Annotated in this window: 51 protein-coding genes and 1 pseudogene (1 of these 52 only partly in view); 37 read left to right on the forward strand and 15 right to left on the reverse strand. The window is 74.9% G+C overall.

Annotated features, from left to right (window positions below; translation table 11 throughout):
- A protein-coding gene (locus ND486_RS23565; protein WP_062396736.1) for a TetR/AcrR family transcriptional regulator crosses the window boundary here: on the forward strand, positions 1-400 show its 3' portion. It extends 197 nt beyond the left edge of the window; the window shows 400 of its 597 coding nt (coding positions 198-597); the start codon falls outside the window, past its left edge; its stop codon occupies positions 398-400.
- Positions 397-798, forward strand: coding sequence for a GNAT family N-acetyltransferase (locus ND486_RS23570; RefSeq protein ID WP_251786641.1), 402 nt, complete (start codon positions 397-399; stop codon positions 796-798). Before ND486_RS23565 ends, ND486_RS23570 begins: the two co-directional genes overlap by 4 nt.
- Positions 799-850: 52 nt before the next feature.
- Here ND486_RS23570 and ND486_RS23575 read toward each other — a convergent pair whose 3' ends face one another.
- Positions 851-1,768: an endonuclease domain-containing protein gene (locus ND486_RS23575; protein ID WP_251786642.1), complete on the reverse strand. Its 918-nt coding sequence runs from the start codon at positions 1,766-1,768 to the stop codon at positions 851-853.
- Positions 1,769-1,968: 200 nt separating this feature from the next.
- On the opposite strand from ND486_RS23575, the gene paaA reads away from it, so the two are divergent.
- The 17 genes from paaA (at position 1,969) to ND486_RS23660 (ending at position 16,407) form a co-directional block, all read left to right on the forward strand.
- Entirely contained in the window at positions 1,969-2,928 is a 960-nt protein-coding gene (paaA, locus tag ND486_RS23580) for a 1,2-phenylacetyl-CoA epoxidase subunit PaaA (RefSeq protein WP_208820999.1), read from the forward strand.
- Entirely contained in the window at positions 2,925-3,311 is a 387-nt protein-coding gene (paaB, locus tag ND486_RS23585) for a 1,2-phenylacetyl-CoA epoxidase subunit PaaB (RefSeq protein WP_251786643.1), read from the forward strand. The genes paaA and paaB overlap by 4 nt, the downstream gene beginning before the upstream one ends.
- Positions 3,308-4,186 (forward strand): 1,2-phenylacetyl-CoA epoxidase subunit PaaC, encoded by an 879-nt coding sequence (paaC, locus tag ND486_RS23590; RefSeq protein ID WP_251786644.1) that lies wholly within the window; start codon positions 3,308-3,310, stop codon positions 4,184-4,186. The genes paaB and paaC overlap by 4 nt, the downstream gene beginning before the upstream one ends.
- On the forward strand, positions 4,183-4,671 hold the full coding sequence (gene paaD / locus ND486_RS23595) for a 1,2-phenylacetyl-CoA epoxidase subunit PaaD (protein WP_224401779.1): 489 nt from the start codon (positions 4,183-4,185) through the stop codon (positions 4,669-4,671). Before paaC ends, paaD begins: the two co-directional genes overlap by 4 nt.
- Before the next feature lie 82 nt (positions 4,672-4,753).
- The gene (gene paaE, locus ND486_RS23600; RefSeq protein WP_251786645.1) at positions 4,754-5,923 is read left to right on the forward strand and encodes a 1,2-phenylacetyl-CoA epoxidase subunit PaaE; all 1,170 of its coding nucleotides are present in this window, start codon (positions 4,754-4,756) and stop codon (positions 5,921-5,923) included.
- 11 nt (positions 5,924-5,934) lie between these two features.
- On the forward strand, positions 5,935-6,711 hold the full coding sequence (locus ND486_RS23605) for an IclR family transcriptional regulator (RefSeq protein WP_251786646.1): 777 nt from the start codon (positions 5,935-5,937) through the stop codon (positions 6,709-6,711).
- Between the two features lie 98 nt (positions 6,712-6,809).
- Positions 6,810-8,153: an MFS transporter gene (locus ND486_RS23610; protein WP_251786647.1), complete on the forward strand. Its 1,344-nt coding sequence runs from the start codon at positions 6,810-6,812 to the stop codon at positions 8,151-8,153.
- On the forward strand, positions 8,150-9,214 hold the full coding sequence (locus ND486_RS23615) for an aromatic ring-hydroxylating dioxygenase subunit alpha (protein ID WP_178373008.1): 1,065 nt from the start codon (positions 8,150-8,152) through the stop codon (positions 9,212-9,214). The genes ND486_RS23610 and ND486_RS23615 overlap by 4 nt, the downstream gene beginning before the upstream one ends.
- Complete coding sequence (locus ND486_RS23620; protein WP_073577386.1) at positions 9,211-9,402, forward strand: hypothetical protein; 192 nt, start codon at positions 9,211-9,213, stop codon at positions 9,400-9,402. The genes ND486_RS23615 and ND486_RS23620 overlap by 4 nt, the downstream gene beginning before the upstream one ends.
- Positions 9,399-10,340 (forward strand): PDR/VanB family oxidoreductase, encoded by a 942-nt coding sequence (locus tag ND486_RS23625; RefSeq protein WP_251786648.1) that lies wholly within the window; start codon positions 9,399-9,401, stop codon positions 10,338-10,340. The genes ND486_RS23620 and ND486_RS23625 overlap by 4 nt, the downstream gene beginning before the upstream one ends.
- Positions 10,341-10,372: 32 nt before the next feature.
- Complete coding sequence (locus ND486_RS23630; RefSeq protein ID WP_224393096.1) at positions 10,373-10,750, forward strand: PH domain-containing protein; 378 nt, start codon at positions 10,373-10,375, stop codon at positions 10,748-10,750.
- A gap of 22 nt (positions 10,751-10,772) precedes the next feature.
- The gene (locus ND486_RS23635; RefSeq protein WP_251786649.1) at positions 10,773-11,375 is read left to right on the forward strand and encodes a phosphoribosylanthranilate isomerase; all 603 of its coding nucleotides are present in this window, start codon (positions 10,773-10,775) and stop codon (positions 11,373-11,375) included.
- A 185-nt stretch (positions 11,376-11,560) separates the two neighbouring features.
- Positions 11,561-12,316, forward strand: a complete 756-nt coding sequence (locus ND486_RS23640; RefSeq protein ID WP_251786650.1) for an SDR family oxidoreductase — start codon at positions 11,561-11,563, stop codon at positions 12,314-12,316.
- The gene (locus ND486_RS23645) at positions 12,316-13,458 is read left to right on the forward strand and encodes a CaiB/BaiF CoA-transferase family protein (protein ID WP_251786651.1); all 1,143 of its coding nucleotides are present in this window, start codon (positions 12,316-12,318) and stop codon (positions 13,456-13,458) included. Before ND486_RS23640 ends, ND486_RS23645 begins: the two co-directional genes overlap by 1 nt.
- Positions 13,455-14,096 (forward strand): GntR family transcriptional regulator, encoded by a 642-nt coding sequence (locus ND486_RS23650; protein ID WP_251786652.1) that lies wholly within the window; start codon positions 13,455-13,457, stop codon positions 14,094-14,096. Before ND486_RS23645 ends, ND486_RS23650 begins: the two co-directional genes overlap by 4 nt.
- Positions 14,097-14,106: 10 nt before the next feature.
- Positions 14,107-15,297, forward strand: coding sequence for an alpha-amylase family glycosyl hydrolase (locus ND486_RS23655; protein WP_251786653.1), 1,191 nt, complete (start codon positions 14,107-14,109; stop codon positions 15,295-15,297).
- A 222-nt stretch (positions 15,298-15,519) separates the two neighbouring features.
- Positions 15,520-16,407: a hypothetical protein gene (locus ND486_RS23660; protein ID WP_251786654.1), complete on the forward strand. Its 888-nt coding sequence runs from the start codon at positions 15,520-15,522 to the stop codon at positions 16,405-16,407.
- 79 nt (positions 16,408-16,486) lie between these two features.
- Here ND486_RS23660 and ND486_RS23665 read toward each other — a convergent pair whose 3' ends face one another.
- Positions 16,487-17,044 (reverse strand): DUF305 domain-containing protein, encoded by a 558-nt coding sequence (locus tag ND486_RS23665; protein ID WP_251786655.1) that lies wholly within the window; start codon positions 17,042-17,044, stop codon positions 16,487-16,489.
- 63 nt (positions 17,045-17,107) lie between these two features.
- A complete protein-coding gene (locus ND486_RS23670) occupies positions 17,108-17,554 on the reverse strand; it encodes a DUF6153 family protein (RefSeq protein ID WP_251786656.1) in 447 nt (148 codons plus the stop codon).
- Positions 17,555-17,630: 76 nt separating this feature from the next.
- On the opposite strand from ND486_RS23670, the gene ND486_RS23675 reads away from it, so the two are divergent.
- The 3 genes from ND486_RS23675 to ND486_RS23685 all read left to right on the forward strand — a co-directional run bounded on the left by ND486_RS23675 (position 17,631) and on the right by ND486_RS23685 (position 20,542).
- Positions 17,631-17,912, forward strand: a complete 282-nt coding sequence (locus tag ND486_RS23675; RefSeq protein ID WP_226350647.1) for a metal-sensitive transcriptional regulator — start codon at positions 17,631-17,633, stop codon at positions 17,910-17,912.
- Positions 17,913-17,950: 38 nt separating this feature from the next.
- Positions 17,951-18,154 carry a heavy-metal-associated domain-containing protein gene (locus ND486_RS23680; protein WP_208821024.1) on the forward strand — a complete coding sequence of 68 codons (204 nt, stop codon included), beginning with the start codon at positions 17,951-17,953 and terminating at the stop codon, positions 18,152-18,154.
- A gap of 195 nt (positions 18,155-18,349) precedes the next feature.
- Positions 18,350-20,542: a cation-translocating P-type ATPase gene (locus tag ND486_RS23685; protein ID WP_251786690.1), complete on the forward strand. Its 2,193-nt coding sequence runs from the start codon at positions 18,350-18,352 to the stop codon at positions 20,540-20,542.
- 216 nt (positions 20,543-20,758) lie between these two features.
- On the opposite strand, the gene ND486_RS23690 is transcribed toward ND486_RS23685, so the two are convergent.
- On the reverse strand, positions 20,759-21,898 hold the full coding sequence (locus ND486_RS23690; RefSeq protein ID WP_251786657.1) for an FUSC family protein: 1,140 nt from the start codon (positions 21,896-21,898) through the stop codon (positions 20,759-20,761).
- A 193-nt stretch (positions 21,899-22,091) separates the two neighbouring features.
- Between ND486_RS23690 and ND486_RS23695 the strand changes: the two genes are divergently transcribed.
- Positions 22,092-22,778, forward strand: a complete 687-nt coding sequence (locus tag ND486_RS23695) for a gamma-glutamyl-gamma-aminobutyrate hydrolase family protein (protein ID WP_251786658.1) — start codon at positions 22,092-22,094, stop codon at positions 22,776-22,778.
- On the opposite strand, the gene ND486_RS23700 is transcribed toward ND486_RS23695, so the two are convergent.
- The 4 genes from ND486_RS23700 to ND486_RS23715 form a co-directional block, all read right to left on the reverse strand.
- The gene (locus tag ND486_RS23700) at positions 22,750-24,864 is read right to left on the reverse strand and encodes a xanthine dehydrogenase family protein molybdopterin-binding subunit (protein WP_251786659.1); all 2,115 of its coding nucleotides are present in this window, start codon (positions 24,862-24,864) and stop codon (positions 22,750-22,752) included. The genes ND486_RS23695 and ND486_RS23700 overlap by 29 nt on opposite strands.
- Positions 24,861-25,877, reverse strand: a complete 1,017-nt coding sequence (locus ND486_RS23705) for a xanthine dehydrogenase family protein subunit M (protein WP_251786660.1) — start codon at positions 25,875-25,877, stop codon at positions 24,861-24,863. Before ND486_RS23705 ends, ND486_RS23700 begins: the two co-directional genes overlap by 4 nt.
- Complete coding sequence (locus ND486_RS23710) at positions 25,874-26,422, reverse strand: 2Fe-2S iron-sulfur cluster-binding protein (RefSeq protein WP_251786661.1); 549 nt, start codon at positions 26,420-26,422, stop codon at positions 25,874-25,876. Before ND486_RS23710 ends, ND486_RS23705 begins: the two co-directional genes overlap by 4 nt.
- Positions 26,423-26,500: 78 nt before the next feature.
- Positions 26,501-27,067 carry a TetR/AcrR family transcriptional regulator gene (locus ND486_RS23715; protein WP_251786662.1) on the reverse strand — a complete coding sequence of 189 codons (567 nt, stop codon included), beginning with the start codon at positions 27,065-27,067 and terminating at the stop codon, positions 26,501-26,503.
- 129 nt (positions 27,068-27,196) lie between these two features.
- Between ND486_RS23715 and ND486_RS23720 the strand changes: the two genes are divergently transcribed.
- The gene (locus ND486_RS23720; RefSeq protein WP_251786691.1) at positions 27,197-28,021 is read left to right on the forward strand and encodes an LLM class flavin-dependent oxidoreductase; all 825 of its coding nucleotides are present in this window, start codon (positions 27,197-27,199) and stop codon (positions 28,019-28,021) included.
- 30 nt (positions 28,022-28,051) lie between these two features.
- Positions 28,052-29,305: an FAD-dependent monooxygenase gene (locus ND486_RS23725; RefSeq protein WP_251786663.1), complete on the forward strand. Its 1,254-nt coding sequence runs from the start codon at positions 28,052-28,054 to the stop codon at positions 29,303-29,305.
- On the opposite strand, the gene ND486_RS23730 is transcribed toward ND486_RS23725, so the two are convergent.
- On the reverse strand, positions 29,257-29,712 hold the full coding sequence (locus tag ND486_RS23730; RefSeq protein WP_251786664.1) for a MarR family winged helix-turn-helix transcriptional regulator: 456 nt from the start codon (positions 29,710-29,712) through the stop codon (positions 29,257-29,259). The genes ND486_RS23725 and ND486_RS23730 overlap by 49 nt on opposite strands.
- 284 nt (positions 29,713-29,996) lie before the next feature.
- Here ND486_RS23730 and ND486_RS23735 point away from each other — a divergent pair, with 284 nt between their 5' ends.
- The 3 genes from ND486_RS23735 to ND486_RS23745 are packed head-to-tail and all read left to right on the forward strand — an operon-like array spanning position 29,997 to position 33,560.
- Positions 29,997-30,665: an ABC transporter ATP-binding protein gene (locus ND486_RS23735; RefSeq protein ID WP_251786665.1), complete on the forward strand. Its 669-nt coding sequence runs from the start codon at positions 29,997-29,999 to the stop codon at positions 30,663-30,665.
- Complete coding sequence (locus tag ND486_RS23740) at positions 30,662-31,882, forward strand: ABC transporter permease (RefSeq protein ID WP_208821044.1); 1,221 nt, start codon at positions 30,662-30,664, stop codon at positions 31,880-31,882. Before ND486_RS23735 ends, ND486_RS23740 begins: the two co-directional genes overlap by 4 nt.
- A gap of 31 nt (positions 31,883-31,913) precedes the next feature.
- Positions 31,914-33,560, forward strand: coding sequence for an HlyD family efflux transporter periplasmic adaptor subunit (locus tag ND486_RS23745; protein WP_251786666.1), 1,647 nt, complete (start codon positions 31,914-31,916; stop codon positions 33,558-33,560).
- Between the two features lie 97 nt (positions 33,561-33,657).
- Here the strand turns inward: ND486_RS23745 and ND486_RS23750 are convergent, their stop codons facing one another.
- Positions 33,658-35,238 carry an MFS transporter gene (locus tag ND486_RS23750; protein ID WP_251786667.1) on the reverse strand — a complete coding sequence of 527 codons (1,581 nt, stop codon included), beginning with the start codon at positions 35,236-35,238 and terminating at the stop codon, positions 33,658-33,660.
- Positions 35,239-35,316: 78 nt separating this feature from the next.
- On the opposite strand from ND486_RS23750, the gene ND486_RS23755 reads away from it, so the two are divergent.
- From ND486_RS23755 to eutC, 5 genes are all read left to right on the forward strand, one after another.
- The gene (locus ND486_RS23755; RefSeq protein WP_251786668.1) at positions 35,317-35,880 is read left to right on the forward strand and encodes a TetR/AcrR family transcriptional regulator; all 564 of its coding nucleotides are present in this window, start codon (positions 35,317-35,319) and stop codon (positions 35,878-35,880) included.
- 142 nt (positions 35,881-36,022) lie between these two features.
- Positions 36,023-36,229, forward strand: a complete 207-nt coding sequence (locus ND486_RS23760; RefSeq protein ID WP_251786669.1) for a hypothetical protein — start codon at positions 36,023-36,025, stop codon at positions 36,227-36,229.
- 175 nt (positions 36,230-36,404) lie between these two features.
- The gene (eat, locus tag ND486_RS23765) at positions 36,405-37,799 is read left to right on the forward strand and encodes an ethanolamine permease (protein ID WP_251786670.1); all 1,395 of its coding nucleotides are present in this window, start codon (positions 36,405-36,407) and stop codon (positions 37,797-37,799) included.
- Positions 37,796-39,172 carry an ethanolamine ammonia-lyase subunit EutB gene (locus ND486_RS23770; RefSeq protein ID WP_251786671.1) on the forward strand — a complete coding sequence of 459 codons (1,377 nt, stop codon included), beginning with the start codon at positions 37,796-37,798 and terminating at the stop codon, positions 39,170-39,172. The genes eat and ND486_RS23770 overlap by 4 nt, the downstream gene beginning before the upstream one ends.
- Positions 39,169-39,906: an ethanolamine ammonia-lyase subunit EutC gene (gene eutC, locus ND486_RS23775; protein ID WP_251786672.1), complete on the forward strand. Its 738-nt coding sequence runs from the start codon at positions 39,169-39,171 to the stop codon at positions 39,904-39,906. Before ND486_RS23770 ends, eutC begins: the two co-directional genes overlap by 4 nt.
- A gap of 178 nt (positions 39,907-40,084) precedes the next feature.
- Here eutC and ND486_RS23780 read toward each other — a convergent pair whose 3' ends face one another.
- Genes ND486_RS23780 through aceA form a run of 3 tightly spaced genes read right to left on the reverse strand, consistent with a single transcriptional unit; the run spans position 40,085 to position 43,356 of the window.
- The gene (locus ND486_RS23780; protein WP_251786673.1) at positions 40,085-41,218 is read right to left on the reverse strand and encodes a bifunctional 2-methylcitrate synthase/citrate synthase; all 1,134 of its coding nucleotides are present in this window, start codon (positions 41,216-41,218) and stop codon (positions 40,085-40,087) included.
- Positions 41,215-42,039, reverse strand: coding sequence for an isocitrate lyase/phosphoenolpyruvate mutase family protein (locus tag ND486_RS23785; protein ID WP_251786674.1), 825 nt, complete (start codon positions 42,037-42,039; stop codon positions 41,215-41,217). Before ND486_RS23785 ends, ND486_RS23780 begins: the two co-directional genes overlap by 4 nt.
- A 12-nt stretch (positions 42,040-42,051) precedes the next feature.
- Positions 42,052-43,356, reverse strand: a complete 1,305-nt coding sequence (gene aceA / locus ND486_RS23790) for an isocitrate lyase (RefSeq protein WP_251786675.1) — start codon at positions 43,354-43,356, stop codon at positions 42,052-42,054.
- Between the two features lie 210 nt (positions 43,357-43,566).
- Here aceA and ND486_RS23795 point away from each other — a divergent pair, with 210 nt between their 5' ends.
- Positions 43,567-44,994 carry a short-chain fatty acyl-CoA regulator family protein gene (locus ND486_RS23795; RefSeq protein WP_224401749.1) on the forward strand — a complete coding sequence of 476 codons (1,428 nt, stop codon included), beginning with the start codon at positions 43,567-43,569 and terminating at the stop codon, positions 44,992-44,994.
- Here the strand turns inward: ND486_RS23795 and ND486_RS23800 are convergent.
- Positions 44,970-45,869: an LLM class flavin-dependent oxidoreductase gene (locus ND486_RS23800; RefSeq protein ID WP_251786676.1), complete on the reverse strand. Its 900-nt coding sequence runs from the start codon at positions 45,867-45,869 to the stop codon at positions 44,970-44,972. The two genes, ND486_RS23795 and ND486_RS23800, sit on opposite strands and share 25 nt — an antisense overlap.
- A gap of 45 nt (positions 45,870-45,914) precedes the next feature.
- Here ND486_RS23800 and ND486_RS23805 point away from each other — a divergent pair, with 45 nt between their 5' ends.
- Genes ND486_RS23805 through ND486_RS23815 form a run of 3 tightly spaced genes read left to right on the forward strand, consistent with a single transcriptional unit; the run spans position 45,915 to position 48,783 of the window.
- A complete protein-coding gene (locus ND486_RS23805; protein ID WP_251786677.1) occupies positions 45,915-46,895 on the forward strand; it encodes an ABC transporter substrate-binding protein in 981 nt (326 codons plus the stop codon).
- The gene (locus ND486_RS23810) at positions 46,892-48,022 is read left to right on the forward strand and encodes an iron ABC transporter permease (protein WP_251786678.1); all 1,131 of its coding nucleotides are present in this window, start codon (positions 46,892-46,894) and stop codon (positions 48,020-48,022) included. Before ND486_RS23805 ends, ND486_RS23810 begins: the two co-directional genes overlap by 4 nt.
- Positions 48,019-48,783, forward strand: a complete 765-nt coding sequence (locus tag ND486_RS23815; RefSeq protein ID WP_251786679.1) for an ABC transporter ATP-binding protein — start codon at positions 48,019-48,021, stop codon at positions 48,781-48,783. The genes ND486_RS23810 and ND486_RS23815 overlap by 4 nt, the downstream gene beginning before the upstream one ends.
- Before the next feature lie 319 nt (positions 48,784-49,102).
- Here ND486_RS23815 and ND486_RS23820 read toward each other — a convergent pair.
- Positions 49,103-49,358 (reverse strand): annotated as a pseudogene (locus tag ND486_RS23820) (ABC transporter ATP-binding protein); the annotation flags it as partial.

The raw sequence follows: 49,358 nt of genomic DNA on the forward strand, positions 1-49,358 counted from the left end.
ACGCGCCGTCGAGGGGCTGTTCGGCGTGCTCGACCTGCCCGAGGCCCGCACCGGCTCCCCCGCCGACCGGCTTCGGGTGATCGTCGCCGCGCAGGTCGGGGTGCTGATGGCCGAGCTGCCGTACGTCACCCTGCTGCTCCGGGTGCGCGGCAACACCGAGACCGAGCGCTGGGCGCTGGAACGCCGCCGTGCGTTCGACGCGGCCGTGCGCGCCCTGGTCCGCGACGCCGTCGACGCCGGCGAGGTCCGCTCCGACGTCGACCCCGCCCTGGCCGCACGACTGCTGTCCGGCACGATCAACTCGATCGTCGAGTGGTACCGCCCCGGCCGCCCCGGGACCGCCACCCTGCCCGAGGACGTCGTCCGCGCCGCGTTCTCCGGCATCGTCCCGGCGCCGTGACCGACGTCCGGGTCCGCGTCCGCCCCGAGGTCGACGACGTCGCGCTCTCCGCGCTGCACGCCGCCGGGTTCGACGAGACCCCACGCCTGCGACGCTGGTCCGCCCAGCTCGCCGCACACAGTCTGAGCTGGCTCGACGCCCGCGACGGCGACGCGCTCGCCGGGTTCGTCAACCTCGCCTGGGACGGCGACCGTCACGCGTTCCTGCTCGACCTCGTCGTCGCCGGCGGATACCGCCGCCGCGGGATCGGCCGGGCGCTGGTCGCCGGGGCCGTGGAGCAGGCCACCGCGGCCGGCTGCACCTGGCTGCACGTGGACTTCGCCCCCCACCTGACCCCCTTCTACCGCTCCTGCGCCCTCCCTCCCACCGACGCCGGCCTCCTGCGCCTGCACGGCTGAGCAGTCGATCAGCACGTTCTCGCCCGCGACGGGACGGAAACGTGCTGATCGATCACGCGTGACCGCCTCGGGACGTCAGGCGGCGACGGACCTCGACGGCCAGGAGGTCGGGGTGGGCCAGGACCACGCGGGCCTCGGGACGGAGGATCTCCCAGCCCTGCACGGTCAGGAACGCCTGCCGTCGCAGGTCCGCCCGGGCTCGGCTGCGGTCCAGGTGGTGCTCCCCGTCGTACTCGATACCGAAGCGCTGGTCGGGATAGGCGAGATCGATCCGGAACGGGCCCACCGGGTGCTGCAGCACCGGCCGCCGGATCCCGTGGTCGTGCAGGGCGAGCCGGACCCGGGTCTCCATCGGGGACTCGGCCAGCGGGTCCGCCAGGGCGACCAGGTCCGCGAGCCGCCGGCTCCCCCGGGCGGCCGGACGGGCGGCGGCGAACGCCAGGACCTCCCCCGGTGGGTAGCCGCCGACCCTGGCCAGCGCGTCCAGCGCGATCACGGCGTCGGTCCGCCCGACCCGGCAGGCCAGGTCGAACGCGGTCCGCACCGGCGACGTCGTGACGACCGTCCGGCCCGGTAGGTAGCGGGGCCTCCGCTCACCGGGGACGGGGATCCGGACACCGGTCACGACGTCCGCGGCCGGGATGTCGCGGTGTCTCAGGACCAGTCCGGGCCGGCTGCGCCGGTGCCCGAGCGCCACCACGACCTCCACCGGGACCCCGCGCGGTGCGCAGTCCGCGCCGAGCATCTCGGCCGCGGCCCACCCGCGCAGTGCCGCCCGGCCGGTCCCGGCCCCGATCGCCCCCACGGCGACCGCCGCGCCCTCGCACCGCAGCAGGAAGGAGTCCGGGATGTGAGCGGCGACGAACACCCCGCGCACGACCGGGCGGAACCGGGGCCCCCGCAGCTGCTTGGAGGTGACCACCCCGGCGCGCACCGCCGCAGCGCCGAGGAACGGTCGCGTGAGATCCATGCCCCTTGGACCGCCTCGCCCGCCGACCGGTTCCCCGACGTCCCCGGTCCGGCACCCGCCGCCGCGCGTCGATCAGCACGTTCTCGCCCCGTGCAGGGCGGAAAGGTGCTGATCGACGTTCCCCGCGGGCCGGGGTTGCGGGATCCCCCGGTCATCCGCCACACTCGTAGCCGAACGAACATTCGGTACGGAGGTGTCCAGTGACGAGCACCGCGCCATCCCCGGCGGAGCTGGAGGAGCGGTTCGACGCGACGATCGCGGCGGACCAGCGGATCGAGCCGCGGGACTGGATGCCCGAGGCCTACCGCAGGACGTTGATCCGCCAGATCGCCCAGCACGCGCACTCGGAGATCATCGGGATGCAGCCCGAGGGCAACTGGCTGCTGCGGGCGCCGTCGCTGCGGCGCCGGGCGATCCTGCTGGCGAAGGTGCAGGACGAGGCCGGTCACGGCATGTACCTGTACGCGGCGGCCGAGACCCTCGGCGTCGACCGCGAGGAGCTCACCGAGAAGCTGATCGACTCCAAGCAGAAGTACAGCTCGATCTTCAACTACCCGACGCTGTCCTGGGCGGACATCGGCGTCATCGGGTGGCTGGTCGACGGCGCGGCGATCGCGAACCAGGTCCCGCTGTGCCGCTGCTCCTACGGGCCCTACGCCCGGGCGATGATCCGCATCTGCAAGGAGGAGTCGTTCCACCAGCGTCAGGGCTACGAGTCGCTGCTCGCCCTGACCGCGGGGACCGAGGCGCAGAAGCGCATGGTGCAGGAGTCGGTGGACCGCTGGTGGTGGCCGTCGCTGATGATGTTCGGCCCGGCCGACGGCGACTCCCCCAACACCCACCGGTCGATGGCGTGGGGCATCAAGCGCCACACCAACGACGAGCTGCGCCAGCGCTTCGTCGACATGACCGTCCCGCAGGCGGCGGTACTGGGCGTCACCCTTCCCGACCCTGACCTGCGCTGGAACCCCGAGCGGCAGGCGCACGACTTCGGCGAGCCGGACTGGTCGGAGTTCACCGCCGTGGTCTCCGGGGCGGGGCCGGCGAACCGGCAGCGGCTGGACCACCGGCGTCGCGCGCACGAGAACGGGGCGTGGGTGCGCGAGGCGGCGCAGGCCTACGCCGAGAAGCAGGCCGGGAAGCAGGGGGCACGGGCATGAACACCGAGAGCAGCGCAGGCGGAACGAGCATGACCGCCGAGGGCGGCCACGGCGCCGTCCCGACGACGGGTGTCGAGACCGGGCGGGGTGCGAAGCCGAGCCGGCGCGCCTGGCCGCTCTACGAGGTGTTCGTCCGCGGCAAGCGCGGGCTCAACCACGTCCACGTCGGGTCGCTGCACGCCGCGGACGACGAGATGGCCCTGCACAACGCCCGCGACGTCTACACCCGCCGCAACGAGGGCGTGAGCATCTGGGTGGTCCGCGCCGACGCGATCACCGCGTCCAGCCCGGACGAGAAGGACCCGTTCTTCGCCCCGAGCGGGGACAAGGTCTACCGGCACCCGACGTTCTACGCGATCCCGGAGGAGGTGCCGCACCTGTGAGCGGCTCCGTCTACGACGGCCTCACCGAGGAGGGCGACGACCCGCGCTGGGCGTTCGGGTCGGGGTTCGAGGACAGCGAGGCGGACATCGTCGCGCCGGTTCCCGCGGGCACCGATCCGGCGGACCTCGCGGAGTACTGCCTGATGCTCGGCGACGACGCGCTGGTCCTGTCCCACCGGCTGACCGAATGGGTCTCCAACGCCCCGGAGCTGGAGGAGGAGGTCGCGCTCGCCAACACCGCGCTCGACCTGCTCGGCCAGGCCCGGGTGCTGCTGTCGCGCGCCGGGCACCTGACCGGCCGCGACGAGGACGCGCTGGCCTACTGGCGCGAGGTGTCGGAGTTCCGCTGCGTCGGGCTCGTCGAGCCGTCCGACGACCTGGACTTCGCCCGCGCCATCGCCCGGCTGCTGGTGTTCTCCACCTGGCGGCTCGCGCTGCTGCACCGGCTCACGGACTCCGCCGACCCGGTGGTCGCCGCCGTCGCCGCGAAGGGGGTCAAGGAGGTCACCTACCACCGTGACCACGCCGCGCGGTGGACGCTGCGCCTCGGCGACGGCACGCCGGAGTCGCACCGGCGCATGCAGGACGCGCTGGAGTGGGTGTGGCCGCACCTCGGCGAGCTGTTCCGCACCACCGACACCGAGCGACGCCTGGTCGCAGCCGGTGTCGCCGTCGACCCGGCGGACACCCGCGAGGAGGTCGACGCCGTGCTCGCGCAGGTGATCGGGCGCGCCACGCTGACCGTGCCGCAGCTCCCGCCCACCGGCACGGTCGGGGGCCGCGGCGGCCGCCAGGGCGTGCACACCGAGAAGCTGGAGCCCGCGCTCGTCGTGCTGCAGAGCCTCGCGCGCCGGCACCCCGGGGCGTCGTGGTGAGCGGGGCGGGCACGGTCGTCGCGCAGGTCGTCGACCCCGAGATGCCGATGCTCACCCTCGACGACCTCGGCGTGATCCGCTCGGTGTCCGAACAGGACGACCGCGTGACGGTCACGATCACCCCGACCTACTCCGGGTGCCCGGCGATCGAGGAGATGCGCGCGGACATCCGCGGCGCGCTCACCGCGGCCGGGTACGCGCGCGTCGAGGTGCGGACGGTGTTCTCCCCCGCCTGGAGCACGGACTGGATCAGCGAGGCCGGGCGGCGCAAGCTCGCCGAGGCCGGCGTCGCGCCCCCCGGGAGCGCCCCGCGGACGGACGGACCGATCCCGCTGACGTTGGACGCGCCGTCGACGGTCGTGCCCTGCCCGCAGTGCGGGTCCCGGGCGACCGAGGAGCTGTCGCGCTTCGGCCCGACCGCGTGCACCGCGCTGCGGCGGTGCACCACCTGCCGGGAGCCGTTCGAGCACATGAAGGAGATCTGAGGGTGTGTGAGCATCGCAGCGAGCCCCGGCGAGCGAGGAGCGGAGCGCGCCCGGTGATCGACCGGACCGGCGAGGAGATCCGATGAGCGAGCGGCGCGCGGCGGCGTGGCAGGCCCGGGCCAACCAGGCGTACGGCCGGACGACGCTCGCCCTGGACGACGAGATCGAGGCCCTGCTGGCCGAGGACGACGCGCTGCCCGCCGGCTTCCACCGGCTCGTGGTGACCGAGGTCGACCGGTTGTGCGACGACGCCGTGGCCGTCACCTTCGACGTCCCCGAGGACCTGCGCGGGCACTACGACTTCCGGCCCGGCCAGTACCTGACACTGCGGAAGGTCACCGCCGACGGCGAGGAGCGCCGGTCGTACTCGATCTGCTCCGCCGCCGGGACCGCACCGCGGGTGGGGGTGCGCCGGGTCGACGGCGGCCTGTTCTCCGCCTGGCTGGTCGACGAGGTGACCCCGGGCGACGTCGTCGAGGTCGGCCCGCCGGCCGGGTCGTTCACCCCGGAGCTGACCGCGGGCACGCACCACGGCCTCGTCGCCGCCGGGTCCGGGATCACCCCGGTGCTGTCGATCGCGGCGTCGCTGCTGGCCGCGCACGACGACACCCGCGTCACCCTCGTCTACGGCAACCGGCGGACCGACACGGTGATGTTCACCGAGGAGATCGCCGACCTGAAGAACCGCTACGGCCCGCGGCTGCACCTGCTGCACGTGCTCTCGCGCGAGCCCACCGAGGCCGAGATCGTCAACGGCAGGCTGGACGCCGACCGGCTGCGGCTGCTGTTCACCGCACTGGTCGACACCGGCGACGTCGACGACTGGTGGCTGTGCGGCCCGCTCGGCATGACCGAGGCCGCGGTCGCGGTGCTCGGCGAGCTGGGCGTCGAGCGGCGCCGGGTGCACCGCGAGCTGTTCTACGTCGACGAGCCGCCGCCGGAGCTCGACCGCCACGAGCCCGGGCCGGACGGCGACGGCTCCCAGGTCACGGTCGTCCTCGACGGACGGTCGACGACGCTGGCCGTCCCGGCGGGCGAGTACGTGCTCGACGCCGCCCAGAAGGTCCGCGGCGACCTGCCGTTCGCCTGCAAGGGCGGGGTGTGCGGGACGTGCCGCGCGAAGGTGACCGACGGCGAGGTGACCATGCGGCGCAACTACGCACTGGAGGACGACGAGGTCGCCGCCGGGTTCGTCCTCACCTGCCAGTCCCGCCCGGTGACCGACACCGCCACGGTCGACTACGACGCCTGATACTGGCGGGCATGACCACGTCGCGTCGCGGCCACCCGGTGGGACCGACCGGGTCGGTCGTGGTGCGCGCGCTCGGCCTGCTCGACGCGTTCGGCCCCGACCGGCCCGCGCTGTCGCTCAGCGACCTCGCCCGGCACGCCGACGTCCCGTTGTCGACCGCGCACCGGCTCGTCGCCGACCTGGCGGCGTGGGGCGCGCTGGAACGTGACGACGAGGGCCGCTACCGGATCGGGCTGCGCGTCTGGGAGCTCGGCGCGCTCGCCCCGCGCGGGCAGGCACTGCGCGAGACGGCGCTGCCGTTCCTGGAGGACCTGTCCCGGGTCACCCGGGAGAACGTGCAGCTCGCGGTGCGCGAGGGCGCCGAGGTGGTGTTCGTCGAGCGGCTCGCGGGGTCCGGCGCGGTCCCGGTGCAGACCCGGGTCGGGGGGCGTTTCGCGCTCACCGCGACCGGGGTCGGGCTGGTGCTGCTCGCGCACTCGCCGCCGGAGCTGCAGGACGAGGTCCTGGGCGCGCGGATCGAGCGCTACACCCCGTTCACGGTGACCGACGCGCAGCGGATGCGCCGCATGCTCGCCGACGTCCGCCGCGACGGCCACTCGGTCAGCGACCGGCAGGTCACCGACGACGCGCTGTCGGTCGGCGCCCCCGTCTCCGACGCCCGTGGCCAGGTCGTCGCGGCCGTCTCGCTCGTCGTGCGGCACGGCAGCGTGTCCGCCCGCGCGCTCGCCCCGCTGGTGCGCACCACCGCCGCCGGGATCAGCCGCGCGCTCAGCACCTCCACGCGCTGAAACCCTTCCATTATCCGGAAGGAACGTACGGCGCGGCCCCCGTCGCCCCGCATCCTCGCTGCACCACCACGACCGCGCGGAGACGACGGAGTCCCACCATGCGCCCACCCCCCGCGGCGGACACCGTCCGCCGCCTGCTCGACGACGCACCGATGTCCCGGTACCAGTGGGGCGCGGTCGCGGCGTGCGTCCTGCTCAACGTCCTCGACGGCTTCGACGTGCTGGTCATGGCCTTCACGGGCCGCTCGGTCGCCACCGAGTGGGGCCTGTCCGGCAGCCAGCTCGGCCTGCTCCTGTCCGCGGGCCTGGTCGGCATGGCCGCCGGTTCGGTCCTCATCGGACCGTGGGCCGACCGCGTCGGGCGGCGGCCGATCGTGCTGGGCTGCCTGGTCGTGGCGGGCCTCGCCATGCTGGGCTCGGCCGCGGCGCAGTCCCCCGGCCAGCTCGGCGCGCTGCGGCTGATCACCGGGCTCGGCGTCGGCGGCATCCTCGCCACCAGCAACGTCGTCGCCGCGGAGTACGCCTCGGCCCGCTGGCGGGGGCTCGCGGTCAGCCTGAACTCCACCGGTTACGCGATCGGGGCCGTCCTCGGCGGCGTGCTCGCGGCCACGCTGATCGGGCAGTTCGGCTGGCGGTCGGTGTTCCTCGCCGGGGGCCTGGCGACCCTGGCCGCGGTCCCGCTGGTCTGGTGGCGGCTGCCGGAGTCCCTGGACTTCCTGCTCGTGCGCCGCCCGGCCGGGGCGCTGGAGCGGGTCAACGCGCTGCTGGCGCGGATGGGGCACGCGGCGCTGCCCGGCCTCCCCGACGGCGCTCCGGTGCGGACCGGCGTCGCCGCGGGGTACGGGGCGCTGCTGCGCCCGGCGCTGCGCCGCACCACGGTGCTGCTCTGGATCAGCTTCTTCTGCGTGATGGCCGGGTTCTACTTCGTCACCAGCTGGACGCCGACCCTGCTGGTCGAGGCCGGGCTCTCCCCGGACGCGGGCATCGCCGGCGGCACCCTGCTCAACGTCGGCGGCATCTTCGGTGCCGCCGGGCTCGGCCTGCTCGCCGCCCGGTTCGCGCTGCGGCACGTGCTCGCCGGATACCTGCTGGCCACCGCGGTGCTGCTGGCCGTGTTCATCGCCAGCACCTCCTCGCTCGCGGTGGCGTTCGTCGTCGCCGCGCTGGTCGGGCTGTTCGTCAACGGCTGCGTCGCCGGGCTGTACGCGATGGCACCGACCTCCTACGGCGCCGACGTGCGCACCACCGGCGTCGGCACCGCGCTCGCGGTCGGCCGGTCCGGGGCGATCCTCGCGCCGACCCTGGCCGGGGCGCTGCTCGACGGTGGCGCGACCCCGCAGTCGCTCTACCTGCTCTTCGCGGCCGTGTTCGTCGGCGCGGCCGCCCTCGTCCTGCTGCTCCGCCGATCCGACACCCCCACCACCCAGGGAGTCCCCGCATGAGCTCGATCCCCCGCGACCAGTGGTACGTCGCCGCCTACTCCGCCGAGATCGGCCGCGAGCTGTTCGGCCGCACGATCTGCGACGAGCCGATCCTGTTCTGGCGCACCGAGGCCGGCCAGGTCACCGCGCACGCCGACCGCTGCGTGCACCGCCGGTTCCCGCTGTCCCAGGCCCCGAGCCGGCTCGTCGGCGACACCGTCGTCTGCGGCTACCACGGCTTCACCTACGGCGCGGACGGGAAGTGCGTGGCGGTGCCGGGGCAGAACCGGGTGCCGCGCACGGCCCGGCTGGCGGCCTACCCCGTCGTCGAGCAGGACTCGCTGATCTGGGTCTGGATCGGGGACCCGGAGCGCGCCGACCCGCTGCGCATCCCCCGCGCGACCTACCTCGACGACGCCGCGTGGACCACGGTGCGCGGGATGGAGCCGCTGGCCGCACGGTTCTCGCTGCTGGTGGACAACCTGCTCGACCTGTCGCACGAGACCTACCTGCACGGCGGCTACATCGGCACCCCGGAGGTCGCCGCCACCCCGATCTCCACCGAGGTCGACGAGGACGCCGGCGTCGTCTACGTCTCGCGGCACATGGCCGACGCCGAGTGCCCCCCGTTCTACGAGCGCTCCACCGGTCTGTCCGGGCGGATCTCGCGCTGGCAGGACATCGAGTACACCCCGCCGTGCCTGTACAAGCTGCACTCCCGGATCGCGCCGGTCGGCTCGGTCCCGCACGCCGACGGCTCCGACCCGGACGCCTTCCACGTGGAGGTCGTCTACGCGATCACCCCGGAGACCGAGCACTCCACACACGACTTCTGGATGGTCGCGCGCGACTTCGCCCTCGCCGACGTCGAGGTCTCGGCGTTCCTCGCCGAGCAGAACCGCACCGTCGTGCTGCAGGACGTCGAGGCGCTCGACGTGCTGGAGAAGGTGATCGCGACCGAGCCGGCGGGCTACCAGGAGCTGTCGGTCAACATCGACACCGGCGGGCTCGCCGCGCGCCGGATGCTCGCCCGGATGGCCGGCGCGGCACCGGCGGTCCCGTCCCCGGCGCCCGCCCGGTGAGCGCGATCCCCGAGGCCCCGCCCGTCCTGCACGGGCACCGTGTCCAGCGCATCCACTGGGTGCTGGGCACCGACCTGCTGCGCGCGGTGTGCCACTGCGGCGCCGAACGCGTCTTCGACGACCCGGTGCCGCTGTGGGACTGGCTGCTGGGCTGCCCCGTGGACCACGAGACCTGGAGTACGTCGTGACCGACCCCGAGCTGCACCTGGTGGTGGAGAAGAAGGAGCTCCTCGCCGACGACGTCGTGCTGCTGACCCTGCGCGACCCGTCCGGCGCCGAGCTCCCGGAGTGGACGCCCGGTGCGCATCTCGACCTCGTCCTGACCGCGGACCTCGTCCGGCAGTACTCGCTGTGCGGGGACCCGGGCGAGCGCTCGGTCTACCGGGTCGCGGTGCTGCGCGAACCCGCCGGGCGGGGCGGCTCGGCGCACGTGCACGACGTCGTCGCCGAGGGCGACACGGTGCTCGTCCGCGGGCCGCGCAACCGGTTCGCACTCGTCGACGCCCCGGGCTACGTGTTCGTCGCCGGCGGGATCGGCATCACCCCGCTGGTCCCGATGATCGCGGCGGCGCACGCCGCGGGCGCGGACTGGCGGCTCGTCCACGGGGGGCGCAGCCGGGCGTCGATGGCGTTCACCGAGCTCGCCGGGCGTCACCCCGACCGGGTGACCCTGGTGCCGCAGGACGAGGCCGGGCTGCTCGACGTCGCCGGGATCCTGGCCGCGGCCGCCGGGCGGCCCGTGTACTGCTGCGGGCCGGAGGGGCTGCTCGCCGCCGTCGAGGCCGAGGGGGAGCGTCTCGGCGTGCCGGTGCACGTCGAGCGGTTCTCCGCCCGGCCCGGCGCGCTCGACGGCCCGGACGAGGCGTTCGAGGTGGAGCTGTCGGGGTCGGGGACGGTCGTCGCCGTCCCGGCGGGCTGCTCGATCCTCGACGCCCTGGAGGGCGCGGGGATCGCGACGCTGTCCTCGTGCCGGGAGGGGACCTGCGGGACCTGCGAGACCGGGGTGCTGGCCGGCGAGCCGGACCACCGGGACTCGCTGCTCACCGAGGAGGAGCAGGCGTCGAACGAGGTGATGATGCTGTGCGTGTCGCGCTCCCGGTCGCCGCGGCTGGTGCTCGAGCTCTGACGACGCCGCGCCCGGTGGGCGACACTGGGCGCATGGGATTCCTCGACGGTGTCATGGGCAACGCCTCCCGCATCGACCCCGCGGCGGCGGCCCAGGAGTTCGGCAGGCTGCTGGCGCCCGGTGAGCAGGTCCAGGCGGCCTACCAGCTGATCAGGGACTCGTTCCTGTTCACCGACCGCAGGCTGATCCTCGTCGACAAGCAGGGGGTGACCGGGCGCAAGGTCGAGTACCACTCGGTGCCCTACCGCGCGATCACCCACTTCTCGGTGGAGACCGCGGGCACCTTCGACCTCGACGCGGAGCTGAAGATCTGGCTGTCCGGATCGTCGGTGCCCCTGCAGAAGCAGTTCGGCAAGGGCGTCGACGTCTACGAGGTGCAGGCGCTGCTGAGCACCTACGTCATGCGCTGACCCCGGCCCGTAGGGTCGGGGTGTGTTCGTCAAGGTGTGCGGTCTGCGGACCCCCGGTGACGTCGACGCGGCAGTGGCCGCCGGCGCCGACGCGGTCGGGTTCGTCGTGTACCCGCCGAGCCCCCGCCACGTCGACCCGGCCGACCTCGGCGCGCTCGTCGCCCGGGTGCCGGACGGTGTGCGGTCGGTGGTCGTGGTCGCCGACCTGCCCGCCGACCGGGCCGCGGCGGTGACCGCCGACGCCGGCGCCGACGCGCTGCAGCTGCACGGCCGCTACACCCGCGACGACTTCACCGTGGCCGCCCGCGCGCCGATCACCCTCTGGCGGGCGACCTCGCTGGCCCACGACCCGGACCTCACCGTGGGCCTGTACGGCGAGGACGTGCTGCTGCTCGACTCCCCCGTCGCCGGGTCCGGCGAGCGCTGGGACGCCGAGGCGCTCGACCCGAGGCCGGCCGGGAGATGGCTGCTCGCCGGCGGGCTGGACCCCGGCACCGTCGGCGAGGCCGTGCGCCGGGTCCGTCCCTGGGGTGTCGACGTCTCCAGCGGCGTCGAGTCGTCCCGCGGCGTGAAGGACCACGCCCGCGTCCGCGACTTCGTCGCCGCCGCCCGCGCCGCGGGCTGAGGACCGCGCGGCCGATCCGATCAGCACGTCTCCGCCCCACCGGGGGCCGGAACGTGCTGATCGACGTGACGTGACCGCGTGGCCGGGCGGGCATCCTGCGGCGGTGGCACCCGAGAGATGCATGATCTCGCTGGATCATGCATTATTCTGGTGATCAGGCACCGTCTCGACGTCGAGGAGCCGTCATGGCCGCGGGCGCACTGCAGGGCAAGGTCGCGATCGTCACCGGGGGTGCGTCCGGCATCGGCCGGGCCACCGCCGGGCGGTTCGTCGAACAGGGGGCGTCGGTCGTCGTCGCCGACCTGGACGGGGAGGCGGCGGAGCGCGCCGCCGCCGAGCTCGGCGAGCAGGCGGTCGGGCTCCGGGTCGACGTCACCGACGCCGAGGCGAACGCCGCCGCCGTCGAGCGGGCCGAGGCCGTGTTCGGCCGGCTGGACCTGCTGTCCTGCAACGCCGGGCTCACCGGATTCCCCGTCCCCGCGCTCGACGCCGACCCCGAGGAGTTCTCGGCGATCTTCGACGTCAACGTGAAGGGCGTCTGGCTCGGTGTGCGGGCCGCGGTGCCCGCGATGCGGCGCACCGGCGGCGGCGCGATCACGATCACCGGCTCGGTGATGGGCGAGCGGACCCGTCCCGGGTTCGGCGCCTACGCCTCGTCCAAGGCCGCCGCCAACCACCTCGCCCGCACCCTGGCCCTGGAGCTCGCGCCCGACATCCGGGTCAACTGCCTGGCCCCGGTCGCCACCGACACCCCGATGCTGCCGAAGTTCCTCGGTACCGAGGACCCCGAGGCCGCCCGCGAGCGCTTCGTCGCGGGCATCCCGCTGGCCCGGCTCGCGGACGCGGGCGACGTCGCCGACGCCGCGGTGTTCCTCGCCTCCGACGCCGCCGCGTTCCTGACCGGCGTCGTCCTGCCCGTCGACGGCGGGCGGAGCATCTGATGGCGCTCCCCCTGGACGGGCTGCTCGTCGTGTCCTGCGAGCAGGCCGTCGCCGCCCCGCTGGCGACCCGGCACCTCGCCGACCTCGGCGCTCGCGTCATCAAGATCGAACGCGAGGGCCCGGGCGACTTCGCCCGCGACTACGACGAGACCGTCCACGGCATGTCCAGCCACTTCGTGTGGCTGAACCGGTCCAAGGAGTCGGTCACCCTCGACCTCAAGTCCGACGACGGCCGCGCCACGATGCTGCGGCTGCTGGACCGGGCCGACGTGTTCGTGCAGAACTTCGCCCCGGGCGCCGCCGAGCGGCTCGGGCTCGGTGCCGCGGCGCTGCGCGAGCGGTACCCGCGGCTGGTGACCTGCTCGATCTCCGGCTACGGCTCGTCCGGCCCGTACCGCGACGCCAAGGCCTACGACCTGCTCATCCAGTCCGAGGCCGGGCTGGTCTCGATCACCGGCACCCAGGACGCGCCCGCGAAGAGCGGCATCCCGGCCGCCGACATCGGCGCCGGCATGTACGCCTTCTCCGGCATCCTGTCCGCGCTCTACGAGCGGGAACGCACCGGGCGGAGCACCGACCTGGAGGTCAGCCTGTTCGACTCGCTGGTGGAGTGGATGGGCTACCCGCTCTACTACGCCGGCTACGGCGGCACCGCCCCGCAGCGGACCGGCACCAGCCACGCCGCGATCGCCCCGTACGGCACCTTCTCCGCCGGGGACGGCACCGACGTCGTCCTGTCGATCCAGAACGAACGCGAGTGGGCGACGTTCTGCGACGTCGTGCTCCGCCGCCCGGAGGTCGCGACCGACCCGCGGTTCGCGAGCGGCCGGGCCCGGGTGGAGAACCGGCCCGACCTGCACGCCGAGATCGACACCGTGTTCACGGGCCTGACCGGCGACGAGCTCGTCGCGCGGCTGGTCCAGGCGCGGATCGCGCACGCCCGGCAGCGCGAGGTCGGTGAGGTGCTGGAGCACCCGCAGCTCGCCGCGCGCGACCGGTGGACCGAGGTCGGCAGCCCGGTCGGGCCGCTGCGCGCTCTGCAGCCGCCGATCACCGTCGCCGGGCGGACCGCGCGGATGGACCCCGTCCCGGCCGTCGGCGAGCACACCGACGCCGTCCTCGCCTGGCTCGACGAGCGGTGAGCACCAAGCGGGACCGGATCGTCGACGAGCTGCGCCGCGACATCCTCGGCGGCGGCCTCGCCCGCGGGACGCCGCTGCGCCAGGACGAGCTGGCCCGCCGCTTCGGCGCGTCCATCACCCCGGTCCGCGAGGCGCTGAGCCTGCTGTCCGCGGAGGGGCTGGTCGTCGCCGAGCACCACCGCGGGGTGCGGGTCGCCGGCGTCGACGTGGACCGGGTGACCGCCACCTACGTGGTGCGCCGGCTCACCGAGGCCCACGCGGTCCGCCGCGCGACGCCGCGGGTCTCGCGGCACGACCTCGCCCGGGTCCGCGCCGTCCTCGACCGCCCCGCCGACGACCCGGCCGCCGCCCGCGAGCGGAACCGCGAGTTCCACTTCCTGCTCTACGACCGGTGCGGCGTGCCCGCGCTGCCGGAGCGGATCGCCGCGCTGTGGCAGGCGTTCCCGTGGGACCTGACCCTGCACGACGACGACCGCGCCGCCGCCTCGGCCGCCGAGCACCGGGCGATCCTCGACGCGGTGACCGACGGCGACGCCGACCGGGCCGCCGCCGCGACCGAGGCGCACGTGGCGGGCGGGTTCGCCTCGTTGCTCCGCGCGCTCGGCGGGGCGCGGGCCGGGGATCCGTTCGACGACTAGGGTCGCGCGGATGGACTGGGTACGGCACGCGATCTGGTGGCACGTGTACCCGCTGGGGTTCACCGGGGCCCACCCCGACCGCGGCGACGGCGCGGACCACTCGCTGCGGCGGATCGTCGGCTGGCTCGACCACGCCGTCGCGCTGGGGGCGAACGGGCTGCTGCTCGGCCCGGTGTTCGCCTCGGCCACCCACGGCTACGACACCACCGACCACCTGCGGATCGACCCGCGCCTGGGCTCGGACGCCGACTTCGACGCGCTCGTCGCCGAGGCGAAGGGGCGCGGCCTGCGGATCCTCCTCGACGGCGTGTTCAACCACGTCGGCCCCGAGCACCCGCGGCTGCTCGCCGCCCGCGCCGACCCCGGCGGGCCGGACGACGCCTGGTTCCGGCACACCGACGACGGCGAGATCGCCGTCTTCGAGGGCCACCCCGGCCTGCACACCCTCGACCACGACAACCCCGCCGTCCGCGACCACGTCGCCGACGTGCTGTGCCACTGGCTCGACCGCGGCGCCGACGGGTGGCGGCTCGACGCCGCCTACACCGTCCCCGACGACTTCTGGGCCGACGTGCTCCCCCGCGTCCGCGAGCGCCACCCGGATGCCTGGTTCCTCGGCGAGGTCATCCACGGCGAGCACGACGCGGTCACCGCCGCCACCACGATCGACGCGCTCACCCAGTACGAGCTGTGGAAGGCGATCTGGTCGAGCCTGAACGACGGCAACCCGCACGAGCTGGCGTGGGCGCTGCAGCGCCACGACCGGTTCGTCGCCGCCGCGGTGCCGAACACCTTCGTCGGCAACCACGACGTCACCCGGCTCGCGTCGCAGCTGCACGACCGCCGCCACATCGAGCTCGCCGTCGCCGTGCTGTGCACGGTCGGCGGCACGCCGTCGGTGTACGCCGGCGACGAGCTCGGCCTGACCGGGGTCAAGGAGGAGCGGGCCGGCGGCGACGACGCGGTCCGCCCCGAGTTCCCCGCCGACGGGTCCCTCCCCTCCGGCGCCGACCCGCACGTCCTGGCCGTGCACCAGGAGCTGATCGGCCTGCGCAGGCGCCACCCCTGGCTGTACGACGCGCGGACCGAGGTGGCCGAGGCCACCGACGACCGGCTCGTCTACGTCTGCCACGGCGACGGTGGCGCGCTGCGGGTCACCCTCGACTACGCCGCGGGCACCTGGGACGTCCAGGACGCCTGACCCGACCTCGGCAACAGGTGGATCACGGTTGATCCTTCCGGCCGAGCGGCCCGCCACTCGCAGCACCGCGACGGCCGGTGGTCGCGGACCGGCCCCACGCGGACAACCCGATCCGTACGGTCGATCACGGAACGGTCACGGTCCTGATCCCCAGCAGGACCCGCGCGCCCCGCTCCCCAGGCACCCGGGCGCAGCCGTCTCCGACGAGGAAGGACGCCCTGCGTGCCGAGGAACATCCCCGGCTCCGTGGCGGCCCGGCGCTCCCCGAGCCGGACCGACCCGAGCCGACCCCTGCCGTCGACGACCGTCGTCACCCGTGACGTCGACCCGGAGCGGGGCGGGAGGCACCGCCGCGCGGGGCGGGCCCGCACCCTGCAGGCACTCACCTCCGCGCTCGCCGGTGGCGGCCTCGTCGCCGCGCACGCCGCGACGGGCGGTGGGCTCCCCCGGGTCGACGACCTCGCGTTGCAGGCGTTCAGCACCCCGGCCGCGGACGCCTCGCTCGCCGACGCGGTCCCGGCCACGCCGACGGCGCACGCCGGCGCGGCCCGGTCGCTGGCCGAGCCGCCGCCCCCGGTCGACGTCGACGCGATCGTCGGCGCCGCGGACGGTGCGGTCGGCTCCGCGGTGAAGGCCCGCGACGAGGCGCGCGAGCGCGCCCGTGCCGCCGCGCGCGAGGCACGGGAGGCGGCCGCCCGCGCCGCCGACTCCGCGCGGTCCTCGGCCGGGACCTCCGGCGCCCCCTCGGGTGGCGGCCCGACCGGGTCCACCACGTGTGCCCTGGGCACCGCGGGCATGGAGGGCGTCGCCGCGAACGTGGCGACGGCCGGGGAGAAGCTGCGCTGCCTGTTCGGCGTCGACTCCGTGCTGGGCATCGGCAGCCGCGGCAACGCCTCCGACCACCCCAGCGGCAAGGCCCTGGACTTCATGGTCGACAAGGCGACGGGCGACCGGCTCGCCGCCTACGCCCAGCAGAACCGGGACGACCTCGGGATCTCCTACATCATCTGGCAGCAGCGCATCGACACCGGCAGCGGCTGGAAGGCCCAGGAGGACCGGGGCGGGGCGACGGCGAACCACATGGACCACGTGCACATCTCGTTCACCTGACGTCGCGACGACGATCGCCGCGTCCGAGGGGTCCGGTGCCGTTCCCGGCACCGGACCCCTCAGCCGTGACGATCTCCGCTCAGCCCAGCAGCGTCCGCATCTCCGCGATCTCCGCCTGCTGGGCGTCGACGATCTGCTGCGCCAGCTCCCGCGCCCGCGGGTCCACCCCGGCGTCGAGCTCGGCGCGGGCCATGGTCACCGCCCCCTCGTGGTGGGCGATCATCATCTGGAGGAACGACCGGTCGAAGGCGGCGCCGGACGCGCGCCCCAGAGCGGCCATCTGCTCGTCGGACATCATCCCGGCCATCCCGGCCATGTCGCCGTGACCGCCGTGGTGGTCCGCGGCGGGCGCGGCGCCCCAGTCGGCCAGGAACCCCTGGAGCCGGCCGATCTCCGGGCCCTGGGCCGCCTCGATCCGGGCGGCGAGGTCGCGCACCCGGGCTCCGGCGCGGCCGTCGGCGAGCCGCGCCATCGCGACCGCCTGCTCGTGGTGCGGGATCATGCCCTGGGCGAAGGCGACGTCGGCGCTGCTCGACGAGGCCGCGGGCGGGGCGGACGCTCCCCCGCCGGCACAGCCGGTCAGGACGAGGGCGGCGGCCAGTGCCGTGGCGGCGAGCGCCACGTTCGTGCGTGTCATGTGTCGGTACTCCCGTGTCGTGGGTGCTCGGCGGCTCCGGCGCTCTCCCGCGCCGGAGGCCGGTCACGTCCGCGACACGCAGAGCAGCGCGAGCCGCCGCGGGACCGGGGGCGGACGGGCCGCCGGTGCCGTCCGCGGACTCCCCGGACCGGCCGGCCCCCGCGACGACGGCAGCGGCGCGACCCCGGCCAGCAGCACCGCCGCGGCCAGGACGACCCCGGCCGCGAGCACGGCCAGGCACAGGTGCAGCAGGTGCGACGCCCCGTCGTGGGGCACGCCGTGCGGGTCGGGATGCGCGGCCCCCGGTTCCCCGGCGGGCGCGACCCCGTGCGGGCCGGGATGCGACGGCCCCGGGGAGTCGTGGAGCGTGCCCCCGTGCGTGACGACGGGTGCGGCGGCGGGAGCGTGGTGTACACCGGAGGACACGGGCGGCGCCGCGAGCGCGTGCATCCCCAGCAGCCCGAGCAGCACCGGCAGCACGAGCACGAGCAGCCGGGTCCGGTCCGTCACACCCCGCACGCTACCGCCACGGTGGATACCGTTACCCCCTAGGGGTATGGTGACGGTGGACCCCGAGGAGGACGCGATGCCCGGCTACGCCGACACCAAGGACGCGCACGTCAAGCGGATGCGCCGGATCGAGGGCCAGGTCCGCGGCATCACCAGGATGATCGAGTCCGACAAGTACTGCATCGACGTGCTGACCCAGGTCGCCGCGGTCAACAAGGCCCTCGAGGCCGTCGCGCTGGGCCTGCTCGACGAACACCTGAAGCACTGCGTCGCCGACGCCGCCACCGAGGGTGGCCCCGTCGCCGAGGAGAAGATCCGGGAGGCCAGCGCGGCGATCGCCCGGCTGGTCCGGTCCTGAACCCCGATGTTCCCCAACCCCGAACGGGAGAGAGCACGATGAGCACCGCCAGCTACACCGTCACCGGCATGACCTGCCAGCACTGCGTCGCCTCGGTCACCGAGGAGATCAGCGAGATCGCCGGCGTCACCGACGTGGCCGTCGACCTGCCGACCGGCGCCGTCACCGTCACCAGCGACGACGAGATCTCCCCCGACGCCGTCCGTGACGCCGTGCACGAGGCGGGTTACCAGCTCGTCTGAGCACCCCCTGACCACCCACCCGGCGCGGGTCGCCACCGCCACCCGCGCCGGGTCACCCCCGGAGGACCGACCATGAGCGACACGTCCCCGGCCCACGGACCCGTCACCGCCCTGCCCCGCGCAGCCGCGACCGGGACCGTCGCCGAGAACGGCGCGGGCAGCACCGTCACCGAGATCGAGCTCGCCGTCGGCGGCATGACCTGTGCGTCCTGCGCCAACCGCATCGAGCGCAAGCTCAACAAGCTCGACGGCGTCACCGCCACCGTCAACTACGCCACCGAGAAGGCGCGGATCAGCGCCCCGGGCGGCGTCGGGCTCGACACCCTGCTCGGGACCGTCGAGGCCGCCGGCTACACCGCCACCCCGCCGAGCGCCGGAGCCGACGAGGATCCCGAGCGCGACCTGCGCGACCTGCGGAACCGGCTCATCGGCGCCGCCGTGCTGTCGGTGCCGGTCGTCGTCCTCGCGATGACGCCCGCGTGGCAGTTCGTCGGCTGGCAGTGGGTGTCGCTGCTGCTGACGCTGCCGGTCTGGGGCTGGGCGGGCGCGCCGTTCCACCGCGCCGCCTGGACGAACCTGCGCCACGGCGCCGCCACGATGGACACCCTCGTCTCGATGGGGACGACGGCCGCGCTCGCCTGGTCGCTCTACGCGCTGTTCCTCGGCACCGCCGGGATGCCCGGCATGGTGCACCCCTTCGAGCTGACGATCTCGCGCACCGACGGCAGCGGGAACATCTACCTGGAGGTCGTCGCCGCGGTCGTCACGTTCGTGCTGGCCGGGCGCTACGTCGAGCTCCGCTCCCGGCGCCGGGCCGGTGCCGCGCTGCGCGCGCTGCTGCAGATGGGCGCGAAGGACGTGACGGTGCTCCGCGACGGCGCCGAGGTGCGCGTCGCCGTCGACGACCTCGCCGTGGGCGAGGAGTTCGTCGTGCGCCCCGGGGAGAAGGTCGCCACCGACGGCGAGGTCGTCGACGGCCGCTCGGCGGTCGACGTCTCGATGCTGACCGGTGAGTCGGTGCCGGTCGAGGTCCGGGCCGGGGACACCGTCGTCGGCGGGTGCGTGAACTCCGGCGGGCGGCTCGTCGTGCGCGCGACCCGGGTCGGCTCGGACACCGCGCTCGCCCAGATGGCGCGGCTGGTCGAGGAGGCGCAGAACGGCAAGGCCGAGGTGCAGCGCCTGGCCGACCGGATCTCCGCGGTGTTCGTGCCCGTCGTCGCCGTGATCGCCGCCGCGACGCTGCTGGTCTGGATCCTCACCGGCGCCCTCGCCTCGACGGCGTTCACCGCCGCCGTCGCCGTACTGATCATCGCCTGTCCCTGCGCGCTCGGGCTGGCCACACCGACCGCGCTGCTGGTCGGCACCGGGCGCGGCGCCCAGACCGGCATCCTGATCAAGGGCCCCGAGATCCTGGAGTCCACCCGGCGGGTCGACACCGTCGTGCTCGACAAGACCGGCACCGTCACCACCGGGACCATGGCGCTGACCGGCGTGCACACCGCCGACGGCACCGACGAGGCGACCGTGCTGCGCCTCGCCGGGGCCCTCGAGAGCGCCTCGGAGCACCCGGTGGCCGCCGCGATCGCCGGTGCGGCGACCGAGCGGGTCGGTGACCTACCGGCCGTCACGGACTTCACCAACCACGAGGGCCTCGGCGTGCAGGGCGTCGTCGACGGCCACGCCGTGCTCGTCGGCCGTCCGCGGCTGCTGGAGCAGTGGTCGGTCCCGCTGCCCGACGACCTCGCCGCGGTCGCCGCGGACGAGTCCGCGCGGGGCCGTACGACGGTCGCCGTCGCGTGGGACGGGGCCGCCCGTGCCGTGTTCGTCGTCGCCGACACCGTGAAGCCGACGTCGGCCGAGGCGATCGCGGAGTTCCGCAGGCTCGGGCTGCGCCCGGTGCTGCTCACCGGGGACAACCGGGCCGTCGCCGAGACCGTGGCCCGTGAGGTCGGCATCGAGCCCGGCCCGGACAGCGTCATCGCCGACGTGCTCCCCGCGGACAAGCTCGCCGTGGTGGAGCGGCTCCAGGAGCAGGGCCGGGTCGTCGCGATGGTCGGCGACGGGGTGAACGACGCGGCCGCGCTCGCCCGGGCCGACCTGGGCCTGGCCATGGGCACCGGCACCGACGTGGCGATCGAGGCGTCGGACATCACCCTGGTCCGGGGTGACCTGCGGGCCGCGGCCGACGCCGTCCGGCTCTCCCGGCGCACCCTGGGCACGATCCGGGGCAACCTGTTCTGGGCCTTCGCCTACAACACGGCCGCGATCCCGCTGGCCGCGTTCGGACTGCTCAACCCGATGATCGCGGGGGCGGCGATGGCGTTCAGCTCGGTGTGCGTGGTGCTCAACAGCCTGCGGCTGCGCCGGTTCCGCCCGCTGGCGGACTGACCCCTGCCCGGCGTCGTCGGCGCGGAACTCCGACGACGCCCCCCGACAGGTCGTCGGCGCTCGTCGGCGCTCGTCGTACGTGCGCGGTGATCGGAGTGGTGTTGGGGGCGGCCCCGCCGGCTGCAGGATCTCAACCGACAGGACCTGGGCCGGCGTACGCCCCGGGTACGAGCGCCGACATGGACCTGACGTACCCCGTCGGCGGCCGCCCACACGTCACCGTTCCGCCGGATGCAGATCCGGGCTGCGGTCGGCCGGTCCGGCGTGCAGGTGGTCCAGGCAACGCCGCAGGTGCAGCACGATCCCCGACGCGGCGAGGCTGTCCTCCCAGCCCGCGCGCTGGGAGTCGAGCCGGTCGGTGACCCGGTCCAGTGCGTCCCGGGCGGCGGCCAGGTGGCGGCGGTGCCCGTCGAGCCCGGCGGGTGCGGGGCCGCGGGTCAGGTGCGCGAGCTCCGCCGACCGGATCGCGGTGGCCAGGCCGCCCATCGCCTCCGCGACCGGGGTGCGCAGCGCGGGGTCGAGGACGAGCACGGTGCGCTCGGCCCACGCCGTCTGGGCCAGGACCGTGCTGATGTCGCGGACGAGCACCGCGAGCTGTTCCAGGGTCTGCGCGGCCTCGTAGAGCTGCTGGCCGCGCGCCCGGTAGGCACGAGCCCGCAGGTTGGCCCGCCGCCCGGCGTCGGCGGAACGGACCGCCTCCCGGGTCGCGTCGATCAGGGGCTCGAAGTGGTGGCGGTGGCGTGTCCACTCCTCGCGCTCCGGCGGCCACTGCTCGGCCAGGACCTCGGCCATCTCCTGCAGGTGGTCGGCGATGCCGTCACGCAGCCGCGCCACCACGCGGTGCGCGCGGGCGTTCTGCGGCGGGGGCGGCAGGACCAGGGTGACCGCGACCCCCACGAGCACCCCCAGCAGGGTCTGCCCCAGGTAGCCGGCCATGAACCCGGACGGGTCGGTGGCTCCGATGAGGATGGTGAACAACGCCGCGGTCGGGATCAGGTCCCGGGCGGTGGCCAGCACGGGGACGGCACCCGCCGCGATCCCGGCCAGCACAGCCGCGGCCACCGCCCACCACTGCGCGCCGCCCAGGTGCAGGGCGGCGGCGCCGAGACCGACACCGAGCCCGGTGGCGAGCACGGCGTGCAGGCTCTGGCGCAGCGAGTCGAAGACGGTCGGGTAGCAGACGAGCAGGGCACCGAGCGGTGCGTAGTAGGGGTACTGGCCGAGCACACCGGGGACGAGGGTGGCGAGGTACCAGGCCGCGCCGGCTGCGGCGCCGGCCCGCCACGCCAGTCGCATGCGGTGGCGCAGCCCCTCGGTGAACGGGGAGGCCGGGGAGTTCGGGTGGTGCGGGATCAACGACGGCTCCGTCGGTCGTGCAGGTGATACGGGAAGCGGGGCCGGCTGTTCGACCGCGGAGGAGCCCTGGCCACCCGACGGCCGCGGAGAACGCGGTGGAGTCCGGGGTGGCGCCGTGCGCACACGGGCGCGGGCCGCCGGAGGACTACCCACGACCGCGCGGCACAAACCCGGGCGGTGGCAGGATGTGCCGGTGTGCGCCATCGTGATCGGCCACGACCACGTCGCCGGCCTCGGGGCGCTGGGGCCGGCCCTGGAACGACGCGGGATCCGTCCGGAGTGGACGACGGTGGTGCCCGCGGACCGGTACGACACGCCGGACGTCGACGCCGGGTTCCCCGACCCGACGGGGGCCGGCCTGGTGGTCACCCTCGGCGCGCCGTGGCCGAGGGAGCGGATCGCGGGGTGGGCGGTCCGTGAGGTCGCGTTCCTGCGCCGGGCGCACGACGCCGGTGTGCCGGTGCTGGCGATCTGCTTCGGCGCCCAGCTCCTCGCCGAGGCGCTCGGCGGCTCCCGGACGACGCTGCCGGCCGCCCGGATCGGATGGCACACGGTCGACCCGGCCGACGGCCGCCTCCCGGCCGGGCCGTGGTTCTGCTGGAACGCCGAGCAGCTCGTCGCACCGCCCGGGGCGGAACTGCTCGCCGCCGGCGGGGCCGGACACGAGGCGTTCGTGGCCGGTCGCAGCGTGGGCGTGCAGTTCCACCCCGAGATGACCGTGGACCTGCTGGAGCGCTGGTACACCCTCGGAGTGCCCGACGGCCTCGACGCGGGGGCCCTGCGGGCGGCGACGGCGGCCCAGGACCCGCAGCGGCTCGCCGAGCGGGCCGAGCGGGTCCTGGCGCTCGCGCTCAGGCCCCCAGGAAGTGCTCCAGGGTGATCGGCAGCGACCGGACCCGCACACCGGTGGCGTGGTGGGCGGCGTTCGCGACGGCCGCGGCCACCCCGACGATCCCGATCTCCCCGATCCCCTTGGCGCCCACCGGGTTGACGTGCGGGTCGTCCTCGTCGACCCACTCGGCGTCGATGTCGCCGACGTCGGCGTTCGCCGCCACGTGGTAGCCGGCGAGGTCGTGGTTGACGACGTGCCCGCGGGCCGGGTCGACGACGCCCTCCTCGTGCAGCGCCATCGACAGCCCCCACACCATCCCGCCGAGGAACTGCGAGCGCGCGGTCAGCGGGTTGAGGATGCGGCCCGCGGCGAACACCCCCAGCATCCGCGGCACCCGGATCTCGCCGGTGTCGGCGTGCACCGCGACCTCGACGAAGTGCGCCCCGTGCGCACCCATCGCGTACTCGGCCATCGCCGGGTTGTGCCCGGCGACGCCGTCGGCCTCCGCCGCGTCCTCGGGGTCGGTGCCCCACTTGTCGCGGAACCGGTCGGCGGCCTCGACGATCGCCGTCGCCCAGGACGCGGTACCCGCCGACCCACCGGCCATGGTCGCGTGCGGCAGCCCGGTGTCGCCGAGGTTCAGGTCGACCTGCGCGGGCGGCACCCCGAGCGCCTCGGCCGCGATCTGGGTGAGCACCGTGCGGGCGCCCTGCCCGATGTCGGCCGCGGCGATGTCCACCCGGTAGCGGCCCGGCGCACCGGCACCGCCGTCGGCGTACCGGATCGCGGCGGCGGAGCCGGGCATCGCGAAGGTCGGGAAGAACGCGGCGGCGACGCCGGTGCCGTGCCACCAGCCGTCGACGAGCCGGGTGCGCGGACGCGGGTCCCGGTCGGCCCAGCCGAACCGCTCGGCGCCGCGCCGCAGGCAGGCCACGAGGTTGCGGCTGGAGAACGGCCTGCCGGTGTCGGGGTCGACGTCGGGCTCGTTGCGGATCCGCAGCTCGACCGGGTCGATCCCGAGCGCGACGGCGAGCTCGTCCAGCGCGGACTCCGCGCCGAAGCTGCCGGGCGCCTCGCCGGGTGCGCGCATGTACGTCGGCGTGGACAGGTCCAGCGGCACGACCCGGTGCGAGGTCCGCCGGTGCGGCGACGCGTAGAGGTGCCTGCTGATCACTGCGGTCGGCTCGCCGAACTCGGCCATCCGCGCGCCGGACTCGACGACGTCGTGGGCGAGGGAGTGCAGCCGCCCGTCGGTCCCGGCACCGAGCCGGACCCGCTGCACGGTCGCCGGGCGGTAGCCGGTCAGGTCGGTCATCTCGCGGCGGGTCAGCGCCAGCTTGACCGACCGGCCGGGGACCGCCCGGGCGGCGACGACGGCCAGCACCGACCCGCCGTGCAGCGTGCCCTTGGTACCGAACCCACCGCCGACGTGCGGTGAGACGACGGTGACGTCGTCGTCGCCGATACCGAACATCTGCGCGAGCTCGCGCCGGGCCGACCACACCGCCTGCGAGGCCTCGAACAGCGTGAGGTGGTCGCCGTCCCAGCGGGCGACGGTGCTGTGCGGCTCCATCGGGTGGTGGTACTCGATCGGCGTCCGGTAGGTGGCGTCGACCTGCACCGGGGCCGCGGCGAACGCGGCGTCCGGGTCGCCGGTGGTGGCGTCCGGCGGGAACGCGACGACGACCTCGGGGGTGTAGGCCTCCGGCGAGGCCGGGTCGAACGCGGTGGTGGCCGGCTCGGCGTCGTAGGTGACGACGACCAGGTCCGCCGCCTCCCGGGCCGCCTCGGCGGTCTCGGCGAGCACGGCGGCGACGTACTGGCCGCGGTGGTGCACCGCGCCGGACTGCAGCACCGTCTGTTCGGGGGTGGCGCTGCCGTCGATCCGGGGCGCGGTGTCCGGGGTGAGTACCGCGACCACCCCGGGGACCGCGGCCGCGGCGGTGGTGTCGACGGCGCGGACCCGGCCGCGGGCGACCGTCGCGCCGACGCCGCGCAGGTGCAGCGGGTCGACCGCGTCCTGCTCGTAGGCGTAGACGGCGTTGCCGGTGACCTTGGCGGGGCCCTCGATCCGGGTGTGCGAGGTGCCCGCGGCGCCGTCGGTCGTGGTGCCGGGGGTGACGGTGCTGGTCATGCGGCCTCCGTCCGGTGCGCGGCGAGGCCGCGCAGGGTGGCGGTGACCGTGCCGGCCACCAGCGGGATCTTGAAGGCGTTGCCGCCGACGGCGGTGTCGACGGCGCGGGCGTCGGCGGTCTCGGCCGCCGCGGCGGCGCGGAACGCCTCGTCGGTGGCGGGCCCGCCGAGCAGCGCCTGCTCGGCGCGGTGCGCCCGCCACGGCCGGTGCGCGACCCCGCCGAGGGCGATCCGCACGTCGCGGACGGTGCCGTCGTCGGCGACGTCGAGGGCCGCGGCGACCGACACCAGTGCGAACGCGTACGAGGCGCGGTCGCGGACCTTGCGGTAGGTGGAGTGCGCGGCGACCGGCAGCGCGGGCAGCTCGACCGAGGTGATCAGCTCCCCGTGCTCCAGCACGGTGTCGCGGCCCGGGTCGTCGCCGGGCAGCCGGTGCAGCTCGGTGGCGGCGACGGTGCGCTCCCCGTCCGGGCCGAGGACGTGCACGCGGGCGTCGAACGCGGCCAGCGCGACCGCCATGTCCGACGGGTGGGTCGCGATGCAGCCGCCCTCGGGTGCGCCGAGGATCGCGTGGTGGCGGGCCCAGCCGTGCTGCGCGGAGCAGCCCTGCCCGGGGTCGCGCTTGGTGCAGGGCGCGGTGAGGTCGGCGAAGTAGGAGCAGCGGGTGCGCTGCAGCAGGTTCCCGCCGGTCGTCGCCATGTTGCGCAGCTGCCCCGAGGCCCCGGCGAGCAGCGCCGCGGACAGTGCCGGGTAGTCGCGCCGGACCCGCGGGTCCACGGCGACGTCGGTGTTGCGGGCGCCCGCGCCGATGGACAGGCCGCCGTCGGGGGTCGGGGTGATCCCGGTGGGCAGCAGGCCGGTGACGTCGACGAGCGTGCCCGGCTCGACCAGGCCCAGCTTGAGGTGGTCGACGAGGTTGGTCCCGCCGGCCAGGTAGGCGGCGGACGGGTCGGCGGAGACGACGGCGACCGCAGCCGCGGCGTCGCCGGGACGGGTGTAGGCGAACGGCTTCACCGCGACGCCCCCGTCCCGGTGGCCACGGCACCGACGGCGTCGACGATGCCGGAGTAGGCGGCGCAGCGGCACAGGTTCCCGGACAGGCGCTCGGCGATCTCGGCGCGGTCCAGCACGGCCGGTCCGTCGCCGGACAGGTCGGCGGTGACCGCGCTGGGGTGCCCGGCGCGGGCCTCGTCCAGCATCCCGACGGCCGAGCAGATCTGGCCGGGGGTGCAGTAGCCGCACTGGTAGGCGTCGTGCGCGACGAAGGCCTCGGCGAGCGGGTGCAGGTCCGCACCGGTGCCGAGGCCGTCGGCGGTGGTGACCGCGGCGTCGTCGTGGGCGACGGCGAGCGAGAGGCAGGACAGCACGCGGCGGCCCGGCCCCTGTTCGCCGGGCGCGGCCAGCAGGACGGTGCACGCACCGCACTGGCCGTGGTCGCAGCCCTTCTTGGCGCTGGTCACGCCGAGCCGGTCACGCAGCGCGTCGAGGACGGTGGTCCGGGTGTCGACCGTCAGCTCGTGGCGACGGCCGTCGACGGTGAGGGAGATCGTGGAGTCCACGATGGTGCGCTCCTTCGGGAGACGGAGTGGAGAGCTCGAAACGGAGCCTCCTCCGGAAATATAGGAACGTTGTTCCGGTTACGCAACCCGGAGGCCCGCGAGGAAGAAGCCGACGGCGCGGCGGGCGTCGTAGGCGGAGTCGGCCTCGGCACCGAAGCACAGGTTGCCGATCCCCCGCAGCACCTCGTAGGCGGTGACGTCGGACGGCAGCTGCCCGGCCTCCCGCGCCGCCCGGACGATCTCCTCCCCCGCCGGCAGCAGGCGCTCCAGGAACAGCTCGTGCAGCGCGGCGGAGCGGCCGTCGTCGTGGACGAGCATCGCGACCAGCCCGTGCTTGGTGACGAGCAGGTCGACGAACTCCCCGACCCAGGCCGTGAGGGCGTCGAACGGCGTCGGACCGGCGTCCAGGCAGGTCCGTGCCGCCGCCGCACACCCCTCGACCTGGTGCCGGTAGACGGCGACGACCAGGTCGGGCCGGGTCGGGAAGTGCCGGTAGACCGTCCCCACGCCGACCCCCGCGCGGGCGGCGATCGCCCGGACCGGCGCGTCGACGCCCGCGGTCACGAACTCGGCCGCGGCGGCCTCGAGCAGGGCGGCACGACTGCGCCGGGCGTCGGACCGGACCGGTTCCCGCTGCACTCCCACCGCACGCTCCCTTGCTGACCGGAACACTGTTCCGTATCGTACCCGGAACACTGTTCCGTTTCATCGTCCGCACTCGCCCGCACAGGAGTTCCCGTGTCCCGAGCGTCCATCGGCATCATGACCGCCCAGATGCAGACCACCTACGACGACCTGCTGCGCGTCTGGCTGGAGGCCGACGAGCTGCCCGGCATCGAGCACGCCTGGCTGTTCGACCACCTCATGCCGATCGGAGGCGACCCGCTGGGACCGGCCCTCGACGGCTGGACCACCCTGTCCGCGCTCGCCGCACGGACCCGGCGGCTGCGTCTGGGCCTGCTGGTCACCAGCAACCGGTTCCGCCCGCCCGCGGTGCTGGCCAAGATCGCGACGACGGTCGACGTCGTCTCCGGCGGACGGCTCGACCTGGGCATCGGCGTCGGGTCCCGCCCGGACCACCCGCTCGCCCGCCGCGAGTACGAGGCGCACGGCCTGCCCTTCGCCGCCACCGCCGACGCCGTCACCGCGCTCGACGAGGCCTGCACGGTGATCCGGCGGCTGTGGACCGAGACCGAGCCGTTCGACGTCGACGGCGAGCAGGTGCGGCTCACCGGCGCGTTCGGCAGCCCGAAGCCGGTGCAGGCCCACCCGCCGATCGTGATCGGCGGACGGGCCAGGGCGACGCTGCGGATCGCGGCCCGGCACGCCGACGTCTGGAACATCCCCGGCGGCGACCTCGACGACGCCGTCGCCCGCAGCGCGCTGCTCGACGAGCTGTGCGCCGACATCGACCGGGACCCGGCGGAGATCACCCGGTCGATCCACCTGGGCGTCTCCTACGACGACCCGGCGGACGCCCGCGAGCGGGTGTCCGCCGCCGTCGGCGCGGGCTTCGGGCACGTGGTCCTCGGGCTGCCCGCCCCGTTCCCGCAGGGCGTCGCCCGCTGGGTGGCCGACGAGATCGTCGCGCGGGTTTAGCCGACCCGGTAGTTCGGTCATCTAACTACCATGACCTCCTCCCGGCACGCCCTCATCTCCGGCGCCGGCATCGCCGGCTCCGCGCTCGCCCTGCGCCTGGCCGCGTACGGCTGGCGGACGACCGTCCTGGAGCGCGCGCCGCGGCAGCGCGACGAGGGGCACAACATCGACGTCCGCGGCACCGCCCGCGAGGTCCTGCGCCGGATGGGCCTGGAGGACGCCGTGCGGGCCGCCGGCACCCGCGAGGTCGGCTTCCGCGTGATCGGCGACGACGGGCGCCCGGTCGCCGAGATCCCGATGGACCCGACCGGGTCGACCGACGGTCCGACCGCCGAGCTGGAGATCCTGCGCGGCGAGCTGGCCCGGGTGCTGGTCGAGGCCGCACCGGCGTCCACGACGTTCCGGTTCGGCACCCGGATCACCGGCGTCGAGGACCGGGGTGCCGGCGACGGCCCGGCCCGCGTCGCCCTCGACGACGGCACGACGGTCACCGCCGACCTCGTCGTGGTCGCCGAGGGGCTGCGGTCGCGCACCCGCGACCTGGTGTTCGACGACGTCACCGTCCGCGAGACCGGCCTGTACGGCGCCTACCTGACGATCCCCCGCACCGCCGACGACGACGCCTGGTGGAACTGGTTCCACGAGACCGGCTCGCGCGGGGTGCACCTGCGCCCGGACAACCTGGGCACCACCCGCGCCATGCTGACCTTCCTGTCCGGGGTGCGCGGCCTGGAGACCCTCGGCGACGCCGACGTCCGCACCGTGCTGCGGCGGACCTTCGCCGACGCGGGCTGGGTCGCCCCGCGGATCCTGCGCGAGCTCGGCGACGGGCCGGACGGGGCCCCGATGTACTTCGACGCCGTCGGGCAGGTCACGGCCCCGCACTGGAGCTCGGGACGGGTGGTACTGCTCGGCGACGCCGCGTACTGCCCGTCGCCGCTGGGCGGCGGGGGCACGAGCCTGGCCCTGATCGGTGCCTACGTACTGGCCGGGGAGCTGGCCGCCCGCCCCGGCGACACCGCGGGTGCGCTGCGCCGCTACGAGGAGCTGCTGAGGCCCGCGACCGAGCAGGCGCAGAAGCTGCCGCCGCTGACGCTGGCCAACCCGCGGACCCGGGCCGGGATCCGGACGCTGCGCACGGCGTTCCGGGCCGTCGCGAGCCCGGCCGGGAAGCGGGTCACCGGGCTGCTCGGGGCCACCCCGACCGGCGCGGTCGACGCGTTCCGGCTCCCGGACTACCCGGCGCCGAGCTCGTCGAGCGTGGCGACGACCGCGCGCAGGTAGCGCTCGACGACCGCGCCCTCGTCGGCGGAGAGGCGGCGGGCGACGTCGTCGAGGGCCCGCACGACCGGCTCCCACTGCGCGAGCCGCGCGCGGAAGGACTCCTCCCGCGAGCGCACGGTGACCCGGCGTCGGTCGTGCGGGTCGGGCACCCGCTCGAGGTGGCCGGCCGCCTCGAGCCGGTCGATCAGCGCGGTGGTCGAGGCCGGCCGCAGGTCCAGCCGCCTGGCCAGCTCGGTCGGCCCGAGCGAGCCGTGCACGTCGAGCAGCCGCAGCGCCCACAGGTCGGTCGGGTGCAGCCCCGCCCGCCGGGCCTGCCTGCCGGTGAACTCGTGGGTGGCCCGGTTCACCGCCTCCAGCGCGACGGTCGGGCCGGCGAGCCCCTCCAGCAGGTGTCGTCGCTCGCCCATGCGGCCTCCCGGCGTCGGTCCACGGCACCGTAGCCGGACGGGCCCGGCCGCATCCGCGGCGGGACCGGTCACGAGGTGGTCACGAATTCGCGACGCCGTTTCGGGGACACCTCCCCGCTCCCGGCCGCTGAATGGGGATGATTCCGCGTTAACTGATCGACGACCCGCAGGTGACGGCCCTGCGCAACCATCCACCCGATCGGGTGACGACGCGATTCTGTGCACCATTCCCGACGGCGACCCGACCATTTCCCGGAACCGCCCCGTGCGTAATCTCCGGAATCGTGATCGAGCTGGAGGGGGTCTCCAAGGTCTACCGGACCGGAACCCTCGAGCTGCGCGCACTCGACGCCGTGGACCTGCACGTCGACGACGGCGACCTCGTCGCGATCATGGGCCCCTCCGGCTCGGGCAAGTCCACGATGATGAACATCCTCGGCTGCCTCGACGTGCCGAGCTCCGGCGCCTACCGGCTCGACGGCATCGACGTCGGCCGGATGTCGGACAACCGGCTCGCCGACGTCCGGCTGCAGAAGATCGGTTTCGTCTTCCAGTCGTTCAACCTGCTGCCGCGCACCTCGGCGCTGGCCAACGTGGAGCTTCCGCTGGTCTACGCCGGTGGGCGCGACCGCCGGGGCCGGGCGCGGCGCGCGCTGGAACGGGTCGGGCTCGGCGACCGCGGCCTCCACCGGCCCAACGAGCTCTCCGGTGGCCAGCAGCAGCGCGTCGCGGTGGCCCGTGCCCTGGTCACCGACCCCTCGATGATCCTGGCCGACGAGCCGACGGGGAACCTCGACACCGCCTCGACCACCGACGTCATGAACCTGTTCGTGGAGCTGAACGAGAGCGGCCGCACCGTCGTGCTGATCACCCACGAGCCCGAGGTCGCGGAGTTCGCCAAGCGCGTGGTGACCCTGCGCGACGGCCGGATCGTGGGTGACGAGCGCCGATGACGATCTGGGAGTCCGCGCGGATCGCGGTACGGGGCCTGCGGGCCGGGCCGCTGCGGTCGCTGCTGACCATGCTCGGGATCATCATCGGGGTCGCCGCGGTGATCGTGCTGGTCGCGTTCGGCAACGGCCTGCAGCGCTTCGTCGCCGACGCGTTCGGCCCGCTCGCCAACCAGATCCAGATCACCCCGGACCGCGGTGGCATCAGCGGCGGCGGCACCCCGCGCGACCTCACCGACGCCGACGTCCGCGCCCTGCGGGACCGGGCCTCCGCGCCCGCGGTCGCCTCGGTCAGCCCGACGGTGACCGGCTCGGCGCAGCTGCAGCTGGCCGGTGGCGGGAGCGTCCGCAGCGGCGTGACCGGCGCCGACGCCGACTACCTCGACATCACCAACCGCGAGCTCGTCGTCGGGTCGTTCTTCGACGACCGGCAGGCCACCACCCGGGCGAAGGTCGTCGTGCTCGGCCCCAACCCGGTGGCGACGCTGTTCGGCGGCCGGGCCGGCGACGCGCTCGGCTCGGAGGTGCGGATCGGCCGCACCTCGTTCCGGGTGATCGGCGTGCTCGCCGCCAACGGCCAGCAGGACGACGTCGCCGTCATGCCGCTGGGCGCCGCGCGCGCCTACCTGACCGGTGGCGGCGACGTCGTCGACCAGATCACCGTGCGCGCGGTGTCCACCGACGCGGTCCCGCAGGCGGTCGAGCAGGTCACGACGGTCCTCGACGACCGGCACCGCATCGACGACCCGCAGGACCGCGACTACACCGTCACCGCGCTGCAGAGCCTGCTCGACCAGTCCTCGCAGGTCCTGAGCTTCGTGACGATCTTCGTCGCGGCGGTCGCGGGCATCTCGCTGCTGGTCGGGAGCATCGGCGTCGCCAACATCATGCTGGTCACGGTGACCGAGCGGACCCGCGAGATCGGCATCCGCAAGGCCATCGGCGCGCGCCGCCGCGCGATCCTGCAGCAGTTCCTCATCGAGGCGATGGTCCTCACCGGCATCGGCGGGGTCATCGGGATCCTGGTCGGCGTCGGTGTGTCCGTGCTGGCCGGGATCGTCCTGCCCCGCCTCGTACCCGACTTCCCCGCCCCGACGGTGTCGGCCGGATCGGTGGTGCTCGCCTTCGGGGTGAGCCTGCTGATCGGGCTGCTCGCGGGCGGATTCCCCGCCAACCGGGCCGCGCGGATGCGGCCCATCGACGCCCTGCGGCACCAGTGACAGCGCCCGCGACAGCACCGAGGAGCACTTCATGACCCGACTGCGGCTCGCGGGCAGCCTGCTGCTCGCCGGACTCGTCGGCCTCACGGCCTGCACCGGAGGGGACCAGCCGCCGCCGACGGCCGTCGTCGACCGGGGTGTGGTCTCCACCGGGGTGTCGGCGTCGGGGTCGCTGGTGTCGATCACCCAGCAGAACCTCGGGTTCACCGACGGCGGCCGGGTCACCGAGCTGCTGGTCGAGGTCGGCGAGACCGTCGCCGCGGGGCAGCCGCTGGCCCGGCTCGACGACGCCGAGGCACGGTCCCAGGTCGCCTCCGCCCAGGCCGGGCTGGACCAGCAGCAGGCGTCGCTGGGCAAGCTGACCGGCGCGAACACCGTCGAGGCCGCGCAGGCGTCGCTGGCCTCGGCCGAGTCGGTACTGGCCGCGACCCGCGACCAGGTCGGGGCGCAGAACGCGGCGAACGACACCGCCGTCGAGCGGGCGAGGGTCCAGCTCGCCTTCGACCGCAAGCAGCTCGCCGCGGCCCAGGAGAAGCTGGAGACCGACCGGCGGGCCTGCAAGCGCTCCGGCGGCAGCACCGCGTCCGCGACCCCGGAGCCCACCGCCGACCCGTCCGGCGGCGGGCTGCTCGGCGGTCTGTCCGGCGGGTCCGGCACCTCGGGCGGGTCCGGCCTCGGCGCGGCGACGACCGACCCGGCCTGCACCGCCGTCGCCACCGACGAGCAGGCCGTGACGACGGCGAAGGGCCAGGTCATCACCTCGCAGACGGCGCTGGCGCAGGCCGAGGGCACCCGCGACACCGGCGCCGCCTCCGGCCGGGTCTCGATCGCGAACGCCGAGAGCGCGGTGTCCGACGCCCGCTCGCAGCTCACCGGGGCGAACAACGACGCACCGGCCGACGTCGCGGTGCAGGACGCCGTGGTCGCCGACGCCCGCAACACCCTCGCCGACGCCCAGCGCGCGCTCGACGACACCCTGCTGCGCGCCCCGGTCGCCGGCACCGTGTCCGCGATCAACGGCGCGGTCGGTGACGTCGTGCCCGCCGCGAGCGCCGCGACCGCGCTCGCCCCCGGCACCGACGCCCGGATCCCGCAGGCCGTCGGGTCGGCGTCGGCGGCCTCGGGCGGCGCGGGGGCCACCGGTGGCGGCGCGTCCGCGGCGGGCGGGGCGCCGTTCCTCACCCTCAACGACCTGCAGACCTACCAGCTGGTCGTCCCGTTCGAGGAGAGCGACGCCGCCCGGGTCGCGCCGAACCAGACCGTCGACGTCACCGTCGACGCGCTGCCCGGTGTGAGCCTGCCGGCGACCGTGGTGGCCGTCGCGCCGACCGCGACGCAGCTGTCGGGCGTCGTGAGCTACTACGCGACCGTCGTGCTGAACCGCACCGACCCGCAGCTGCGCGACGGCCAGACCGCGCAGGCCGACGTGCGCACCGAGGCCCGCAACGGGGTGCTGCGGGTGCCGAACACCGCCGTCCGGCAGGAGGGCGGCCGCTCGGTCGTGGACGTGCCCGGCGACGACGGCGCCGCGGTGACCCGGCAGTTCGTCCCCGGTCTGGTGGGCGACCAGTTCACCGAGGTCCGGTCCGGCCTCGACGACGGCCAGCAGGTCCTGCTGCCGCAGGCCACCGTCGAGGCGACGCCGGGCCGTCCGGGCGGTGGCGCGGGCGGGAACTGACCCGCCGGTACGGGCCCGCTCGTGCCGCCGTCGGTCGCGACGGCCGAGGACGTGACCCTCGCGCTCGCGTCCGAGGCCGGGTGGAGCGCGGCCCGCGTCACCGCGCCCGGTCGGCGGCCGCGCGCTCCCCGGCGCCGGCGCCGGTGCCGCCGGTGCCGGTGCCGCCGGTGCCGGTGCCGCCCACGGCCGTCGCCGGGATGGTCCGCCAGGCGACGACCGCGGCGGCCAGGGTGACCGCCGCGGCGATCAGCGAGGTCGTCTGCATCGCCGTGGTGAACGCCGCGCGGGCGCCGTCGAGGACCGGCGAGGCCGGGTCGAGGGCGTTCGTGCCCGCGGCGAGCGAGTCGGTCACCGCGGCCCGCGCCGCCGGGTCCAGCCCGTCGGGCAGCGTGAGGTGCCCGCGGTAGACCAGCGAGACCACCGACCCGAGCACGGCGACACCCATCGCGACCCCCAGTTCCAGGGCCGTCTCGGAGATGGCCGAGGCCGCGCCCGCCTTGCGCGGCGGGACCGAGGACACGACCGCGTCGGTGGTGAGCGTCTGGGTCAGGCCGACGCCGAGCCCCAGCGGGACCAGCGCCAGCGCCAGCCACAGGTAGCTGGTGAACCCCTCGGTGACTGCGACGGCGACCAGCCCGGCGGTGACCAGCGCGAGGGCGGTCGCGATCGCCCGGCCGAGCCCCAGCGCGCGCGAGAACCGCCCCACGACGGCGACGACGGCGATCGCCGACAGCGTGGTCGGCAGCTCCCCGAGCCCGGCCTGCAGCGGCGAGAACCCGCGCACGAGCTGCAGGTACTGGGAGAAGAAGAACAGCGTCCCGATCAGGGCGAACACCGCCATGAACCCGGCGAACACCGATCCGGCGAACGCGGGGCGGGCGAACAGCGACACGTCGATCAGCGGGACCGGCAGGCGTCGCTGACGGCGGACGAACAGCACGCCGGCACCGGCACCGGCGGCGAGCGCGGCGACCCCGGCGACGCCGACCCCGGCGGCGACGGTGTGCTTGACCGCCCACACCACCGGCACGATCGCGGCCATCGACAGCAGCGCCGAGACCAGGTCGAACGGGCCCGGCGCGGGGTCGCGGGACTCGGGCAGCAGCCACGCACCGGCCACGACCAGCACGACCATGATGGGCACGTTGATCAGGAACACCGATCCCCAGGAGAAGTGCTCCAGCAGCGCGCCGCCGACCAGCGGCCCGACCGCGGCACCGCCGCTCGCCGCGGCCGCCCAGGCCGCGATCGCCCGGGCCCGCTCGGCCGGGTCGGTGAACACGGTGCGGATCAGCGACAGCGTCGAGGGCATCAGCGTCGCCCCGGCGACGCCGAGCAGCAGCCGGGCCGCGATCAGCATGGCGGGGCTGGTGGACAGCGCCGCGAACAGCGACGCCGCACCGAACGCCGCGGCGCCGACGAGCAGCAGCCGCTTGCGCCCGACGCGGTCGGCCAGCGAGCCCATCACGACGAGCAGCCCGGCCAGGGCGAGGGAGTAGACGTCGCCGATCCAGAGGACCTCGTTCGCCGTCGGCGACAGGTCGGCGGTCAGCGAGGGCACCGCCAGGTAGAGCACGGTGTTGTCGATCGCCAGGACCAGGACGGCGATCGACAGCACCGCGAGGGCCGCCCAGCGGCGGCGGGGCGCGAGCTCCCGGGGAGCGACGACGTCGGACATGCGTGAAACTGTACCGACTGGTCGGTGAAGTTTCGACGTGGTGTCCGCCTCGCCGACCCGGGACGGGAGGATGGACCGATGGGTCGCACGTCCGGACGGTCCCCCGAGGACACCCGCAGGCTGGTGCTCGACGCCGCGGGCTCCGCCATCCGCCGCGACGGCGTCGGTGCGACCCTCGACCTCGTCGCGCGCGAGGCGGGGGTCTCCAAGGGCGGGCTCGTCTACCACTTCCCCAGCAAGACCGCGCTGCTCGTCGCGCTGGCACAGGTGGAGCTCGACACCTTCCGCGACGCCGTCCACGCCCACCTCGACCGTCCCGAGGGGACACCGGGCCGGCTCGTGCGCGCCTACGTGCGGGCGAGCCTGGCCCCGGTCGACGAGGGCGAGGCGCTGGAGCGGTTCACGCTGATCGCGCAGCTGCTGGCGGTGCCGGAGGTCCTCGACCTGGCCCGGGTCGACGACGAGCGCTGGCAGGCCGCGCTGGCCGCGGACGGGGTGCCGGAGGCGACGCGCACCCTGGTCCTCGCCGCCGCCGACGGGATCGGCGGCCGCCCGCTGTGGGCGGCGGACCTGGCCCCGCCGGCGCGGGCACGGCTGGAGGCGGACCTGCTCGGGATGGTGGACGCGGCGCTGGACGGCTGACCGGCCGTCACGTTCGTCGGGCCACCCGACCCGTTCGCCGAGACGCCGGTGGCGATCGTTCCACCGTGCACCGATCGCTGCCAGGGTGGGTCCCGTCAACCGTCCGACGCGGCCGTTGGGGCCGCAGTGAGAAGGGACCACCGTGGGCGACATCGCCGGCAAGGTCGACAAGGCGTACGAGGACAAGAGCGTGGCCGAGCTGGCCGACGCCCCCGTGGACGCGCTCCAGGGCGTCTCCGAGGGCGACGCGAAGCTCCTCAAGGAGGCGTTCAACATCACGACCGTCCGTGACCTGGGCACCAACAAGTTCTTCCTCTGGGCGCAGGCGATCAGCAAGCTCGCGGACTGAGCAGCCCGGTGCGGGGCGGTGCGCGCGTCACCGCCGCCCCGCCCCGCACCCCGCGGCGGACACACACTCTTCACACGGTTACCCCGCGCGGCCCTACCCCGGTCCGGCCCGTACTCCCTAGCTTGTCCCCACACCCGGCGGTCCCCGCCGGTGCGGACGCGCCCAGGAGGACGACATGGCCCAGGATCCATCGGACTACCTGGAGCGACGCCGGCTGCGGACCGGGGCGGCGGGCTGGGTCCTGCTGGCCGGGCTCGGCGTCAGCTACGTCATCTCCGGCGACTACTCCGGCTGGAACTTCGGTCTCGCCCAGGGCGGGTTCGGCGGGCTGCTGATCGCCGGTGTCGTCATCGCGGGCATGTACTTCGCGATGGTGCTGGGCATGGCCGAGCTGTCCTCGGCGCTGCCCGCCGCGGGCGGCGGCTACACCTTCGCCCGCCGCGCGCTGGGCCCGTGGGGCGGTTTCGCGACCGGCACCGCGATCCTCATCGAGTACGCCATCGCCCCCGCGGCGATCGCCACCTTCATCGGCGCCTACGTCGAGTCGCTCGGCCTGTTCGGGATCACCGACGGCTGGTGGGTCTACCTCGCCGCCTACCTGCTGTTCATCGGCATCCACATCGCCGGCGTCGGCGAGGCGCTCAAGGTCATGTTCGTGATCACCGCGATCGCCGTGCTGGGGCTGCTGATCTTCGCCGTCGCCGCGGTGCCGCTGTTCGACACCGCCAACCTCGTCGACATCGCGCCGACCGCGGCCGCCGGGGCGTCACCGTTCCTGCCCTTCGGCTACCTGGGGATCTGGTCGGCGGTGCCGTTCGCGATCTGGTTCTTCCTCGCGCTGGAGGGCGTCCCGCTGGCCGCGGAGGAGGCACGCGACCCCGAGCGGAACGTGCCCCGCGGGATCGTCGCCGCGATGCTGGTCCTGCTCGTCACCGGGGCGCTGGTGCTGGTGCTCGCGACCGGCGCGCTCGGCGCACAGGCGCTGTCGGAGTCGGGCAACCCGCTCGTCGAGGCGCTCGGCGGGTCGACCGCCGGGGTCGTCGTCAACTACGTCGGACTGGCCGGGCTCGTCGCGAGCTTCTTCTCGATCATCTACGCCTACTCCCGCCAGACCTTCGCCCTGTCGCGCGCCGGGTACCTGCCGCGGGTGCTGTCGGTGACCAACGGCCGCAAGGCCCCCACCCTCGCCCTGATCGTCCCCGGCGCGATCGGCTTCCTGCTCTCGCTCACCGGGCAGGGCGCGGTGCTGCTCAACATGGCGGTGTTCGGCGCGGCCCTGTCCTACGTGCTCATGATGGTCAGCCACATCGTGCTGCGCCGGACCGCGCCGGAGATGCCGCGGCCCTACCGGACCCCCGGCGGCGTCGTCACGACCGGGTTCGCGCTGGTCGTCGCCGTGCTCGCCGTCATCGCGACGTTCCTCGTCGACCCGGTCGCGGCGGGCGCGACCCTCGGCGCCTTCGCCCTGTTCATGCTCTACTTCGCGCTCTACTCCCGACACCACCTGGTCGCCGCGGCCCCCGACGAGGAGTTCGCAGCGCTGGCACAGGCGGAGGCCGAGCTCACGTGACGATCCGCAGGGCCTCCGTCGGGGGGCACACCCACGAGTTCGCGGACCTGCGGGCGCTGCTGGCCGCGGCCACCCCGGAACGCTCCGGGGACGTGCTGGCCGGTGTCGCCGCCCGCTCGGAGTCCGAGCGCGTGGCCGCCCAGACGGTGCTCGCCGACCTGCCGCTCGCGACGTTCCTGACCGAGCAGGTCGTCCCCTACGAGGACGACGAGGTGACCCGGTTGATCGTCGACTCGCACGACCGCGCGGCATTCGCCCCGGTCGCGTCGATGACCGTCGGCGGGTTCCGCGAGCACCTGCTCGACCCGACCACCGACACCACCGCGCTCGCGCCCGGCCTGACCCCGGAGATGGTCGCGGCGACGGCCAAGCTGATGCGGCTGCAGGACCTCATCGCCGTCGCGCGACGCACCCCGGTCGTCACCGCGTTCCGCTCGACGGTCGGGCTGCCCGGCACGATGGCCACCCGGCTGCAGCCCAACCACCCCACCGACGACCCGGCCGGGGTGACCGCGTCCATCGTCGACGGGCTGCTGCTCGGCTGCGGCGACGCCGTCATCGGCATCAACCCGGCGACCGACTCACCGCAGCGCACCACCGACCTGCTGCACCTGATCGACGAGGTCCGCACCCGCTACGACATCCCCACCCAGTCCTGCGTACTCGCCCACGTCACGACCTCCATCGAGATCATGGAGCGCGGCGCCCCCGTGGACCTGGTGTTCCAGTCCGTCGCCGGCACCGAGGCGGCGAACACCGGGTTCGGGGTGACCCTGGCGATGCTGCGCGAGGCGCACGACGCGGCGCTGTCACTGGGCCGGGGCACCGTCGGCACGAACTGCATGTACTTCGAGACCGGGCAGGGCTCCGCGCTGTCCGCCGACGCCCACCACGGCGTCGACCAGCAGACCCTCGAAGCCCGCGCCTACGCCGTGTGCCGGGCGTTCGACCCGCTTCTGGTCAACACCGTCGTCGGGTTCATCGGGCCGGAGTACCTCTACGACGGCAAGCAGATCACCCGGGCCGGGCTGGAGGACCACGTGTGCGGGAAGCTGCTGGGGGTCCCGATGGGCGTCGACGTCTGCTACACCAACCACGCCGAGGCCGACGCCGACGACACCGACGCCCTGCTCACCCTGCTCGGCGCGGCCGGCTGCTCGTTCGTGATCTGCGTGCCCGGCGGCGACGACGTGATGCTCCACTACCAGTCGCTGTCCTTCCACGACGCGCTCTACGCCCGTCAGGTGCTGGGCCTGCGACCCGCCCCCGAGTTCGAGGGGTGGCTGTCCACCATGGACATGCTGGCACCGGACGGACGGCTCAAGGAGCTGGCGCCGTCCGCGGTCCGGGCGCTCACGGCGGGTGTGCGGTGAGCGGGTCCGATCCGCTGGAGCTGCTGCGGGCCTCCACCCGGGCGCGGGTGGCACTCGGGCGGGCCGGGGACGCGCTGCCGACCGCGCGGCTGCTGGAGCTGCGCGCCGCGCACGCCGCGGCCCGCGACGCCGTGCACACCCCGCTCGACGTCGACGCGCTCACCGACCGGATCGCCGCGCTCGGGGTGGACACGCTGCGCGCCGCCGGGGCCCCGGCCGACCGCACCGAGTACCTGACCCGGCCCGACCTGGGCCGCCGCCTCGCCGACGACACCGACCTGCCGCGCGGGGAGCACGACGTGGTGCTCGTCGTCGCCGACGGGCTCTCGCCCCGCGCGGTCGCCGAGCACGCCCCGGGGATGCTCGCCGAGATCCTCGACCGGCTCGACGGGTGGCGGGTGGCGCCGGTCGTCGTCGCCACCCAGGCCCGGGTCGCGCTCGGCGACGAGATCGCGACCGCGGTGGGGGCGCGGCACGTCGTCGTGCTCGTCGGGGAGCGGCCGGGGATGAGCTCGGTCGACTCGCTCGGGTTGTACTTCACCTACGACGCCCACCGGGGCCGCCGCGACTCCGAGCGCAACTGCATCTCCAACGTCCGCCCGCCGCACGGCACCGGCTACGCCGCGGCCGCGACCACGCTCGCCCTGCTGATGAGCGAGGCGCGGCGGCTCAAGCTGTCCGGGGTCGCGCTCAAGGCCGATCCGGCGCTGCCCCCGGGTGCTCCGGACGGCTGAACAGCGCGGGCCGCTTCTCCAGGAACGCCGCCCATCCCCTCCGCCCGGTCGCGCGCCTGCCGACCGCGGTGCCGACGCCGGCCTCACCGGCAGCGGCGTCGACGAGCCGCAGGTCCTCGACCACGAGCTGGGCGGCGAACCCGCCGGTGAGGTCCCGGTTCGCCGGGCTGGTGGGAGGTCACCGAATGCCACTCACCTCCCTGCGCGCCTTTCCGTCGTAGTGCGCGACAGGGCGGATCAGGACGTCGTGGGCGGCCTGTTCGATCACGTGCGCGGTCCAGCCGCTGATCCGCGACATCGCGAACAGGGCGGTGAACAGCGGGGTGTCGAACCCCATGAGGTGGAACAGCGGACCCGCGGCGTAGTCGAGGTTGGGGCGCAGCCCCTTCTCCCGGAGCATCGCGCCGGCGAGGACCTCGTAGTGCGCCATCAGGTCCCGGCCGCCGCGCAGCTCCGCGACCCGTCGCATCTGCGTGTGCAGTGCGGGCACCCGCGAGTCACCGCGCTTGTAGACCCGGTGGCCGAAGCCCATCACCCGCTCGCCGGCCTCGAGCCGGGCGGCCAGCCAGTCGTCGACGTGGTCGGGGTCGCCGATCTCGGCGAACTGGGTCATCACCGCCTCGTTCGCCCCGCCGTGCAGCTCGCCCTTGAGCGCGCCGAGCGCGGCGACGACCGCGCTGTAGAGGTCCGACCGGGTGGAGGTGACGGTCCGGGCGGCGAAGGTGGAGGCACTGAAACCGTGGTCGGCGTAGAGGATCATGGCGATCTCGAACGCCCGCACGACCTCCGGTTCGGGGACCTCCCCGAAGGTCATGTGGAACACGTTCTCGGCATGGCCGAGGCCGGGGTCCGGTGGGATGGGGTCCAAGCCGCGGCGACGCCGCTGGTCCAGCGCGACGACCGTCGGCAGCACCGCGAGCAGCTCCACGGCCTTGTCCGCACTCGCGTCGGTGGAACGGTCCGCCGTCGCGGGGTCGGCGGCGCCGATCAGGCTCACGGCGGTGCGCAGCACGTCCATCGGGTGGCAGTCGGTCGGCAGCGACAGCAGCATCGCCTCGCACGCGGGATCCAGCGACCGCAGCGACCGTTCGCGACGCTCCAGTACGGCGAGCTCGGCCGCGTCCGGCAGTTCGCCGGTCCACAGCAGGTGCGCCACGTCGAGGAACGTGTGGCGCTCGGTCAGCCCGGGCGCCGGGTAGCCGCGGTAGAGCAGCACGTTGCGGCAGGGGTCGACGTCGGAGATCGACGTCGTGTCGGCGACGACCCCCACCAGGCCGCGCCGGACGTGGGTGTCCCTCGGGTTCTCGGTCATCGGTGTCCTCCTCCGGCGGGAGCCGCGGCGCGGTCCCGGGTGCGGTCGCCGCCGTGGGCTCCGGGCGGGAGCGCGCCGGCGGGACCTCGTGGTGTTCCTGCGCCGCGCGGGTCCCGGCGGCCACGGTCGGTGGCGGCCGGGGCCCGCGGGCCGGTGACGGGGTGGATCACGACGTCCATGCCGAGAGCGGCGAGCTGCGTGACGGTGGGCAGCAGGACGGGGGTCGGGTCGCCGCCGGTGACCGTGGTCGCGGTCACGAGCAGCGGGACGGCGAGGGCCCCGCGCAGGACCGTGTACGCGGTCCGCGACACGGGCGCCTCGACGACGATCACGTCCGCGCCGGCGCCGACACAGGCGCGGGCACGGTCGATGGTCTCGATCAGGCCGCCGGCGGCGCCGGCGGTGGTACGGACCCCGATCAGGAGGTCCGGGTCGCGGCGGGCCCGCACGGCGGCGCGGACCCGGGCCGCGACGTCGTCGGCCGCGTGGTCGGTGGGATCGGTGTCGTCGAGGTGCACACCGGACGCACCGGCGGCCTCGAACCGGGCGACGTCGTCGGCGTCGCCGGCACCGCCCAGGTCCACGAGGACCGGCAGTGGGGTGGCCCGCACGATCCGCGCGGTCAGTGCGACCGGCTCCTCCACGCCCGCGGTCGCCGCCGTCACGTGGACGCCGTCGAGGCCGAGTGCGGCGACCTGGCGGGCGGCCGCGGTGGTGGTGACGGTCTGGAAGCGCAGCGGTCGCGCCCCCGGCCGGGCACGGCCGAGTGCCGCGCGCAGCCCGGTCCGCCTGCGGACCGGGGGGACGTCGGTCTGCAGCATCAGCGCACCCGTTCAGCCGTGGAACTGCTCGGACTCGGTGGACCCGGCCAGCGCCGTCGTCGACGACTCCGGGTTGACCGCGGTGGAGACCGCGTCGAACCAGCCGGTGCCGACCTCGCGCTGGTGCTTGATCGCGGTGTAGCCGTCGGCCTCGGCGGCGAACTCGCGCTCCTGCAGCGCCACGTAGGAGGTCATGCCGTTCGCGGCGTAGCCCTTGGCCAGGTCGAACATCGAGTGGTTGAGCGCGTGGAAACCGGCGAGGGTGATGAACTGGAACGCGTAGCCCATCGCGCCCAGCTCACGCTGGAAGCGGGCGATCGTGTCGTCGTCGAGGTGCTTGCGCCAGTTGAACGACGGCGAGCAGTTGTAGGCGAGCAGCTGGTCCGGGAACTCGCCCTTGATCGCCTCGGCGTACTTGCGCGCCAGCTCCAGGTCCGGCACCGAGGTCTCCATCCACAGCAGGTCGGAGTACGGCGCGTAGGCCAGACCGCGGGTGATGCAGGGCTCGATACCGCCGGTGACCCGGTGGAAGCCCTCCGCGGTGCGCTCGCCGGTGAGGTAGGGCCGGTCCCGCTCGTCGACGTCGGAGGTGATCAGGTTGGCGGCCTGGGCGTCGGTCCGGGCGACGAGCACCGACGGCACGTCGGCGATGTCGGCCGCGAGCCGCGCCGCGTTCAGCGTGCGGACGTGCTGCGAGGTCGGGACCAGCACCTTCCCGCCCAGGTGCCCGCACTTCTTCTCCGACGCGAGCTGGTCCTCCCAGTGCACGCCCGCCGCCCCGGCGGCGATCATGGCCCGCATCAGCTCGAAGGCGTTGAGCGGACCGCCGAAGCCCGCCTCGGCGTCGGCGACGATCGGCACCAGCCAGTGCGGGTCGTCCCCGCCGTCGGCGGCCGCACGGCCCTCCAGGGTGCTGATCTGGTCGGCCCGCAGCAGTGCGTTGTTGATCCGGCGCACCACCGACGGCACCGAGTTCGCCGGGTAGAGGCTCTGGTCGGGGTAGGTCTGCCCGGCCAGGTTGGCGTCGGCGGCCACCTGCCAGCCGGACAGGTAGATCGCCTCCAGCCCGGCGCGCACGCTCTGCACCGCCTGGTTGCCGGTCAGCGCGCCGAGTGCGTGCACGTAGTCGCGCTCGTGCAGCAGCCGCCACAGCCGCTCGGAGCCCAGACGGGCCAGGGTGTGCTCCTCACGGACGCTGCCGGCCAGCGCCACCACGTCCTGTGCGGTGTGCCCGCGGGTGGTCCCGGCCCAGCGCGGGTCCTGCGCCCACTGCCGCTCCAGCTCGTCGATCCGCTCCTGGCGATGGGTCCCGGTCATGTCGTGCTCCTCTGCGAAGGTCTCGTCCGTGTCCGCGCTCACGGCCCCGCCGGTGGTGACCGGAGGGTGTGGCGATCTCCCGAACGGGGTGCGACCAGCATCGGAGCCGGAACCGGGGTCCGGCGACGGTGGCGAGCTGCCAACTCCTGCGCATCTTCCGGCCGGATTCTGCGAAGGTTGCGAAGGGTGTGCTCGGCTACAGTCCGCGACATGGCGACGTCAGGCATCCCGGGGACCCGGCTGCGCGCGCTGCGCGAGACCCGTTCCATGAGCCAGGCCCAGCTGGCCCGCACCCTGGAGATCTCGCCCAGCTACCTCAACCAGATCGAGCACGGCTCGCGCCCGCTGACGGTGCCGGTCCTGCTACGGATCACCGAGGTGTTCGGCGTCGACGCGGCGTTCTTCGCGGCCCGGCGGCCCGAGCGTCTCGTCGCCGAGCTGCACGAGGTGTTCGCCGAGACCACCTCGGCCGCCGGGTCGGTCCCGGTGGGCCAGATCGAACGGCTGGCCGCGGAGCTGCCCTCGGCCGCCGACGCGGTGCTGGAGCTCTACCGGCGCTGGCGGCGCGCCGACGAGCATCTGGCCGCGGCGGCCGACGGCCCGCGCGACGGCAGCGACCGGGTCCGGTCGGCGTCCCCGCACGAGCAGGTGCGCGACTACTTCTACCGGCGCCGCAACCACGTCGCCGAGCTCGACGACGCCGCCGAGTCCCTGGCCACCGGGATCGGGGTCCGGCGCGGCGAGGTGCGGCGCGCGCTGGCGGAGCGGCTGCGCAGCGTGCACGGCGTCGGCATCGCCGGCCTGGAGGACGACCGCGGCGGCGCCGGCGAACTGCACCGCTACGACCCCGTCGACCGGGTGCTGCGGCTCTCGCCCACGCTGCGCGCCGGACAGCAGGCGTTCCGGATGGCGACCCAGCTCGCCCTGCTGGAGCACGACGACACGATCGAGGCCCTCGCCGCGCAGGAGCCCGTCGACGCCGACACCCACACACTGACCCGGATCGGCCTGGCCCGGTACTTCGCCGCCGCCCTGACCCTGCCCTACGGCGAGTTCCGCACGACGGCGGAGACCTTCCGCTACGACATCGAGCGCCTGTCCGACCACTTCGGACAGGGCTTCGAGACGATCGCGCACCGGCTGTCGACGCTGCAGCGACCGTCGGAGCCCGGGGTCCCGTTCTCGTTCGTGCGGGTGGACCGGGCGGGGAACATGTCCAAGCGCCAGTCCGCGACCGGCTTCCACTTCTCCCGCGGCGGCGGGACGTGTCCGCTGTGGAACGTCTACCGCGCCTTCGCCTCCCCCGGCGAGATCGACGTGCAGGTCGCGGCCATGCCCGACGACGCCCGCTACCTCTGGGTCGCGCGCACCGTCACCGGCTCGCAGCGCCGCTGGGGGCGGCCGGGCAAGACGTTCGCGATCGCGCTGGGCTGCGAGCTGCGCCATGCCCACCGGCTCGTCTACTCCGACGGGCTCGACCTCGACAACCCCGCGGCGGCCACCCCGATCGGCGCGGGGTGCCGGGTCTGCAGCCGGACCCGCTGCCCGCAGCGGGCCTTCCCGCGCCTCGACCACGCGACCCAGATCCTGGAGGACCGCAGCACCTTCGTGCCCTATCCGGTGTCGGCCGGCGGCTGAGCGGCCCGGGCCGCCACCGCCGCCAGCCCCCGCAGGACGGGGCGTAGCTCGTCGAGAGTCAGCCGGGCGGGCTGGACGTGGCAGAGCAGCTCGGTGGCGTGGGGCAGGCACGGGTCGGCGGCGAGCGCGGCGAGGACCTCGGGGCCGGTCCCGGCGTGGACGTTCCCGGCGGCGAACCAGGCCGACGGGTCGTGCCCGCGCCGGGCGACGTGCGGGGCGAGCAGGGCGTGGACGGCCGCACGGGACGCGCCGGGCAGCACCGGCCGCGACAGCCCCACCCGGGCTCCCCCGGCCGCGCGGAACCGCCCGAGCAGCCGGGCCGAGCGGTGGTCGTCGGGGCCCGCGGGCCCGGAACGGCGACCGGACAGCAGCCCCAGGCCGTGCCGGACCGCCGTGTCGACCCCGCCCGCGGACGACGTCGCCAGCCACACCCGGTCCCGCAGCCCCGGGGCCGCCGGCGTGACGGCACCGGTCAGCGCGTCGACGGCCTCGTCGAGCCGGGCGTACCGCTGCACCGGGTCGGCCCCGAAGGCCTCCGACACCCCCGGGTCCGACCCGGCACCCAGCCCGAGCTCCAGCCGGCCACCGCTGAGCACGTCCACCGTGGCCGCGTCCTCGGCGAGCCGCAGCGGGTGCTCCAGCGGCGCGACGACGACGGCCGTGCCCAGCCGGATGCGCGCGGTACGGGCCGCGACCGCGGCGAGGACGACCAGCGGCGAGGACACGTGGCCCTGCTGGGCGCCGAGGTGGTGCTGGGCGACCCAGAACGAGGAGAACCCGAGCTCCTCGGCGAGCACCGCGAGCCGGACGGTGTCGTCCAGCTCGGACGCGGCGTCGCGGGGACCCGCGCCGTGGGTGAGCACACCCCATCTCACACCAGACACTATGGACATCTGAGCAGGTTTTCATACATTGGTCCGGTGTCCCGACCCCGCCTCCGCGCCGCGATCGCCGCGCTCACCGCCCTCCTGCTGACCGGCTGCGGTGCCGCGGTCACCGACGCCCGCACCGCGGGCTCCCCGGCCGCCGGGTTCCCCGTCGTCGACGACAACTGCGGCGTCACCACGACCTACCAGGCGCCGCCCACCCGCGCGGTCACCCTGACCTCGAACGCCACCGAGCTGCTGCTCGAGCTGGGCGTGGAGCGGTCGATGGTCGGCACCGCGTACCTGAAGAACCGGCCGATCGGCGAGCGCTACGCGCAGGCGTACGCCTCCGTCCCGGTGCTCGCGCCGGGTCAGCCGTCGCTGGAGCAGCTGCTCGCGGCCGAGCCCGACTTCGTCTACTCCGGCTACCCGGACGGCTTCTCCGAGTCGAACGGACACACCCGCGCCCGGCTCGCGGAGCTGGGGATCGACACGCACCTGAACCCCGAGTCCTGCCGCGAGGGGCGCTCCGGGTTCGAGGACCTGTTCGGGGAGATGACCCGCATCGGGGCGATCTTCGGGGTGCCGGAGCGGGCCGGACGCAGCGTCGACGCCCTGCGCACGCGGCTCGACGCCGTCGCCGAGCGGCTGGGGACGGTCGAGCCGGTCGACGTGTTCGTCTACAACAGCGGCACCGACGCCCCGCGCACCGCGGGCGGGCGGGCCCTGCTCACCGACATGATCGAGCGCGCGGGCGGCCGCAACGTGTTCGCCGACCTCGACCAACGCTGGGGCGAGGTGTCGTGGGAGCAGGTCGCGCGGCGCGCCCCCGACGTCGTCCTGATCTACGACTACCTGGACCCGAGCGTCGAGTCGAAGATCGCCACGCTGCGGGCGACCCCCGCGATCGCCGGACTGCCCGCGCTGACGCGCCCCTTCCCCACCGTCCCGCTGTCGGAGGCCCAGCCCGGCCCGCGGTCGGTCGACGCCGTCGAGCGGCTGGCCCGCGAGCTGCACCCCGACCGGTTCCGGTGACCCGGCGGGAGCAGCTCGTCGCGGCGCTGCGCCCGGACGGTCCGCTCCCCGCGGCCGGGCCCACACCGCGCGGCACCGCCGGGCACGGCCGTGTGTCGACGACGGCGGCGGTGGCCGTCCTCGGCGTGCTGCTGGTCCTCGCCGCAGGCCTGGCCCTGACGACGGGATCGGTGTCGGTGCCGTGGTCGCAGACCTGGCGGATCCTGGCCCACCGGCTCGGTGGCACCGCCTTGGTGTCCGACCCGGACTGGTCCCGGGCCGAAGACCTGATCATCGCCGACACCCGGCTGCCCCGGGTGCTGCTCGCCGGGCTGGTCGGCGCGGCGCTGACCGTGGCCGGGATGGTGCTGCAGGCCGTGGTCCGCAACCCGCTGGCCGGTCCGGGCGTGATCGGGGTGTCGTCGGGCGCGGCGACCGGCGCCGTCGTCGTCATGCGGTTCGGACTGCTCGGTGCGGGGGCGCTCACCCTCAACGTGGCTGCCTTCGCCGGAGCGCTGCTCACGCTCGCCGTCGTGCTGGCGGTCGCCCGCTCGGCCGGGCGGATCACCGTGCTGCGGCTGATCCTCGGCGGGGTCGCGGTCGGGTCGGTGCTGTCCGCACTGACCAGCCTGCTGGTGCTCACCGCGCCGAGCCCGACGCTGGCGTCCCAGGTCCTGTTCTGGACTCTCGGCGGGTTCGGCGCCGCCCGCTGGGACGTGCTGGTCGTCCCGGCCGCCGTGCTCGCCGCCGGGGTGACGGTGCTGGTCTCCCGCTCCCGCGACCTGGACCTGCTGCTGGCCGGCGACGAGAGCGCCGGTGCACTGGGGCTCGACGTGCACCGGTTCCGGCAGGCGATGTTCGTCGTCGTCGCGGTCCTGGTGGGGGTGACCGTCGCGGTCAGCGGGGTGATCGGGTTCGTGGGCCTCATGCTGCCGCACGTGGTGCGGTTCCTGGTCGGTTCCGGGCACCGGCGGGGCCTGCCGGTCGCGGTGCTGGTCGGCGCGCTGTTCACCGTGCTCGCCGACCTCGTCGCCCGGACCGTGGTCATCCCCGAGGAGCTGCCGGTCGGCATCGTGACCGCCCTGGTCGGCGGGCCGTTCTTCGTGTGGCTGCTGCGCCGCGACGGCCGCAGGCAGGACGCCCGATGACCCCGCTGGAGATCCGCGACGTGCACGTCGTCGCCGGGCGGGCGACCCTCGTCGACGGGGTCTCGCTGTCGGTCGGGGCAGGTGAGGTCGTCGGGCTGCTCGGCCCGAACGGCAGCGGCAAGTCCTCGCTGCTGCGCACCGTCTACCGGGTCGGGGTCCCGGCGTCCGGCTCGGTGCTGGTCGACGGCTCCGACGTCCGGAGCCGCCCGGCCCGGTGGGTTGCGCAGCGGGTCGGGGTGGTCCTGCAGGACATGCCGTCGGACGTCCCGCTCACCGTGCGCGAGGTCGTCGCGATGGGGCGCTCGCCGCACAAGCGGCCGCTGGCCGCCGACGACCCCGTCGACCACGCCCTGGTCGGCTCCGCCCTGGAGCTGCTCGACCTCACCACCCTGGGCGGGCGCCGGTTCGCCACCCTCTCCGGAGGCGAGCGCCAACGCGCCCTGGTCGCGCGGGCGCTGGTCGGACGGCCCGCGCTGCTGGTCATGGACGAACCGACCAACCACCTCGACGTCCGCCACCAGCTGGCGCTGCTGGAGCTCGTCCGCGACCTGGGCCTGCCCACCCTGGTGGCGCTGCACGACCTGAACCTGGCCGCGCGCTACTGCGACCGGCTGTGCCTGCTCGACGGCGGCCGGGCCGTGGCGACGGGATCCCCCGCCGAGGTGCTGACACCCGAGCGGATCTCCGCGGTGTACGGCGTCACCGCGACGGTGCTGGACCATCCGTCGGCGGACTGCCCGCTGGTCGTGCTCTCCCCCTGAGGACACCCCGGACCGCCCGTGATCGACGGGCCGTCCGGGGTGCGGGGACCCAGGCGACGACGGCGCTGTAGAGGTCCGACGGCGTCGAGGTCACCACGTGCGGTGAACAGGCACGAGACGCGGCTGCCCATCGGATCCCCGCAGGACATCTACGGCCACGCCGACGTCCTGCGGCGGACGGTCGCGAACTACGTCGGCTGACGACGCGGGGCTGCCCGCTCGGCGTAGAGCGCCCGTGCGCGACGACCCGGCCCGTCGCGCACCGCGACCAGGTCGTCGGCGTCCCCGGCGGCGGGGCCGGTGGCCGTGCGGACGCGGGTCAGCCGCTGACCCGCGGCTGGACGTCGGTGGGCCAGTCGTCGCCGCCCGCTCCCGTCCGCACCTCCTGCCGGGTCGTCCCGTCCCGCGACGGGCCGGTGGACGCCGTGTCGGCGTCGGCGTACTGCTCCCGGATCGCCTCCTGCGCCGAGGACGGCAGCTCGTGCAGCATCGCCTGGACCCGCTCCCGACGACGGTGCACCGCCTGCCGGTCCGGCATCCCGGTCGAGGCCACGAGCTGCGGCTTCATCGGCGGG

The organism is Pseudonocardia sp. DR1-2, assembly GCF_023717215.1.
GTDB classification, from domain to species: Bacteria; Actinomycetota; Actinomycetes; order Mycobacteriales; family Pseudonocardiaceae; genus Pseudonocardia; species Pseudonocardia alni.

Bases quoted from the DNA above. Each gene is read 5' to 3' on its own strand.
- ND486_RS23575 (WP_251786642.1), bottom strand. From the start codon at position 1,768: ATGGATCTCACGCGACCGTTCCTCGGCGCTGCGGCGGTGCGCGCCGGG.
- paaB (WP_251786643.1), top strand. From the start codon at position 2,925: ATGAACACCGAGAGCAGCGCAGGCGGAACGAGCATGACCGCCGAGGGC.
- paaE (WP_251786645.1), top strand. From the start codon at position 4,754: ATGAGCGAGCGGCGCGCGGCGGCGTGGCAGGCCCGGGCCAACCAGGCG.
- ND486_RS23605 (WP_251786646.1), top strand. From the start codon at position 5,935: ATGACCACGTCGCGTCGCGGCCACCCGGTGGGACCGACCGGGTCGGTC.
- ND486_RS23610 (WP_251786647.1), top strand. From the start codon at position 6,810: ATGCGCCCACCCCCCGCGGCGGACACCGTCCGCCGCCTGCTCGACGAC.
- ND486_RS23615 (WP_178373008.1), top strand. From the start codon at position 8,150: ATGAGCTCGATCCCCCGCGACCAGTGGTACGTCGCCGCCTACTCCGCC.
- ND486_RS23630 (WP_224393096.1), top strand. From the start codon at position 10,373: ATGGGATTCCTCGACGGTGTCATGGGCAACGCCTCCCGCATCGACCCC.
- ND486_RS23640 (WP_251786650.1), top strand. From the start codon at position 11,561: ATGGCCGCGGGCGCACTGCAGGGCAAGGTCGCGATCGTCACCGGGGGT.
- ND486_RS23645 (WP_251786651.1), top strand. From the start codon at position 12,316: ATGGCGCTCCCCCTGGACGGGCTGCTCGTCGTGTCCTGCGAGCAGGCC.
- ND486_RS23655 (WP_251786653.1), top strand. From the start codon at position 14,107: ATGGACTGGGTACGGCACGCGATCTGGTGGCACGTGTACCCGCTGGGG.
- ND486_RS23665 (WP_251786655.1), bottom strand. From the start codon at position 17,044: ATGACACGCACGAACGTGGCGCTCGCCGCCACGGCACTGGCCGCCGCC.
- ND486_RS23675 (WP_226350647.1), top strand. From the start codon at position 17,631: ATGCCCGGCTACGCCGACACCAAGGACGCGCACGTCAAGCGGATGCGC.
- ND486_RS23680 (WP_208821024.1), top strand. From the start codon at position 17,951: ATGAGCACCGCCAGCTACACCGTCACCGGCATGACCTGCCAGCACTGC.
- ND486_RS23685 (WP_251786690.1), top strand. From the start codon at position 18,350: ATGACCTGTGCGTCCTGCGCCAACCGCATCGAGCGCAAGCTCAACAAG.
- ND486_RS23700 (WP_251786659.1), bottom strand. From the start codon at position 24,864: ATGACCAGCACCGTCACCCCCGGCACCACGACCGACGGCGCCGCGGGC.
- ND486_RS23720 (WP_251786691.1), top strand. From the start codon at position 27,197: ATGCAGACCACCTACGACGACCTGCTGCGCGTCTGGCTGGAGGCCGAC.
- ND486_RS23725 (WP_251786663.1), top strand. From the start codon at position 28,052: ATGACCTCCTCCCGGCACGCCCTCATCTCCGGCGCCGGCATCGCCGGC.
- ND486_RS23730 (WP_251786664.1), bottom strand. From the start codon at position 29,712: ATGGGCGAGCGACGACACCTGCTGGAGGGGCTCGCCGGCCCGACCGTC.
- ND486_RS23740 (WP_208821044.1), top strand. From the start codon at position 30,662: ATGACGATCTGGGAGTCCGCGCGGATCGCGGTACGGGGCCTGCGGGCC.
- ND486_RS23745 (WP_251786666.1), top strand. From the start codon at position 31,914: ATGACCCGACTGCGGCTCGCGGGCAGCCTGCTGCTCGCCGGACTCGTC.
- ND486_RS23750 (WP_251786667.1), bottom strand. From the start codon at position 35,238: ATGTCCGACGTCGTCGCTCCCCGGGAGCTCGCGCCCCGCCGCCGCTGG.
- ND486_RS23755 (WP_251786668.1), top strand. From the start codon at position 35,317: ATGGGTCGCACGTCCGGACGGTCCCCCGAGGACACCCGCAGGCTGGTG.
- eat (WP_251786670.1), top strand. From the start codon at position 36,405: ATGGCCCAGGATCCATCGGACTACCTGGAGCGACGCCGGCTGCGGACC.
- ND486_RS23780 (WP_251786673.1), bottom strand. From the start codon at position 41,218: ATGACCGAGAACCCGAGGGACACCCACGTCCGGCGCGGCCTGGTGGGG.
- ND486_RS23785 (WP_251786674.1), bottom strand. From the start codon at position 42,039: ATGCTGCAGACCGACGTCCCCCCGGTCCGCAGGCGGACCGGGCTGCGC.
- aceA (WP_251786675.1), bottom strand. From the start codon at position 43,356: ATGACCGGGACCCATCGCCAGGAGCGGATCGACGAGCTGGAGCGGCAG.
- ND486_RS23795 (WP_224401749.1), top strand. From the start codon at position 43,567: ATGGCGACGTCAGGCATCCCGGGGACCCGGCTGCGCGCGCTGCGCGAG.
- ND486_RS23815 (WP_251786679.1), top strand. From the start codon at position 48,019: ATGACCCCGCTGGAGATCCGCGACGTGCACGTCGTCGCCGGGCGGGCG.